General features: G+C 64.1%; 51 protein-coding genes, 1 tRNA gene and 1 pseudogene (1 of these 53 cut by a window edge). 22 read left to right on the top strand and 31 right to left on the bottom strand.

The genetic code is table 11. From position 1 onward, the window contains the following. Nucleotides 1-147 precede the first annotated feature (147 nt). The 3 genes from FJ428_RS27910 to FJ428_RS27920 form a co-directional block, all read right to left on the bottom strand. The gene (locus FJ428_RS27910; RefSeq protein WP_140497276.1) at nt 148-1,065 is read right to left on the bottom strand and encodes a hypothetical protein; all 918 of its coding nucleotides are present in this window, start codon (nt 1,063-1,065) and stop codon (nt 148-150) included. A 227-nt stretch (nt 1,066-1,292) separates the two neighbouring features. Further along, nucleotides 1,293-3,764, bottom strand: coding sequence for a DNA topoisomerase (ATP-hydrolyzing) subunit B (gyrB, locus tag FJ428_RS27915; protein ID WP_140880595.1), 2,472 nt, complete (start codon nt 3,762-3,764; stop codon nt 1,293-1,295). A gap of 414 nt (nt 3,765-4,178) precedes the next feature. After that, nucleotides 4,179-4,748 carry an NADPH-dependent FMN reductase gene (locus FJ428_RS27920; protein ID WP_140497272.1) on the bottom strand — a complete coding sequence of 190 codons (570 nt, stop codon included), beginning with the start codon at nt 4,746-4,748 and terminating at the stop codon, nt 4,179-4,181. Between the two features lie 231 nt (nt 4,749-4,979). On the opposite strand from FJ428_RS27920, the gene FJ428_RS27925 reads away from it, so the two are divergent. Then, complete coding sequence (locus tag FJ428_RS27925; RefSeq protein WP_140880596.1) at nt 4,980-6,350, top strand: cytochrome P450; 1,371 nt, start codon at nt 4,980-4,982, stop codon at nt 6,348-6,350. Nucleotides 6,351-6,371: 21 nt separating this feature from the next. Here the strand turns inward: FJ428_RS27925 and FJ428_RS27930 are convergent, their stop codons facing one another. The 7 genes from FJ428_RS27930 to FJ428_RS27960 form a co-directional block, all read right to left on the bottom strand. Next, nucleotides 6,372-7,346 (bottom strand): complex I NDUFA9 subunit family protein, encoded by a 975-nt coding sequence (locus tag FJ428_RS27930; protein ID WP_140880597.1) that lies wholly within the window; start codon nt 7,344-7,346, stop codon nt 6,372-6,374. Nucleotides 7,347-7,590: 244 nt separating this feature from the next. Continuing rightward, complete coding sequence (locus tag FJ428_RS27935; RefSeq protein ID WP_140512869.1) at nt 7,591-7,872, bottom strand: hypothetical protein; 282 nt, start codon at nt 7,870-7,872, stop codon at nt 7,591-7,593. A 236-nt stretch (nt 7,873-8,108) separates the two neighbouring features. Then, complete coding sequence (locus tag FJ428_RS27940; RefSeq protein WP_140880598.1) at nt 8,109-9,110, bottom strand: Ldh family oxidoreductase; 1,002 nt, start codon at nt 9,108-9,110, stop codon at nt 8,109-8,111. A 95-nt stretch (nt 9,111-9,205) separates the two neighbouring features. Then, a complete protein-coding gene (locus tag FJ428_RS27945; RefSeq protein ID WP_140512871.1) occupies nt 9,206-10,015 on the bottom strand; it encodes an ABC transporter permease in 810 nt (269 codons plus the stop codon). After that, nucleotides 10,015-10,680 (bottom strand): ABC transporter permease, encoded by a 666-nt coding sequence (locus FJ428_RS27950; protein WP_140556911.1) that lies wholly within the window; start codon nt 10,678-10,680, stop codon nt 10,015-10,017. Before FJ428_RS27950 ends, FJ428_RS27945 begins: the two co-directional genes overlap by 1 nt. A 260-nt stretch (nt 10,681-10,940) precedes the next feature. Beyond that, complete coding sequence (locus FJ428_RS27955) at nt 10,941-11,741, bottom strand: transporter substrate-binding domain-containing protein (RefSeq protein ID WP_140880599.1); 801 nt, start codon at nt 11,739-11,741, stop codon at nt 10,941-10,943. A gap of 53 nt (nt 11,742-11,794) precedes the next feature. Then, nucleotides 11,795-12,610: an ABC transporter ATP-binding protein gene (locus FJ428_RS27960; RefSeq protein WP_140497256.1), complete on the bottom strand. Its 816-nt coding sequence runs from the start codon at nt 12,608-12,610 to the stop codon at nt 11,795-11,797. 211 nt (nt 12,611-12,821) lie between these two features. On the opposite strand from FJ428_RS27960, the gene FJ428_RS27965 reads away from it, so the two are divergent. The 4 genes from FJ428_RS27965 to FJ428_RS27980 all read left to right on the top strand — a co-directional run bounded on the left by FJ428_RS27965 (nt 12,822) and on the right by FJ428_RS27980 (nt 16,834). Continuing rightward, a complete protein-coding gene (locus FJ428_RS27965; RefSeq protein ID WP_140759307.1) occupies nt 12,822-13,694 on the top strand; it encodes a dimethylarginine dimethylaminohydrolase family protein in 873 nt (290 codons plus the stop codon). Further along, nucleotides 13,664-14,335, top strand: coding sequence for a TetR family transcriptional regulator C-terminal domain-containing protein (locus tag FJ428_RS27970; protein WP_140497252.1), 672 nt, complete (start codon nt 13,664-13,666; stop codon nt 14,333-14,335). Before FJ428_RS27965 ends, FJ428_RS27970 begins: the two co-directional genes overlap by 31 nt. Beyond that, nucleotides 14,335-15,915, top strand: a complete 1,581-nt coding sequence (locus FJ428_RS27975) for a 5-guanidino-2-oxopentanoate decarboxylase (RefSeq protein ID WP_140556907.1) — start codon at nt 14,335-14,337, stop codon at nt 15,913-15,915. Before FJ428_RS27970 ends, FJ428_RS27975 begins: the two co-directional genes overlap by 1 nt. Before the next feature lie 211 nt (nt 15,916-16,126). Then, on the top strand, nt 16,127-16,834 hold the full coding sequence (locus FJ428_RS27980; protein WP_140497248.1) for an SDR family NAD(P)-dependent oxidoreductase: 708 nt from the start codon (nt 16,127-16,129) through the stop codon (nt 16,832-16,834). Between the two features lie 111 nt (nt 16,835-16,945). Here the strand turns inward: FJ428_RS27980 and rpsA are convergent, their stop codons facing one another. The 3 genes from rpsA to aroA all read right to left on the bottom strand — a co-directional run bounded on the left by rpsA (nt 16,946) and on the right by aroA (nt 21,120). Then, nucleotides 16,946-18,643 (bottom strand): 30S ribosomal protein S1, encoded by a 1,698-nt coding sequence (rpsA, locus tag FJ428_RS27985; RefSeq protein ID WP_140497246.1) that lies wholly within the window; start codon nt 18,641-18,643, stop codon nt 16,946-16,948. 204 nt (nt 18,644-18,847) lie between these two features. Beyond that, nucleotides 18,848-19,498 carry a (d)CMP kinase gene (gene cmk, locus FJ428_RS27990; protein WP_140512881.1) on the bottom strand — a complete coding sequence of 217 codons (651 nt, stop codon included), beginning with the start codon at nt 19,496-19,498 and terminating at the stop codon, nt 18,848-18,850. Nucleotides 19,499-19,761: 263 nt separating this feature from the next. Next, on the bottom strand, nt 19,762-21,120 hold the full coding sequence (gene aroA / locus FJ428_RS27995) for a 3-phosphoshikimate 1-carboxyvinyltransferase (protein WP_140580572.1): 1,359 nt from the start codon (nt 21,118-21,120) through the stop codon (nt 19,762-19,764). Nucleotides 21,121-21,327: 207 nt separating this feature from the next. Between aroA and FJ428_RS28000 the strand changes: the two genes are divergently transcribed. The 4 genes from FJ428_RS28000 to FJ428_RS28010 all read left to right on the top strand — a co-directional run bounded on the left by FJ428_RS28000 (nt 21,328) and on the right by FJ428_RS28010 (nt 22,701). After that, nucleotides 21,328-21,717, top strand: coding sequence for a TIGR02300 family protein (locus FJ428_RS28000; protein ID WP_140497238.1), 390 nt, complete (start codon nt 21,328-21,330; stop codon nt 21,715-21,717). Between the two features lie 173 nt (nt 21,718-21,890). Further along, nucleotides 21,891-21,966 (top strand) — tRNA-Ala (locus FJ428_RS28005). 56 nt (nt 21,967-22,022) lie between these two features. Then, on the top strand, nt 22,023-22,178 hold the full coding sequence (locus tag FJ428_RS30440) for a hypothetical protein (protein ID WP_181165293.1): 156 nt from the start codon (nt 22,023-22,025) through the stop codon (nt 22,176-22,178). A 37-nt stretch (nt 22,179-22,215) separates the two neighbouring features. Next, nucleotides 22,216-22,701 (top strand): hypothetical protein, encoded by a 486-nt coding sequence (locus tag FJ428_RS28010; protein WP_140523500.1) that lies wholly within the window; start codon nt 22,216-22,218, stop codon nt 22,699-22,701. Here the strand turns inward: FJ428_RS28010 and FJ428_RS28015 are convergent. From FJ428_RS28015 to FJ428_RS28035, 6 genes and pseudogenes are all read right to left on the bottom strand, one after another. Continuing rightward, complete coding sequence (locus FJ428_RS28015) at nt 22,691-23,209, bottom strand: hypothetical protein (RefSeq protein ID WP_140523503.1); 519 nt, start codon at nt 23,207-23,209, stop codon at nt 22,691-22,693. The two genes, FJ428_RS28010 and FJ428_RS28015, sit on opposite strands and share 11 nt — an antisense overlap. After that, the gene (locus FJ428_RS30820) at nt 23,202-25,265 is read right to left on the bottom strand and encodes a glycine cleavage T C-terminal barrel domain-containing protein (protein ID WP_348642863.1); all 2,064 of its coding nucleotides are present in this window, start codon (nt 25,263-25,265) and stop codon (nt 23,202-23,204) included. Before FJ428_RS30820 ends, FJ428_RS28015 begins: the two co-directional genes overlap by 8 nt. A 239-nt stretch (nt 25,266-25,504) precedes the next feature. Continuing rightward, nucleotides 25,505-26,179, bottom strand: a pseudogene (locus FJ428_RS30990) (2Fe-2S iron-sulfur cluster-binding protein); the annotation flags it as partial. Next, nucleotides 26,077-26,343 (bottom strand): sarcosine oxidase subunit delta, encoded by a 267-nt coding sequence (locus tag FJ428_RS28025; protein WP_140559767.1) that lies wholly within the window; start codon nt 26,341-26,343, stop codon nt 26,077-26,079. The pseudogene FJ428_RS30990 and the gene FJ428_RS28025, both read right to left, overlap by 103 nt. A 71-nt stretch (nt 26,344-26,414) precedes the next feature. Next, entirely contained in the window at nt 26,415-27,668 is a 1,254-nt protein-coding gene (locus tag FJ428_RS28030; RefSeq protein ID WP_140880600.1) for a sarcosine oxidase subunit beta family protein, read from the bottom strand. Between the two features lie 93 nt (nt 27,669-27,761). After that, entirely contained in the window at nt 27,762-28,421 is a 660-nt protein-coding gene (locus tag FJ428_RS28035; RefSeq protein WP_181167417.1) for a TetR/AcrR family transcriptional regulator, read from the bottom strand. Between the two features lie 266 nt (nt 28,422-28,687). Between FJ428_RS28035 and FJ428_RS28040 the strand changes: the two genes are divergently transcribed. Both FJ428_RS28040 and FJ428_RS28045 read left to right on the top strand, forming a co-directional pair. Continuing rightward, on the top strand, nt 28,688-30,127 hold the full coding sequence (locus tag FJ428_RS28040) for an aldehyde dehydrogenase family protein (protein ID WP_140512893.1): 1,440 nt from the start codon (nt 28,688-28,690) through the stop codon (nt 30,125-30,127). A 73-nt stretch (nt 30,128-30,200) separates the two neighbouring features. Next, nucleotides 30,201-30,782: a DUF1349 domain-containing protein gene (locus FJ428_RS28045; RefSeq protein ID WP_140880602.1), complete on the top strand. Its 582-nt coding sequence runs from the start codon at nt 30,201-30,203 to the stop codon at nt 30,780-30,782. 31 nt (nt 30,783-30,813) lie between these two features. On the opposite strand, the gene FJ428_RS28050 is transcribed toward FJ428_RS28045, so the two are convergent. The 4 genes from FJ428_RS28050 to FJ428_RS28065 form a co-directional block, all read right to left on the bottom strand. Continuing rightward, on the bottom strand, nt 30,814-32,343 hold the full coding sequence (locus tag FJ428_RS28050; RefSeq protein ID WP_140564971.1) for a mercuric reductase: 1,530 nt from the start codon (nt 32,341-32,343) through the stop codon (nt 30,814-30,816). Then, on the bottom strand, nt 32,333-33,676 hold the full coding sequence (locus FJ428_RS28055; protein WP_140880636.1) for a glucoamylase family protein: 1,344 nt from the start codon (nt 33,674-33,676) through the stop codon (nt 32,333-32,335). The genes FJ428_RS28050 and FJ428_RS28055 overlap by 11 nt, the downstream gene beginning before the upstream one ends. 213 nt (nt 33,677-33,889) lie before the next feature. Beyond that, a complete protein-coding gene (locus FJ428_RS28060; RefSeq protein ID WP_140497219.1) occupies nt 33,890-34,642 on the bottom strand; it encodes an SDR family NAD(P)-dependent oxidoreductase in 753 nt (250 codons plus the stop codon). Between the two features lie 194 nt (nt 34,643-34,836). After that, nucleotides 34,837-35,616: a helix-turn-helix transcriptional regulator gene (locus tag FJ428_RS28065; RefSeq protein WP_140880603.1), complete on the bottom strand. Its 780-nt coding sequence runs from the start codon at nt 35,614-35,616 to the stop codon at nt 34,837-34,839. 86 nt (nt 35,617-35,702) lie between these two features. On the opposite strand from FJ428_RS28065, the gene FJ428_RS28070 reads away from it, so the two are divergent. The 5 genes from FJ428_RS28070 (at nt 35,703) to FJ428_RS28090 (ending at nt 43,083) form a co-directional block, all read left to right on the top strand. Beyond that, nucleotides 35,703-37,868 carry a hydantoinase/oxoprolinase family protein gene (locus tag FJ428_RS28070; protein WP_140880604.1) on the top strand — a complete coding sequence of 722 codons (2,166 nt, stop codon included), beginning with the start codon at nt 35,703-35,705 and terminating at the stop codon, nt 37,866-37,868. A 13-nt stretch (nt 37,869-37,881) separates the two neighbouring features. Further along, nucleotides 37,882-40,077 (top strand): hydantoinase B/oxoprolinase family protein, encoded by a 2,196-nt coding sequence (locus tag FJ428_RS28075; protein WP_140497213.1) that lies wholly within the window; start codon nt 37,882-37,884, stop codon nt 40,075-40,077. A 5-nt stretch (nt 40,078-40,082) separates the two neighbouring features. Beyond that, nucleotides 40,083-40,589, top strand: coding sequence for an acetone carboxylase subunit gamma (locus tag FJ428_RS28080; RefSeq protein WP_140880605.1), 507 nt, complete (start codon nt 40,083-40,085; stop codon nt 40,587-40,589). Between the two features lie 109 nt (nt 40,590-40,698). Further along, on the top strand, nt 40,699-41,526 hold the full coding sequence (locus FJ428_RS28085) for an SDR family NAD(P)-dependent oxidoreductase (protein ID WP_140817582.1): 828 nt from the start codon (nt 40,699-40,701) through the stop codon (nt 41,524-41,526). A gap of 255 nt (nt 41,527-41,781) precedes the next feature. Beyond that, on the top strand, nt 41,782-43,083 hold the full coding sequence (locus FJ428_RS28090; protein WP_140512908.1) for an O-antigen ligase: 1,302 nt from the start codon (nt 41,782-41,784) through the stop codon (nt 43,081-43,083). Nucleotides 43,084-43,307: 224 nt separating this feature from the next. Here the strand turns inward: FJ428_RS28090 and FJ428_RS28095 are convergent, their stop codons facing one another. Together FJ428_RS28095 and FJ428_RS28100 are read right to left on the bottom strand one after the other, a co-directional pair. Then, nucleotides 43,308-44,573, bottom strand: coding sequence for a polysaccharide biosynthesis/export family protein (locus FJ428_RS28095; protein WP_181167418.1), 1,266 nt, complete (start codon nt 44,571-44,573; stop codon nt 43,308-43,310). Nucleotides 44,574-44,683: 110 nt separating this feature from the next. After that, nucleotides 44,684-45,361, bottom strand: a complete 678-nt coding sequence (locus FJ428_RS28100; protein WP_140497203.1) for a sugar transferase — start codon at nt 45,359-45,361, stop codon at nt 44,684-44,686. Nucleotides 45,362-45,961: 600 nt separating this feature from the next. Here FJ428_RS28100 and FJ428_RS28105 point away from each other — a divergent pair. Then, entirely contained in the window at nt 45,962-46,237 is a 276-nt protein-coding gene (locus FJ428_RS28105; protein WP_140512914.1) for an exopolysaccharide production repressor exox, read from the top strand. Between the two features lie 17 nt (nt 46,238-46,254). On the opposite strand, the gene FJ428_RS28110 is transcribed toward FJ428_RS28105, so the two are convergent. The 6 genes from FJ428_RS28110 to FJ428_RS28135 all read right to left on the bottom strand — a co-directional run bounded on the left by FJ428_RS28110 (nt 46,255) and on the right by FJ428_RS28135 (nt 52,096). Beyond that, nucleotides 46,255-48,099: an ABC transporter ATP-binding protein gene (locus FJ428_RS28110; protein WP_140880606.1), complete on the bottom strand. Its 1,845-nt coding sequence runs from the start codon at nt 48,097-48,099 to the stop codon at nt 46,255-46,257. Nucleotides 48,100-48,105: 6 nt separating this feature from the next. Further along, the gene (locus tag FJ428_RS28115; protein ID WP_140880607.1) at nt 48,106-49,077 is read right to left on the bottom strand and encodes a serine kinase; all 972 of its coding nucleotides are present in this window, start codon (nt 49,075-49,077) and stop codon (nt 48,106-48,108) included. Continuing rightward, nucleotides 49,074-50,981 (bottom strand): lasso peptide isopeptide bond-forming cyclase, encoded by a 1,908-nt coding sequence (locus tag FJ428_RS28120; RefSeq protein ID WP_140556881.1) that lies wholly within the window; start codon nt 50,979-50,981, stop codon nt 49,074-49,076. Before FJ428_RS28120 ends, FJ428_RS28115 begins: the two co-directional genes overlap by 4 nt. A 3-nt stretch (nt 50,982-50,984) precedes the next feature. Further along, entirely contained in the window at nt 50,985-51,359 is a 375-nt protein-coding gene (locus tag FJ428_RS28125) for a lasso peptide biosynthesis B2 protein (RefSeq protein WP_224519147.1), read from the bottom strand. Between the two features lie 118 nt (nt 51,360-51,477). Then, a complete protein-coding gene (locus FJ428_RS28130) occupies nt 51,478-51,777 on the bottom strand; it encodes a PqqD family protein (protein WP_140564960.1) in 300 nt (99 codons plus the stop codon). A gap of 166 nt (nt 51,778-51,943) precedes the next feature. After that, nucleotides 51,944-52,096 (bottom strand): lasso peptide, encoded by a 153-nt coding sequence (locus tag FJ428_RS28135; RefSeq protein WP_140497189.1) that lies wholly within the window; start codon nt 52,094-52,096, stop codon nt 51,944-51,946. Between the two features lie 522 nt (nt 52,097-52,618). Between FJ428_RS28135 and FJ428_RS28140 the strand changes: the two genes are divergently transcribed. The 5 genes from FJ428_RS28140 to FJ428_RS28160 form a co-directional block, all read left to right on the top strand. Continuing rightward, nucleotides 52,619-53,746, top strand: coding sequence for a nucleotidyltransferase family protein (locus FJ428_RS28140; RefSeq protein ID WP_140556880.1), 1,128 nt, complete (start codon nt 52,619-52,621; stop codon nt 53,744-53,746). Nucleotides 53,747-53,816: 70 nt separating this feature from the next. Then, nucleotides 53,817-54,839, top strand: coding sequence for a glycosyltransferase (locus FJ428_RS28145; protein WP_140512925.1), 1,023 nt, complete (start codon nt 53,817-53,819; stop codon nt 54,837-54,839). Between the two features lie 223 nt (nt 54,840-55,062). Then, nucleotides 55,063-55,464, top strand: a complete 402-nt coding sequence (locus FJ428_RS28150; RefSeq protein ID WP_140512927.1) for a hypothetical protein — start codon at nt 55,063-55,065, stop codon at nt 55,462-55,464. Between the two features lie 136 nt (nt 55,465-55,600). Then, entirely contained in the window at nt 55,601-56,476 is an 876-nt protein-coding gene (locus FJ428_RS28155) for a family 16 glycosylhydrolase (RefSeq protein ID WP_140880609.1), read from the top strand. A 73-nt stretch (nt 56,477-56,549) separates the two neighbouring features. Continuing rightward, on the top strand, nt 56,550-56,800 hold the 5' portion of the coding sequence (locus FJ428_RS28160; RefSeq protein ID WP_140880610.1) for a UDP-glucose/GDP-mannose dehydrogenase family protein. Its footprint extends 1,081 nt past the window's final position; the window shows 251 of its 1,332 coding nt (coding positions 1-251); its start codon is at nt 56,550-56,552; its stop codon lies beyond the right edge, outside the window.

Raw genomic sequence — 56,800 nt, forward strand, 5'->3', positions numbered from 1 at the left:
ACAAGGACGGCACCATGATGCTGCTCGGCGACGCCAAGAAGATGACCGAGGAAATCGTCAAGGCCATGGATCACTGACCCGGTCAGATCGTCCGCATGAAGAAGCCCGGCTCGCCGGGCTTCTTCAGTTTTGGACTTGGGACGATGTTCAACGGCTGGTCAGGAACACGGCCTCCTCGTCGTCGCGCTGCCTGCCGCCGAGGGCGGCCGCGGCGCTGGCGATGAAGGCGCCGATGACCAGCGACAGGGCGCCGAGAAGCGCAAATGTGGCGCTCGCCTTCCTGGCGGTATCGGCCGCCTGCTGGGCCTTGGCCTTGGCGTCCTGCGCCTTTGCCAGCAGCGTATCGACACGCGTCTTGGCGTCTGCTTCCGACAGGCCGGTGCGTGCCGCGACCAGCTGCGACAGGTATGTCTTGTCCTCGGGCGAAACCTCGCCAGCCGCAGCGCTGGCGACCAGGATGCGCGATGCCTGCGCCGCCGCCGCCGCGTCGTTTTGCGGATTGGCTGCCGCCAGTCTCGCCGCGTCCGCCGGCCTGAACAACGAGTCCACCAGATAGGATGTGGCATTGTCCGTCGATGCCCCGCCTGCATTGGCCGATGCACCGGCCGAAGCGCCCTGGGCGGCGCCGGCGGCCACGCTGGATACAGCCTGGACGCCGGAACCCACAGCCGCCGACAGCGCCGAGCCGAGTACGCCGACGACCAGCAGCGTCGCCAGCGCCCATGCCAGGAAGCCATGAGCCGTATCCCGGAAATAAACCTCGTCGGTATGCACGCCCACCCATTTGGTGCGCAGCCGGCCGGCAAGATAGCCACCGAGGCCGGATGACAGCCATTGCACGACGATCAGCCAGACCGCGGTCGAAACCGCGAAGCTGGTGATAGAGGCGCTTGAGCCCGACCATGGCGAGACCATGCTCAACCCCAGGCCGGAGCCGAGCAGCATCAGGATGAAGGTCAATGTCGAGGCGGCGAAGGCACCGGCGATGATCGGACCCCAGCTGATAGCGGTGGCGGACGATTCCACCGCGCCGGGATCATCCGTGATCGACAGGGTGGACTGCATGACAGCCCCCTATCGCGCGAAAAGCATGATGAGAAGGATGATCGGGATTGGAACCCCGAGTAACCAGAGCAAGATGCCGCGTCCCATGGGAGCCTCCTTCGCCAGGAATTGTGATCGATACTGTCACAATGCTGGAAAGAAGCTTCCGTTCCGGCGGTTCGAATGAATCTCGCAAGGGAAACACTGGCGCGACCGACGCGCGCCAATGGTCCCGGGATGACTCCGGATTAAATGTCCAGATTGGCCACCGACAGCGCGTTGTCCTGGATGAACTCGCGCCGCGGCTCGACCTCGTCGCCCATCAGCCGCGAGAACAGGCTGTCGGCGTCGGTGGCGTCGTTCACCTTGACCTGCAGCAGCGAACGCACGTTCGGATCGAGCGTGGTTTCCCAAAGCTGCTCGGCGTTCATCTCGCCCAGGCCCTTGTAGCGCTGCATGGTCAGGCCCTTGCGGCCGGTCGCGAACACCGCGTTGAGCAGTGCCAACGGTCCCGAGATGGGTTCCGAGACATCCTTGCGGCGCAGCACGGGCGGCGCTCCATAGACGTCGCTGAGCCGCTGCGCGTAGCGGTCGAGCTGTCGCGCATCGGCTGAATTGATCAACGCCATATCGAGATGGGCGTATTCCTTGACGCTGCGCACCGTGCGTTCGAACACATAGCCGCCGATACCCTCATTCGAAGTCGACATCCGGCCGGTCCAGCCGCGCTCGGTGTCCTCGGCAATGATGTCGAGACGTTGCGCGATCCGCTTCGCCATCGCATTGGCGCGGCCAAGATCGGCGACGACGTCGGCATTGAGCCCGCCGGCGATCGCCGCCTGCTCCACGACGCCTCTGTTGTAGCGCGTGTGCAGGCCGTTGATGAGCTGGCGCACGGCGAGCGCATCGTCGATCGCCGCCCGCAGGTCCTGTCCGGCGCGAACCTCGCCGGAGCCGAGCGTGAGCGAGGCTTCTTCCAGTCCCGAGCCGATCAGGAATTCCTCGAACGCGCTTTCGTTCTTGATGTATTGCGAGCTCTTGCCTCGCGTCACCTTATAAAGCGGCGGCTGGGCGATATAGAGATGGCCGCGTTCGATCAATTCCGGCATCTGCCGGAAGAAGAAGGTGAGCAGCAACGTCCTGATATGCGCGCCGTCGACATCGGCGTCGGTCATCAGGATGATCTTGTGGTAGCGCAGCTTGTCGGCGTTGAATTCGTCCTTGCCGATCGACGTGCCGAGCGCGGTGATCAGCGTGCCGATCATGTCGGAACTGAGCATGCGGTCGAAGCGGGCGCGCTCGACATTGAGAATCTTGCCGCGCAGCGGCAGGATGGCCTGGTTCTGGCGCGAGCGGCCGCCCTTGGCGGAGCCGCCGGCCGAATCGCCCTCGACAATGAAGATCTCAGACTTCGCCGGATCGCGTTCCTGGCAGTCGGCAAGCTTGCCGGGCAGCGAGGTGACGCCCAGCGAGGTCTTGCGGGTGATGTCGCGCGCCTTGCGCGCGGCCTCGCGCGCCGCCGCGGCTTGGATCACCTTCTCGACCACGACCTTGCCTTCGCTCGGATGTTCTTCGAGCCAGGTGCCGAGCGCCTCGTTGACCAGCCCTTCGACCACGGGCCGGACTTCCGAGGAGACCAGCTTGTCCTTGGTCTGCGAGGAGAATTTTGGGTCGGGAACCTTGACCGACAGTACTGCCGTCAGCCCCTCGCGGCAATCGTCGCCGATAAGCGAGACCTTTTCCTTCTTGGTCAGGCCCGAGGAATCGCCATAGCCGGTGATCTGACGCGTCAGGGCGCCGCGAAAACCGGCGAGATGGGTGCCGCCGTCGCGCTGCGGGATGTTGTTGGTGAAGGCCAGCACATTCTCGTGGTAGCTGTCGTTCCACCACATGGCCACTTCGACGGTGATGCCGTCGCGCTCGGCCCTGATGGCGATTGGTTTGTCGATCAGCGGTTTCTTGACCCGGTCGAGATATTTGACGAATTCCTCCAGGCCGCCATCATAGTGCAGCTCATGCCGCACGACGTCGGCGTGGCGGGCGTCGGTCAGCACGATGCGCACGCCCGAATTCAGGAACGCAAGCTCGCGCAGCCGATGCTCCAGCGTGCCGAAATCGAATTCGACCATCGTGAAGGTCTCGGACGACGGAAAGAAGGTGATCTCGCTGCCGCTGCGGCCTTCATAGGTGCCGGGCTGCTTGTCCTGTTCATAGCTGCCGGTAACGCTCAGCGGCGCGTCGGCATTGCCGTGTGTGAAGCTCATCTCGAAGATCTTGCCATTGCGGCGGATCTTGAGCTTCAGCCAGGCCGACAGGGCGTTGACCACAGAGACGCCGACGCCGTGCAGGCCGCCGGACACTTTGTAGGAGTTCTGGTCGAACTTGCCGCCGGCATGCAGCTGCGTCATGATCACTTCGGCTGCCGAAATGCCTTCGCTGGGATGGATATCGGTGGGAATGCCGCGCCCATTGTCGATGACGGTGACCGAACCGTCGGGATTGAGCGTCACCGTGACGAGATCGGCATGACCGGCCAGTGCCTCGTCGATGGCGTTGTCGACGACCTCATAGACCATGTGATGCAGGCCCGAACCGTCATCGGTGTCGCCGATATACATGCCGGGCCGTTTGCGGACGGCATCCAAGCCCTTCAAAACCTTGATGGAATCTGCGCCGTATTCGGCTTCGGCGCCGTTGGCGTTCTCAGTCTGGTCGCTCATGAAAACCTGTTGTCTAGAGGCGGCTGGTGCAGCGCGAAAAATCGCCCCCGAATCGCGCTTTCAATATGGCCTAGATATAGGCGTTAAAGGTGGTTTTTCCAAGGTTTGCAGGCATTTCCGGGCGGAAAAGCGCACCGTTGGCCAGCTATTGGCGAGAGGCTTTGTCCTTAGCCAGCCGATCGCGCAGGAATTTCGATCGTGAACTTCTATCTTGGCGCCGGCTGCCCCTTCTGCCCGCTCGGCATTGGCAGGGTCGCCAGCCGCCAGAGCTTGCGCAAGTGCCTTCCGCCGCCGCGATGAGCGCGATCAAAAAGCACCGGCAGCAAAGCGCATGGCAAACGCAGGCCGAACCGCCCACGGTTCGGTCGTTTGCCGACATTCCGCCTGTCTACGGCGCGGGCGAGCCGGCTTGCATCAGCCGGCGCGCATCGGCTTCAGCGCCTCGCTCCAGCGCAGCAACTCCTCCAGCATGGTTCTTGCCCCGCCCTGCACCTGCTCGCTCGCTTCGAAGGAGCCGTCGGTCCCCAGCAGCTTCTGGTACAGCGGCAGCGCGATGCCTTCCGGAACCGGCATGACGCCGACGGAGGTCAGCAGCGGCTTGAGCGCCTGTGCCGCGCGCAGGCCACCGGAAACGCCGCCATAGCTGAAGATGGCGGCGGGCTTGTATTTCCATTCGCGCGAGAGATAGTCGATCGCGTTCACGATGGCCGGTGCGACGAAGTAATTATATTCCGGTGCCACGAAGACGAAAGCGTCGGCGGCATCGACGGCCTTCGACCAGGCCTTGGTATGATCGTTCAGGTAGTTGCCGAGCCTGGGATGGTGCGGCTCGTCCAGCACCGGCAGATCGAAGGCGGCGATGTCGGTCAGCACCGGTTCGAACTTGCCGTGCTCGCGCGCGAACCGCTCCAGCCAGTGAGCGAAAACCGGCCCGGCCCGGCCCGGCCGGGTGCTGCCGATGATGATGTTCAACTGGTGCTTCAAGGCGGGCTCCTTCGATTGACGGTATCTGTTGGTGACCGTGACCTACGGCAGAGCGCCGTCATGGACAAGACCGCGCCGTTTGGCGAGCGGTCACAATCAGATGATGGGAGCATCGCTCCGTCCCGTCGGGGCACGGGCTTTTACCGTCAGGCCACATGGACGCGCCGTGCGTCAGTCACTACATTGAACGGAGGCAAGGACTAGCGCGACGCGCTTGCCAGCGGAGCAGCCATGGACACTCAGCCCGCCCCCTTCGTTCCGCCGGCGCCGAGGCCGCGCACATCGCCGCCCTCGACGCTGGAGATGATGCGCATCGTCTACCGCAACCCGCTCGAGCTGTGGGGAGAGCCGACCTACAACGAGCCCTGGATCTCGGTGAACGGCGTCGGCGGACCGCTGGTCATCGCCAACGACCCGGGCCTCATTCGCCATGTCCTGGTCGACAATGCCAGGAACTACAAGATGGCGACGGTGCGCCAGCTCATCCTGCGGCCGATCCTGCGCGACGGCTTGCTGACGGCCGAAGGCGAGGTCTGGAAGCGTTCGCGCAAGGCGATGGCGCCGGTGTTCACGCCGCGTCACATCTTTGGTTTCGCGGGGCCGATGCTCAAGCGCACGCTTGAATTCGCCTCCCGTTACGAGGATGGCGGCACCTCCGACATTGCCCACGACATGACGCTGCTGACCTACGACATCCTGGCCGAGACGCTGTTCTCCGGGGAAATCGCGGGGGAGCCGGGCAGTTTCGCCAAGGAGATCGACCGGCTGTTCGAGACCATGGGCCGCGTCGATCCGCTAGACCTGCTGCGCGCGCCCGAATGGCTGCCGCGGCTTACCCGCATCCGCGGCCGCAAGACCATGGCCTATTTCCGCAAGATCGTCAGCAATACGGTCAAGATACGCGAACAGAGACTCAGGCGCGATGCCGATGCCGTGCCGCAGGATTTCCTGACCCTCCTGCTCAAGGCCGAGGGGCCGGACGGGCTGACACGCTCGGAAGTCGAGGACAACATCATCACCTTCATCGGTGCCGGCCATGAGACCACGGCGCGAGCCTTGGGCTGGACGCTCTATTGCCTGGCCGAGGCGCCATGGGAGCGGGAAAAGATCGAGCGCGAGATCGATGCCGTGCTGGCGCGCGAGCCCGATCCGACCAGATGGCTGGACGCCATGCCGCTCACCCGCGCCGCCTTCGACGAGGCGCTCAGGCTCTATCCGCCGGCGCCGTCGATCAACCGCGAGCCGATCGAGCCGGAGAACTGGAGGGATCTCCACATCCCGAGGCGCGCGGCCGTGCTGGTCATGCCTTGGGTCGTCCACCGTCACAGGAAGCTGTGGGACAGGCCGGATGCGTTCATGCCGCAGCGGTTCCATCCGGGAAACCGCGAAAAGATCGACCGCTTTCAGTATCTGCCGTTCGGCGCCGGGCCGCGCGTCTGCATCGGCGCCAGCTTCGCCATGCAGGAAGCGATCATCGCGCTCGCCGTCCTGCTGTCGCGTTTCCGCTTCGATTCCATCGCGCAAACCAGGCCGTGGCCGGTCCAGAAGCTGACCACCCAGCCGCAAGGCGGGCTGCCCATGCGGATCACTTCGCGCCTGTAATCGCCCGCCGTCGGCCTATGTTCAGACCGCCGGTTTGCGCTGGAACTGGCCGGCCGCGCGAAAACGCCAGAGATAGCTTGGCAGGATCGTGCCGAGCGCCTGCGGCTGGATGCCGAGGCCGGCAAGCGTGCGGTTGGCCCTGGCGGCCTCCTCCGACACGACATTGTGCTCGCGCAATTGCAGCACCTGGTCCTTGGTCAGCAGCGGGTTGGGCAAGAGGCCCAGGATCGACGCCTGCAGGTTCGCCACCCACCACGGCACCGGAACCAGTAGGCGCTTGCGCTCGATCACCGCGAGCATTTCCTGCATGCTTTCCTTGAAAGTAAGCACCTGCGGGCCGCCAAGCTCGTAGATCTGACCGCCCTTGACCTTGCCATCGACCGAGCGCGCCACCGCTTCGGCGACGTCGCCGACATAGACCAGCTGGAACTTGGTATGGCCGCCGCCGATCAGCGGCAATGCCGGCGAATAACGCGCCATGTTGGCGAAGCGGTTGAAGAAACTATCTTCCGGTCCGAAATTGGTCGACGGCCGCAGGATCACGGCGTCCTTGATCGTCTCCAGAACGGCCTTTTCACCAAGCGCCTTGGTGCGTGCATAGTTGGATGCGGCTTCCAGGTCGGCGCCCAGGGCCGAAATATGGGTCAGGCCGGCGCCCGCTGCGCGTGCCGCTTCGGCCACGGCGCGAGCGCCGAATTCGTGCACGGCCGTGAATTTCTGCCGCCCGCTCTCATGCAGAACGGCAACCAGGTTGACGACATGATCGGCGCCCTGCACGGCGCGATCGACCGACCAGCGCACGCGCACATTGGCCTGCACGGGCTGGATCTGGCCGACATTGCCGAGCGGCTGCAAATGGCCGGCGAGATCGGGCCGGCGGCAGGCGACCCTGATGCGATAGCCGCGCTTGGCCAAGGCCCGCACCACGTGGCGGCCGACAAAGCCCGACCCGCCGAAAATGACGACGAGCTTGGGGGTCTGCAGGATTTCGGTCATGGCTGGCTCCGGCGCTCGAAAGCTTGGCTGAAGCCGTTTCATAATCCGTTTCGCGTCAAACGCAAAGGGTGACGCGTCGTCGCTGTGAAGCGGCTTTCCCAGGAGAAACAGCTTGGGAATTGCGTCAGGACAAAAGCGCTTCAGAACGCCTTGCCTGACGCAGAAAACCCCGCCGAGGCGGGGTTTTCCGGATGAGATCCATGCGAAGCCAGGGGCCAACGGAGCGGCCTGACCTGAGACGGTATCAGGAGGGCGTGAAGCAAGTACGCCCACCCCAGCCCTGGACATCCGACATGGTGCCACCGACCTTCTTGCAGGCCGCGATGAAATCGGCGCTGCAACTGGCGAATTTCGCGTGACCGTTCTTGCAATAGTGGTCCTCGGTGGCGCCGCCGCCCGGCGCGGCAATGACGCCTGGACTGGACGGCTTGACCGGCGCGGCCTTCAGGTTGGCCGCCTGGGTCGCGCCCATGAACGAGCCGAGGAGAAGGACGGCGGTCAGAATGGTGGTCTTGGTGCTGGTCATGATGGTTCCTTTTCACTGAGGTTGGTTTCTCCGGGACGCGAAGGCCATGCCTTGGCGTGGAGCAGATTTCGATGTGACGTGCTGTTCCCCGGTCTGGATCGGCAAGCTCATCCTGCCCTGGACAAGCATTGGTCGCCCCGACGCTCGAAAAGGTTCAGACCGCGCGCGAAAAAAACACGCATGGCCATGCCGCGGGCAGGCGCCGGCAGCTGATGAGCTGAAAAGAAGAATTTATTTCAGGCCGAATAGCGCTCGGCGAATTCGGAAATGCGCTGCACCACGGCCTTGGAGACCTTGATGCCCCGTGCCGCGGCCTTCTCCGCCGCCTCGGCCCGGGAGCGGCCCGGTATGTGCACGCCGTAGCGCCGGCGCAGCCGGTCGAGCTGATCCTTCATCCGCTGCTCGAAATCCGGATCGAGCAGCTTGGGCTCGACGGCCAGCACGAACAGGCCGGTGCCGGGATTGTCCGGGCCGCCGGTGAACCAGGGCGCATCGAGCGACCAGTTTGCCCCCGATAGACCCGCCGCCAGCACCTCGACCATCAGCGCGATGTTGGCGCCGCGCTGGCCACCGAAGGCGAGCATGGCCCCCTTCATGGCTTCGGCCGGATCTGTAGTGGGATTGCCGCTGGCATCGAGCGCCCAGCCTTCGGGGATCTTCTTGCCGTCCTCGGCCGCCTTGCGGATATTGACGAAGGCGGTGGCGCTCGACGACTGGTCGATGACCAGCGGCGGACCGTCGGCGGCGGGTGCGGCGAAGGACATCGGGTTGGTGCAATAGACCGGCTTGACCGAGCCCGAACCGGCAAGCACGGCGGGACCGTTGGTGGCGGCGAAGGAGACTAGCCCCTGCGCTGCCAGCCTTCCGGTAAAGTAGCCGAGGGCGCCGCATGTATAGGCATTCTTCTGCGAAAAGATGGCGACGCCGAACAGTCTTGCCGCCTTGGCGAGCTCGTCGAGCGTGCGGTCGAAGCCGGTATGCGCCAGCCCGCCTTGCGCATCGGAAAGATAGACTGCTAGCGCCGGCCGGGTGATCACCGGCTCGGCATTGCCGTCGATGCGGCCGGCCTCCAGCGCTTCGAGATAGTCGATGAAATGCGACAGCCCGACGGTCGAGAGTCCTTCCGCCTCGGCCGATATGATCGAGGCGGTGAGCGATTGCGCCGCTTCCTCGTTGGCGCCCGCACCCAGCGCCGCCATGCGGCACAGCCCGGTTGCCTGTTCGAGACTGAGTTGCATGGCGACTGCCTTTAGTGAGTGGTGAGTAGTGAGTAGTCAGCAATGGGTGGTGGCGACTAGCCACTCCTACTCACTAACCCCTACTCACTAGGTCCCTAGCCGATCTTGTTCGGAATCCGCGCCTCGATCCTGCCGAAGGCGAAGACCAGAATGCCGGTGATCGCCATATAGATCAAGGCAAGCAGCAGCAAGGGCTCATAGGTGAGGTAAGTGTCCTGTCTGACCTTCGACGAAACGGCGAAGATGTCGATGACGCTGATGGTAGCCACCAGCGGCGTCGATTTCAACTGCAGCACGGTTTCCCCCGTCAGCGTCGGCAGCGCCCGGTAGAAGGCCTGCGGCAGCCAGATACGCCGGAAGATCTTCCAGCGGCTCATGCCGAACGCACGTGCGGCTTCGAGCTGCCCCTTCGGCACGCCGGCAAAGGCGCCGCGCATCACTTCGCCCTCGTAACCCGCGAACGAGAGCGTCAGCGCCAGGACGGCGTAAGGCCATGCCTGCCTGAGATAGGGCCACATCCAGGATTCCCGGATCCACGGATATTGCGGAAACAACGAACCCAGCCCGTAGTAAAGCAGCCACAGCTGTAACAGCAGCGGCGTTCCCCTGATGATGGTGCAGAAGATCTTCGCCGGCGCCGCGAACCAGATCGGGCCGCCAGCCTGTGCCAATCCGACCGGCACGGCGATCAGGAAGCCCAACAGACAGGTGACGGCCAGGATCCACAGCGCGCGCCAGATGCCGAGCAGGGCCAGGCCGTAATATTGCGGCAGCCAGTCCCAGCGCATGAAGAACGCAGCGGACAGCACCAGCCCCAGCGCAATCAGGATCAGCACGATGCGATGCGGTTGCAGCCAGAGCGAGGCGCGAGCCGCGCTGTTGATGATGGCCGCTTCGCTCGCCATCAGTGTGCTTCCTTGATCGAAGGCATGCCGCGCCGCGCCCATTTCTCGACGCGACCAAGAATGAGGTTCGAAAACAGCGTCACGGCCAGATAGAGCATGCCGGCCGCGAGATAGAATATCAGATAGGCCTTGGTGACGCCCGCCGCCTGCCGCGTCGCCAACGTCAGTTCGAAGAAGCCGACCACGGCCAGCAGCGCCGTATCCTTGGTGGCGATCAGCCACAGATTGGCGAGACCTGGAATGGCGAAGGGCAGCATTGCCGGCAACGTGATGCGCCGCAAGAGAAGGCCGGGAGACATGCCGTAAGCGCGGGCGGCCTCGATCTGGCCTTGTGGGACGGCAAGGATTGCGCCGCGTATGACCTCGGTCGAGTAGGCACCCTGGACGAAACCGAGCACCGCGATGCCGGCCACCAGCCCGCTGATGTCGACGCGCTGATAGCCCATGGCGGTCAGCATCTGGTTTATCAGGTCGGTACCGGCGTAGTAGAGGAGCAGGATCAGCACCAGTTCCGGTACCGCGCGCACGATGGTCGTGTAGACCGCCAGCAGGTCGCGCACCACGGGGCCGCCATAAAGCTTGCCATAGGCGCCGCCGGTTCCGATCAACAGTCCGACGATCGTGGCGCCGACGGCGATCTCAAGCGAATGCAGCAGCCCAAGCATGAGCGTCCCGCCCCAGCCGACGGGCGCGGGCGACAGGAGTTCGATGATGCCGGCCGCAGAGGCCGGAAGAAATGAATCGATCAGCTTCGCCCCCGGATTGCTGGCTCAATCCGCCGGCGCAAGCCGCCGGCGGCAAGGGTGCGTGGGAAAGGTCGGGTTGGAGGACTTGGCGTCAGCGCCTTGTCTTCCAGCCCATGCGATGGTCGTCAGTCCGACTGCGTGGCACCGCCACGTCAGTCCGGCTGCGTGGCATCGCCACGTCAGTTCGACTGGGGGCCGCTGCCGCCATATATGTCGAAATCGAAGTATTTCTTCGAGATCTCGTCATACTTGCCATTGGCGCGGATCGCCTTGATGCCGGCGTTGATCTTTTCCTTCAGCTCGGTGTCTTCCTTGCGCACGCCGGCGCCGACGCCCGGTCCGAGCACTTCGTCATCCGGAGCCACCATGCCCTTCAGGTCGCAGCAGGCCTTGCCCTGGTCGGTCTTGAGGAACTCGCCAAGCGCGATGGAATCGGCCTGCACCGCATCGAGGCGGCCGGCGGCAAGGTCGTTGTTGGCCTCGTCCTGCGTCTGGTACTCCTTGATCTCGGATGCCGTGGCGCCGAAATGCTTCTTGGCGTAGACGGCATGCACGGTCGATACCTGGACGCCCAGGATCTTGCCCTTGAGGTCGTCCGGCGCGGAGCCGAATTTCTGGTCCTTCGGTCCGATGATCGCCGTCGGCGTGTTGTAGTACTTATCCGAGAAGTCGATCGTCTTCTTGCGTTCGTCGGTGATCGACATCGAAGAGACGATGAGGTCGATCTTCTTGGTGGTCAGCGCCGGGATGATGCCGTCCCAGGCGACGGGCGTGATGACGCAGTCGAGCTTCTCCTCGGCGCAGACGGCGTCGATGAACTCGATCTCCCAGCCGACCCATTTGCCCGAAGCATCCGGCGAGGTGAACGGCGGATACGGCTCGGCGGCGATGCCGATCTTGACCGGATCGGCCTTGGCTACGCCCATGGCGGCGACGCCGAGCAGCAGCGCTGCGGCGAACGTCTTCAGAACAGTCTTCATTTCACGACTCCCAGTTTGTTGTTGGTTCCCGGTTTTCTTCCGCCCTCGGTTTGCTAGCCGATGTTGCGAATGAATTGCTTGAGCCTTTCGGATCTGGGCGCGCCGAAGATCTGCTCCGGCGGGCCTTCCTCCTCGACCAGTCCATTGTAGAGATAGACGACATGCGTCGCGACCTCGCGCGCGAACTTCATCTCGTGGGTGACCAGCACCATGGTGCGGCCTTCGCGCGCCAGATCGCCGATCACTCTAAGCACCTCGCCGACCAGTTCGGGGTCGAGCGCCGAGGTCGGTTCGTCGAACAGCATGACGCGCGGATTGATCGCCAATGCGCGAGCGATCGCGGCGCGCTGCTGCTGGCCGCCCGACAGGTAGGCCGGATAGACATCCCGCTTTTCGGCGAGGCCGACGCGGACGAGCAGTTTTTCGGCCTGGGCGATCGCCGCGTCGCGCTTGACGCCCAGCACATGCACGGGAACCTCGATGACGTTCTCGATCAGCGTCATGTGGCTCCACAGATTGAAATTCTGGAACACCATGCCGAGCTTGGAGCGGATGCGTTCGATCTGCCTGCGGTCGGCCGGCACGGTATGGCCGTGGCTGTCCGCCTTCAGCTTGATCTCCTCGCCATTGACGCGAATGATGCCGCTGGTCGGATTCTCCAGGCAGTTGATGCAGCGCAACAGCGTCGATTTGCCTGAGCCCGAACCGCCGATGATGGCGATGACCTCGCCGTCGCGCGCCGACAGCGAGACGCCCTTCAGCACGTGCAGCTCACCGAATTTCTTGTGCAGGTTCTCGACGTGGATGGCTTCGGCGGCGCCATTTTGCGCCTCACCGGATGGGGCTGCGGCAACTCCCGCCGTGCTCAACAGGTGACCTCCGTGTAGTCATTGGCAGCTCGTCGAACGTCTACCCGGCTAATCAACATACGCTGTACTGCCCCGCTCCAGACTTCAGCATGGACCCAACTGCGCGAGCCCGTCAATCCCGCTCATTACGGCACTTGCGGCCTTGTTGTGCAAGTGTATAAATAGCCTTTCATGAAATTTTCTCGATTTTTTTCAGCTAAAAAGGGCACCGATGAGCGCTTTCGGATCACAGTCCATGGCGGCGACGCTGCGGCGCGTGCTGATGCGGTCGGCGGCCAACGCCATGCGCGACGCCGACAGATCTGCCTGGCACTATGGCCCGGGGTTCAATCCGGCGAAAGCTGCATCGCAGCACGCGGCCCTTGCTGAGTTGGTAGCGGCTTCCGGCGCTGAAATCGAATGGGTCGAAGACAAGGCCGACGGACTTTCGGATTCGGTGTTCACGCACGACCCATCGCTGATGACCGGTCGCGGCGCGCTGATCCTGTCCATGGGTAAGCCATTACGCGCCAGGGAGCCCTCGCTGCATGAGGAAACCTACACAAGGCTGGGCATTCCGATCCTCGGCCGCGTCGAGGCTCCTGGTCAGGTCGAAGGCGGTGATTGTGTCTGGGTGGACGCCCGCACGCTGGCGATCGGGCGCGGTGTCCGCTCCAACCAGGAAGGTATCCAGCAGGTTTCCAACCTGCTGACGCCGCTGGGCGTTTCCGTCTACGGCTTTGATCTGCCGCTGTGGCAGGGCGAAGAGGCGTGCCTGCATCTGATGTCGGTGATCAGCCCGTTGGCGGACGACCTCGCGCTGGTTTATTCGCCGCTTTTGCCGGCCCCGTTCTATCAAATGCTGAAGGCACGCGGCATCCGGCTGGTCGAAGGCGATGCCGAGGAGTTCGCTGCTTCCAACGGCCTCAGCCTTAACGTACTGCCGACCAGCCCGCTCAACGTCATTGCCGTTGCAGGCTTTCCCAAGACCAAGGCCGCGATGGAGGCCGCGGGCTGCATGGTTGAAGTCTTCGAGGCGGATGCGCTCTGCATCGCCTGCGAAGGTGGGCCGACATGCCTGACGCGGCCGATCCTGCGCCAATGAATGCGCCATCCCGCCGCAAGTTTCGTCGCGAGGGCGAGGAGCGGCGGCGGCAGGATCTGATCGAGGCGACTCTGGACAGCGTGGCCGAACATGGGCTGCAGGGCGCCACCTTGCGCACCATCGCATTGCGTGCCGGCGTCACCGCGGGGCTGATCCGGCACTATTTCCCCGGCAAGGAAGAACTGCTGCAGGAGGCCTATACGGCACTGGTCGGCCGCATGACCGAGCAGGCGAAAGCAGCATTGGTCATGGAAGATGCCTCGCCGCGGCAACGCCTTGCGGCTTTCGTCACCGCCAACCTCAACGCGCCGATCATCGACGCGCGGGTTTTTTCGCTCTGGGCAACCTTCATCGGCCGCGCCGGTGCGGATCCGACCCTGGCCCGTGCCCACCGCGAAGGCTATCTCGGCTTTCGCAACGAGGTGGAGGCGGTTGTGGCCGAAGTGCTCGCCGCCGAACAGTGCAAGCCGGACGCAAGCCAGTTGCGCCACCATGCCATCGCGATCAACGCGATCATCGACGGACTCTGGATCGAAGGCTGCCTGGCCGGCGAGATGTTCTCGCCCGGCGAATTGGCGGCGATTGGGATCAAGGCTGTCGAAGCCGAGCTCGGCCTCGAGCCGGAAAGGGGAGAACACTAATGACCACCATTGGCGAAGCGTTGATTTCACTGCTCGAGGCGCATGGCGTCGACACCGTGTTCGGTATTCCCGGCGTCCACACGGTCGAGCTTTATCGCGGGTTGGCGCGTTCGAGGATCCGCCATGTCACGCCGCGCCACGAGCAGGGCGCGGGCTTCATGGCCGACGGCTATGCGCGCGCCGGCGGCCGGCCGGGCGTCGCCTTCGTCATCACCGGCCCGGGGCTGACCAACACCATCACCGCCATGGCACAGGCGCGCGCCGATTCGGTGCCGATGCTGGTAATCTCGGGCGTCAACGCCACGCCGACGCTTGGCAAGGGCCTGGGCTTCCTGCACGAGCTGCCGGACCAGCGCGGCATGATGGAAAAGGTGGCGCTGTTTTCGCAACGCATCACCGAGGCCGGCGAACTGCCCGGCGCGCTCGCCCGTGCCTTCGCGCTGTTTTCCTCGTCGCGGCCGGGCCCGGTGCATATCGAGATTCCGACCGACGTCATGGTCAAGCCTGCCGATGGGATCGCGGCGGTGCTGAGCAATGCCGCGCCACCGGCTGCCGGGGCGACGGCCATCGCCGCGGCGGCCAGCCTTTGTGCGGCGGCTCGGCACCCGCTCATCCTGGCCGGCGGCGGCGCCAAGCGCGCCGAGGATGCGCTGCGGCGCCTGGCCGAAAGGCTGGGCGCGCCGGTCGTCGAGACGACCAATGCGCGCGGCCTGCTCCACCGCCATCCGCTCTGCGTACCGGCCAGTCCCAGCCTGAAAGCCATCCGCGCGCTGATGGGCGAGGCCGATCTGGTCATTGCCGCCGGCACCGAGTTCGGCCCAACCGATTATGACGGCTATGGCGATGGCGGATTTGTCCTGCCGGCCAATCTGATCCGCATCGACATCGGCGCCGATCAGCTGGCGCGCCGTCCGGCGACGGTGGCCATCCAGGCCGACTGCGCCGAGGCGATCGAAGCCTTGCTTGCCGCGCTCGGCTCGGTCGACGCGGGCAGGCAGGACGGGAAGAACCGCGCCGCGGCGGCGCGAAAGGCGGCTCGCGCCGAACTGACCCCCGTCCATGCGGCGCAGGTCCATGCGGTGGAAGCCATCCGCGACGCCCTGCCGGGCGCGATCATCGTCGGCGACTCCACCCAGCCCGTCTACGCGGCCAACCTCTATTACGATCACGACCGGCCGGGCGGCTGGTTCAACGCCGCCACCGGCTTCGGCGCGCTGGGCTACGGCCCGCCGGCGGCGGTGGGCGCGGCGCTCGCCATGCCCGACGCGCCGATCGTCTGCCTCACCGGCGACGGTGGCTTCCAGTTCACCTTACCCGAGCTCGGCGCGGCGCTCGATGCCGCGGCACCCGTTATCTTCGTCGTCTGGAATAACAGGGGCTATCGCGAGATCGAGACTTCGATGCTCGACGTCGGCGTGGAACCCGTCGGCGTGTCCCCGGCACCGCCGGATTTCTGCAAACTGGCCGAGGCCTATGGCATCGGCGCCGAACGGATCGCCGATACCGGCGCCTTACCACTCGCGCTGAAGCGCGCCCGGGCAACGGGGTTGCCGCGCGTCATCGAAATCACGGTCGAGTGAAGCTTCACGCGGCGTCGATTTTCCTACCTGCATCGTGGTCATTCGCCGGCTTGGCTTTTGCGCGGCAACAATCGCCGCTGCCCGACACATGCAAAGACGCGACGGCTGCCATGTCGAGATATCAATTGAGTGATCGCACGAAAGGCGCGACGCTTCGCGTCGGCGCGGCGAAACAAGCGACATAATCAAAAAAAGACAGGAGCGGTCCAGGATGACGGAAACACTTCAGGGCAGGCATATCGTTGTGACCGGTGGAACCGGTGCGCTCGGCGGCGCGGTCGTCGGCAAGCTGCTGGGCGAGGGCGCGGTCTGCCATGTGCCGAACGCCCATGCCGCGGCACCTTCGCATTTCCCTTTCACCACGCACGAGAACGTCAGGCTGGCGCACAATGTCGACCTCTCCGACTCCGCCAAGGTCGAAGCCTTCTATGCCCAGGTTCCCGCCCTGTGGGGATCGATCCATCTGGCGGGCGGCTTTGCCAAGGCGCCTGTGGAGAAGATCGAATCCGCCTCCTTTGCCGAGATGATGGACACCAATGCCCGCACCGCGTTCCTGTGCAGCCGTGCGGCGGTGCGCTCCATGCTGGCGGCGGGCACCGCCGGCCGCGTCGTCAATGTCACGGCACGCGCCGGGCTTGATCCGCGCCGCGGCTCGGGCATGGTCGCCTATGCCGCCTCCAAAGCAGCGGTCGCGGCGATGACGGTGGCCATGGCGGAAGAGCTGAAGCACCAGGGCATCCTGGTCAATGCGGTGGCCCCCTCGACGCTCGACACGCCGGCCAACCGTGCCGACATGCCGGATGCCGATTTCAGCAAATGGGTCAGCCTCGAAGCGGCGGCCGAGGCCATCGCCTACCTTGCCTCGCCCGCCAACCAGGCGATGAGCGGCACGCTGGTGCCGCTCTACGGTCGCGCATAACGCGCATAGTTGACTTCGACGATCCTCGGGCTGCGTCCGAGTTTCCGACAAAGAAGAACCCCGCCGGATCGCTCCGGCGGGGTTTTGTTTCGGGCCTGTGCGAAAGGGCGATTAGCTGCCCTGCTTCTTCAGCGCGGCGCCCAGGATGTCGCCCAGCGAGGCGCCGGAGTCGGTCGAGCCGTACTGGGCGACCGCTTCCTTCTCCTCGGCGATTTCCAGCGCCTTGATCGAGACCTGCAGCTTGCGGGTCTTCTTGTCGAAGGCGATGACGCGGGCGTCGACCTTCTGGCCGACGGTGAAGCGCTCGGGGCGCTGCTCGTCGCGGTCACGGGAAAGGTCGGAGCGCTTGATGAAGGTCTCGATGCCGCTTTCCACCAGCCGCACTTCCAGACCGCCATCCTTGACGCCGATGACCTCACAGGTGACGACGGCGTTCTTGCGCAGCTCGCCTGAAGTCGCCGCTTCGCCAACCGTGTCGCGGGCCAGCTGCTTGATGCCGAGCGAGATGCGCTCCTTCTCGATGTCGACGTCGAGCACCTGCGCCTTGACCATGTCGCCGCGATTGTACTCCTCGATCACCTGCTCGCCCGGACGGGTCCAGTCGAGGTCGGAAAGGTGCACCATGCCGTCCACGTCGCCTTCCAGGCCGATGAACAGGCCGAACTCGGTCTTGTTCTTGACCTCGCCCTCGACCTGGCTGCCGACCGGATGGCTGCGAGCGAAAGCCTCCCACGGGTTCTCCAGCGTCTGCTTGAGACCGAGCGAGATGCGGCGCTTGGCCGGATCGACTTCGAGCACCACGACATCGACTTCCTGCGTCGTCGACAGGATCTTGCCGGGATGCACGTTCTTCTTGGTCCACGACATTTCCGAAACGTGGATAAGGCCTTCGATGCCCGGCTCCAGCTCGACGAACGCGCCGTAGTCGGTGATGTTGGTGACGGTGCCTTTGATCTTCTTGCCGATCGGGAACTTGGTGCCGATCTCCGACCACGGATCGCTCTCGAGCTGCTTCATGCCGAGCGAGATACGGTGCGTTTCCTGGTTGATGCGGATGATCTGCACCTTGACCGTCTGGCCGATGTTGAGGATCTCGGTCGGATGGTTGACGCGGCGCCATGCCATGTCGGTGACATGCAGCAGGCCGTCGATGCCGCCGAGGTCGACGAACGCACCGTAGTCGGTGATGTTCTTGACCACGCCTTCGACAACCTGTCCCTCTTCGAGGTTCTGCACGATTTCCGAACGCTGTTCGGCGCGGCTCTCCTCGAGCACGGTGCGGCGCGACACCACGATATTGCCGCGGCGGCGATCCATCTTGAGGATCTCGAAAGGCTGCGGGTTGTGCATCAGCGGCGAGACGTCGCGGATCGGGCGGATGTCGACCTGGCTGCGCGGCAGGAACGCCACGGCGCCGTCGAGGTCGACGGTGAAGCCGCCCTTGACCTGGTTGAAGATGACGCCTTCGACGCGCTCACCCTTGGTGAACTTCTCTTCGAGACGCACCCAGCTCTCTTCGCGGCGAGCCTTCTCGCGCGACAGCATGGCTTCGCCAAGCGCGTTCTCGATGCGCTCGACATAGACTTCGACCGTGTCGCCGACCTTGAGGGTGGATTCCTTGCCCTTGGCGCCGAATTCCTTCAGCGGCACGCGGCCTTCGACCTTGAGGCCGACGTCGATGATGGCCATGTCCTTTTCGATCGCGGTGATCGTGCCCCGGACAACCTGGCCCTCGCCGGAATGGCCGGCGGTGAATGATTCTTCGAGCATGCTCGCGAAATCATCGCGAGAGGGATTTGCTACAGACATTGTTTCTCCTGGAATGCCCCGCATCTTTTTAGCGGAGCGTGCGCCGTGGGTTAGCGTTGCGTTGGCCTGCCGGCGTTCCGGGCAAAGAGCCCTTGGCCGCTTAAGGCGGCAAGTCCGGCGCATGAAGAATGCTGGCAGGCTGGTTCGTGCCCGATATGGGTATTTCCTTCGCCTCCAGCAACGGAAGCACAAGGGAAACCCGGATCAGGCCTTGTTTCCCTTGGACAGCACGTCGTCGATGACAGTTCTGGCCGCGAGAAACGCGGCTTCTATAGCCATTTCGCTGGTATCAAGCAAGTGCGCGTCGGGGGCAGGCTTCAAGGGCGAGTCGGCGCGGCCCATGTCACGCTCGTCGCGGCGCCGGATATCGGCGAGGATTTCGGTGAAATCAGCCGTGCCGCCGATGCTCTCGATCTCCGCCAGCCGGCGCCTTGCCCGCACCTCGGCGCTCGCGGTCACATAGAGTTTGATGTCGGCATCGGGGCACACCACGGTGCCGATGTCGCGACCGTCGAGCACGGCACCCGGAGGGGATTTGGCAAACTCGCGCTGTTTCTCCACCAGGATGCGCCGCACCGTTGGAAACACCGCGACCTTCGAGGCCGCTTCGCCAACCGCATGCGCCGACAAGACGGCCCGGTCGAGCTTCGCCAGGTCGACTTGGCGCGCGGCCGTCTCGGCCGCCGAGACATTGTCGAGCGGCAAGCCAAGCCGCAGCAAGGCATGGGCGACGGCACGGTAGGTGAGGCCGGTGTCGAGCAGGTTCAGTCGGTAGTGATCGGCCAGACGCCGGGCGAGGGTGCCCTTGCCGGCTCCGGCCGGACCGTCGATGGCGATGGTGAAGACGTGTGTCATTGGCAGGCCAGCATACCTGAAACCGAACAGCGTAGCGGTCCGGAGAGAGCTTGCGATCCGTCGCGCCCCCCTCTGTCCTGCCGGACATCTCCCCCCCAAGGGGGGAGATTGGCAGTTCCGACGCCTCGCTCACTTCTGCAACGCGGGCGATTTGCGAAGGCCGCTGTGACGGCTGATCTCCCCCCTCGTGGGGGAGATGTCCGGCAGGACAGAGGGGGGCGCTGTTCTGCCGGCATTTCAGTTTGGCCCCAACCCATCAACTCTCACCCGATCTCCGCCCCAAGCCCCGTCATCAGGCTCATGAACTCCGGGAAACTTGTCGCGATCATGTTGGCGTCGTCGATGGTCACCGGCTTCTCGGTCGCCAGCCCCATGATCAGGAAGCTCATGGCGATGCGGTGGTCGAGATGCGTCTGCACGGTCGTGTCCGGGCCATTGGGATGGCCGCCGAGCCCCTTGCCGCCGGGCTTTCCGCGCACCGCGAGCGATGCCTCACCCTCTGTGCAGTCGACGCCGTTAAGCTTCAGTCCATTGGCGACCGCCGACAGCCGGTCGGATTCCTTTACCCTGAGTTCCTCCAGCCCCTGCATCAGGGTCTCGCCCTCGGCGAAGCTGGCGGCAACCGCCAGCACCGGATATTCGTCGATCATCGACGGCGCCCGTTCGGCCGGCACGGTGACGCCCTTGAGTTCGGAGTAACGCACGCGCAGGTCCGCGACATCCTCACCGCCGGCGTTACGCGGGTTCAAGATCTCGATCTGCCCGCCCATCTCCTGCAAAGTCAAAAGCAGCCCGGTGCGGGTCGGGTTCATCAGCACGTTTTCGATCACGATGTCGGAACCCGGCACGATCAGCGCGGCCACCAGCGGGAAGCCGGCCGAGGATGGGTCGCCCGGCACGGCGATCGTCTGGCCGGTGAGCTTGCCCTGGCCCTCGATGAAGATATGGCGCACGCCGCGCTCGTCGGTCTCGACCGACAAATTGGCGCCAAAGCCTTTCAGCATCTTTTCGGTGTGGTCGCGCGTCATGACAGGCTCGATGACGGTGGTGATGCCGGGCGTGTTGAGGCCGGCGAGAAGCACCGCCGATTTCACCTGCGCGGAGGCCATCGGCACGCGATAGGTGATCGGGGCGGCATGCTTTGGCCCATGCAGCGTGATCGGCATGCGGTCGCCGGGCGTTGCCTTCAGCACCTGCACGCCCATCTGGCGCAGCGGCTCCAGCACGCGGCCCATCGGCCGGCCTGACAAGGAAGCATCGCCGATGAAGGTCGTTTCCATGTCATAGGTGCCGACCAGCCCCATGGTCAGCCGCGAGCCGGTACCGGCGTTGCCGAAGTCGAGCGGCCCTTCCGGCTGCAGCAGCGCGCCGTTGCCGGTGCCGCGGATCACCCATTCGTCGCCGCGCTTCTCGATATGCGCGCCCATCGCCTTCATGGCGGCACCGGTGCGCATGACGTCCTCGCCTTCGAGCAGGCCGGTGATGCGGGTCTCGCCGGAGGCGAGCCCGCCGAACATGAAGGAGCGGTGCGAGATCGACTTGTCGCCCGGCACGCGCGCCGTACCGGAAAGCGCTTGACATTTACGGGCGGTGGCCGGCTTGGAAGCGGCGGCGTGAGACATGGAATTTCCCTGGACGGAATGCCGGCGGGCCGGCGCTTTTCATTTGTTGCGGCGGTCTCGTATCACGGTGGGCCGAAATGGTCATCCCCCATGGTCGACGCTTGACGCTAGGCCTTTCAACGCATGGTTTTGTGACGCCGGCTTTTGGCTTTGACAGCGCTGCAAACAGTGGTTAAGGGGACCACTCTTTTATCGACGAGGCTTGCCGTGGCAAAAACCGAACTTGGCACAAAGCGTATCGACCCTGAAACGGGTCGAAAATTCTACGACCTGAACAAGGACCCGATCGTCTCGCCCTACACCGGCAAGACCTATCCGCGTTCCTATTTCGAGGAAGGCAAGATCGCCGCCCTCGAGGAGGAAGAGGAAGTGGCCGAGAAGGAAGTGGACGCCGAGGACGAGGAGGGCGTAGAAGTCGTCTCGCTCGAAGAGGCTGACGAAGACGTCAAGGGCGACGATCTGCCCGATCTCGGCGACGACGAGGATGATGTCGACCTGGGCGACGACGAGGACGATACGTTCCTCGCCGACGAAGAGGAAGAGGACGACGATGTCGCCGACATGATCGGCGTCGGCGACGACGACGACGAGGTCTGACAAGGCCGGGAACGCAAGCGTTTGCCGGCTTTCGCAGCTTGTGAAGAAAAAGCCGCTGATGAAGGCTTGATATTGACGAAGGGCGGGGTTAGAAGCCGCCTGCACTAACGGCGCGGTCTCCAACCCGCGCCGGATCTCTTCGCCGGAAACGGCGCCGGTTGACTGCCGGAAGTGGGGCCATAGCTCAGTTGGGAGAGCGCTTGAATGGCATTCAAGAGGTCGTCGGTTCGATTCCGATTGGCTCCACCAAACAGTCACTTTTCCAAATTTCGGGGTTGTAGAAACCGGATTCAGCTTCGGAATTGTTGGACATCGCTGCCCGCCGCAGCCTGAAGCGCGCCGGTCAGGCGGTCGACGCGGCGGTTTCGTTCTGGCCGCCCGCTCCACTGATGCTGGGCTGCCTGCCGATTTCGCTGCCGTCGGGCGCGCCGGTGCTTACGCAATATGCGGCCATTGACTAAAACGGTTCCTGTTTGATTCGCTTTGAACGGGACCGTCATGAGCAAAGCCCTCACGTCCTTCGCCCTGGTCGCGGTGCTGACAGCGCTGCTCATGGCCTTGAGCCTGGTGGTGGCCAGGCACGGCTACCCCTACGGTGCGATCGGCGTCAGGCGCCTCGACGGCATTGCCGATGCCGGGATGTTCATACCACTCGCCGCCGTCTATTTCTTCAGCGCGCTGCTGATGATGATCCTGCCGATCAGAGCCGCCAGCATCGTGCTCACCCATGCAGCCGATGCCATCTTCTGGACCGTGATCGTGCTCCTTGCCTCCATCGTAGGCTGTCTCGTCGCCAGATGGGCATTCAGCCAGCGCGACGCCCTATGGGCGCTGCTGAACTGGCGGTTCCTGTTTGCGGCGGCTATCGTCGGTTGCCACTTCGTCATGAACGAGCTTCGCCGCAACGTGCTCTTGCGCAGTCTGTTTTTCGTCGTCTTCGCGGCGGCCACGCTGGCCTGCCTGTTCTGGTCGTTCACGCTCTGAGAGCCGTTTCCATCCACGTCCACAGGTAGGATGCCAGGCCGCGATCGACATGGATGCGCAGCCTGTCCCGGTGGCGGTAGACGATGGCACTGACGCCGGCGAAGGAAAGTGCGGCACTGGCGCTTTCCTTGTTTGGGTCGAGCGTTGATCCGCGCGCGATGAAAGCGTCGATGGCCGAGCCTTTGACCTCGAACACATGAAGTCCAGCGCTGATCGCCGTCACCGCGAAACCTTCCGCGTGCCAACCCGCGGCGATGGCGAGCGGTGTGCTCGACACGACGAGCAGGCGGTCGCGCGCCAGACGCGCCGCATAGCGGTCACCTTGCGCGCTGCCAAAGGCGCCCACGCCGTTGCCGTCCATGCCGGATATCCGCGCCCAGGCGTCGAGATCGCCGCTGACCAGCAATTGGTGAAGGCCGGGGATCGTGCGCGCCTCGAGACCCGGTGCACCGATGGTTGCCGACTGCCAGTCCGGCGCTACCGGCCATTTTTGGGCGAGATCACGCATTGAACCGGTCTCCTGCCGGGTCGAAGGCGCAAGGAGCGGCGATCGTCGCCGTCATCGCCTTGCCGAGATGTTGGATTTCGATCGTTTCGCCGTGGCGGGCCGCACCACTCTCGATCAGGCCGAGCGCAACCGGCCGGCCAAGCGTAGGGCTCCGGTAGCTCGATGTGACAAAGCCCTGGCTGCGCAGCTTGCCGCCGCTACGCTTGATGCCATGCGCGCCAGTTGGCAGCGGCGCTTCGCCGGACGGGACCGCCAGCCCGACCAGCTGCATGCGGTCGCCGCGCGAAGCCTCTTCGGTGAACAGCGAGCGGCGGCCGACGAATTCGGTCTGGCGCTTTGCCCGCGGGCCCTCGACGCCGAGGTCGTGCGGCAGCGTGGTGCCGTCGGTGTCCTTGCCGATCACGATGAAGCCTTTCTCGGCGCGCAGGATCATCAGCGCCTCGAGGCCGATGACGACCGCATCGAACGCCTGCCCGGCGTCGCGCAGGCGCGCCCACAAAGGCTCGGCGCGATCGGCCCGGATGGAGATCTCGTAGCTTCTGTCGCCGGTGAAGCTGACGCGGGTGATGCGCACCTCGTCGCCGTCATAGCTGCCCTGGCCGACCGCCATGTGCGGCAACTCGCCATCGTCGAGCGAAAGGCCGAGATCAACCGTTTCGAGCAGTTTCCGGGCGTTCGGTCCCGAAACGGTCAGGGTCGCCATTTCCGCGGTGGCGTTGTGGATGTAGACCGCGCCGCGCCCGAACCGGTCCTGGCGCCACTCCTCCAGCCGCGCATGCACGGCGGCCACGTGCGAGGACGAGCACGACACGACGAAGCGATGCTCGTCTAGCCGCACCAGCACGCCGTCGTCGAAGACCACGCCGTTCTCGGACAGCATGAAGCCGTAGCGGCAGCGGCCCGGCTTCAGTGTCGACATCGTGTTGTAATAGACGAAATCGACGAACGCGGCCGCCTTGGGTCCGATCACCTCGATCTTGCCCAGCGTCGAGCCATCGAACAATGCGACGGACTGGCGGGCGCGGCGGGCCTCCTCCTGGATCGAGCGATCCGCATCGCCGCCCCCATAATAGGCCGGGCGCAGCCAGCCGCCATACTCCTGGAACACGGCGCCGCTGGCACGATGCACGCTCTCCAGCGGCAGCCGCCGCACCGGCGCCATCAGTTCGCCGCTGCGCGCGCCGGCGAAGCTCGCCAGCGGAACCGGCGTGAACGGCGGACGATAGGTCGTGGTGCCGACTTCCGGCACCGTGCGGCCGGTGATCCCGGCCATCAGCGCCAGGCCCGGCAGGTTGGAGGTCTTGCCCTGGTCGGTCGCCATGCCGAGCGTCGTGTAGCGCTTCAGATGTTCGACCGAGACGAAATTTTCGCGCGCCGCCAGCTCTATGTCCTTCACCGTCACGTCGTTCTGGTAATCGATCCAGATGCGTCCCTTCGAACCCGGCGTTGGCCATGCCGCTACTATCCCGCTGGTCGCCTCCGTTCCGCTGCTGCGCGGCACTGCTGCCTTCGTCGGGCCGAGCGACGCGACGGCTTTCTGCGAACCGGCGAATACCTCCGACAACGAAACCGCGCCGGCGGCAGCTCCGGCCACCGCTATGGCCTCGACCGGGTCGCCCGGCAGGAAGGCCGCGCGCGCCTCGCTCCAGGCGAGCTTGCCCTTGGCCTGGCCGAAGAGATGGATGGTCGGTGTCCAGCCGCCCGACACCAGCACGCAATCGGCATCGAGCCTGGTGCCGTCGTCCAGCATCACACCCTCGACGCGCAGCTTGCCGGCCGCGGCGGTGAGCGCGCGGCCCTTGAGCATCCGCACCTTGGCGGGCGCGGCGGGCATACCGTCGCGCCTGATGTCGACAAGCGTGACGTCGGCGCCAGCCTCGGCGGCCGCCTCCGCCACTTCATAGGCGCTGTCATTGTTTGCGGCGACGACGATATGGCGGCCGGCCAGCACCGCATGGCGCCTGAGATAGCTGAGCGCTGCGTCCGCCGAGAGAATGCCCGGCAGGTCATTGTTGGCGAATGGCAGGGGCCGCTCGATGGCGCCCGTCGCCAGCACGATCCGGCGCGGCCTGACCCGCCACAGCGTGTCCGGCCGGCCGTCGAAATGCCGCTGGTTAAGCCCGACCAGATTATGGTCGTAGATACCGAAAGCGGTGGTCGAAGGCAGGACCAGGTGACCGCCGGCGGAAAGCCCGCAACCGTCTCCTCGACCCAGATGGCGGCCGGTTTGCCGTCGATCTCGCCAACTCGGTGACCGAGCGATCCGCCGGGCTTTTGCTGGTCGTCGACCAGCATGACGGACCGGCCTGCGCCGGCCGCCAGCCTTGCCGCTGCCAGCCCGGCCGGTCCGGCGCCGATCACCAGCACGTCGCAATGGTGGTTGATCTGGTCGGCCCGGCCGGGCGACGTCCAGTCCTTGTCTACCTGACCCAGTCCCGCCATGGCGCGAATGCGTGGCTCGAACATGTGCCAGTCCGGCCACATGAAGGTCTTGTAGTAGAAGGCGGCCGGAATGAAGCGGGAAAAGCGGTCGAGGAAGGCGTTGCGGTCGGCCAGCGCATTGGGTGTCGCGTTGACGCTTTTGGCGACCAGCCCGTCGCGCGCCGGCTCGGTCGTCGCACGCGTGTTCGGCGTCGTCTGCGGGCCGCTGATATCCACCAGCGCGTTCGGCTCTTCGACGCCCGCGCCCCAGATGCCGCGCGGCCGGTGGTATTTGAAGCTGCGGCCGACGACCGCGACATCGGCGGCCAGCAGCGCGGAGGCGATGGTGTCGCCGGCGAATCCCTGCACGGTGGCGCCGTCGAAGCTGAAGCGGATCGGGCGCGAGCGGTCGATGGCGCTGCCACCCGTGCTAAGGCGCGAGGCGGTCACGCCGCGTGCTCCCCGCCCAGGGCAACCGAAGACAGCACCTTGTGCGTAACCGTGTCCCGCTCCATGACGAAGAATTCGCCGCAGTTCATATGCACCCATATCTCGCGCGCCGCGCCTTTTGGGTTGGAGCGCAGATAGAGATAGTTGGCCCAATGCTCGATCGGCACCTCGGCGCCATCAGGCCTGACATTGCCGGCATCGCCGCCATAGTGGAATTCGGTCTCGTCGCGCGGGCCGCAGAACGGGCAAGGGAAAAGCTGCATGGCAAACCTCAGTCTTCGTCTTTATGCATGTCGTCGCCCTAAGGCCGCTCGGCGCTTTTGCGCGACATGCATCAATGCGCGATGCCGGAACCAGCCGCTTCGTCGATCAGCCGCCCGCTGGCGAAGCGGTCGAGATCGAAGGGGCGGCTGATGTCGTTGTGCCCGCCCGTTGCCAAAAGGTTCGCCAGAAGCGTGCCGCCGGCGGGGATCGCCTTGAAGCCGCCCGTGCCCCAGCCGCAATTGAGGAACAGATTGGGCAGTGGCGATTGACCGATGATCGGCGAGGAGTCCGGCACGACGTCGACGATCCCGGCCCATTGCCGCATCAGCTTCAGCTGGCCGAAGATCGGGAACATTTCCAACAGCCCCGCGATCACCCCCTCCAGCGTCGGCAGGTTACCGCGCTGGGCATAGGAGGGAGTGCGGTCGAGCCCGCCGCCGATGACGATCTCGCCCTTGTCGGACTGGCTGACATAGACGCCCGTGCCGGGCGACAGTACCACCGTGTCGAGGATCGGCTTGACCGGTTCGGTTACGCAGGCCTGCAGCGCATAGGAATTGATCGGCAGGCGGAAGCCGGCCTTGGCCGCCAGCACCGAGGAATGTCCTGCCACGGCCATGCCGATGCGGTCCGCGCGGATGGCGCCACGCGTCGTCTGGACGCCGCGGCAGCGCCCGCCCTCGACGATGAAGTCGGTGATTTCGCAGTTCTGGATGATGTCGACGCCGAGTCGGCTCGCGGCCCGCGCATAACCCCAGGCGACCGCGTCGTGGCGCGCGGTGCCGGCCCGGCTTTGCCAGATGCCGCCGAACACGGGAAAGCGCGCATTGGCCGTGAAATTGTAGATCGGCGCCACCCGGCGCACATCCTGGGGCGAAAACAGCTCCGCATCGATGCCGTTGATCTGCATGGCATTGACTGTGCGTGCCCCGATCTCCATTTCGGCGGTCGAGTGGCACAGGCTGACCATGCCGCGCTGCGACAGCATGACGTTGTAGTTGAGGTCCTTCGACAGTCCCTCATAGAGCCGGTGCGCCAGCCCATAGAGCTCGACGCTCTGCGGATAGTAATAGTTGGAGCGCACCACGGTCGTGTTGCGGCCGGTATTGCCGCCGCCGATCCAGCCCTTTTCCAAAACCGCTACTCTGGCGATGCCGTGATTCTTCGCCAGGTAATAGGCCGTCGCCAGCCCGTGACCGCCGCCGCCGATGACGACCGCGTCGTAGGACCGCTTCGGCTCGGGCGAGCGCCAGGCCGGCTCCCAGCCGGTCTGGCCGGCGAGGCCTTCCCTGAAGAGCGACAAAGCGGAATAGCGTCTGGTCATGGCGTCTGAAGAGGTTGGGTTCAATGACTGAGGCGTAATGCCATTGTACATATATGTCTAGTTCTTGCCGCGGTGTGAAAGCGGCGGCTGTTGCTAACGGCTGCGCGAAAGCGTTTCCTCGACATAGCGCGAAAAATCCTCGACGTCCTGCGCCGTGGGCTCCTGGCCGGTGAAGCTGCGCAGATAGGACGCGACGTGCGGCAGACGGCTGCTCATCGGTTCGTCGAGCTCGAGCGAGTAGTAGCCGATCTGCATGAAATAGAGCACGCGGGCGCGCACGAAGGCGTCTTCCTCGTCATAGCCGTGGCGCCTGAACATGTCGCGAATGGCGTCGACGCGCTCCTCGTCGGCCTCGTCGAGAGCCCGCCTGATGGCGGGCGATCGCCGGGCCCACGCCCTGATCGCGAAATCCAGCTGCGGATCGAACAGCTTCTCGTCCACCCAGCACTCGAAGATGCTCATCACCCCGCGGATGACGGTCGCGGAAGGCCGCGCGGCGCGTTCGACGATGAACCTTGTATTGGTCTGCCGCCAATAATCCAGCAATTGGTCGAGCAGGTCCTGGCGGCTCTTGAAGTACCAATAGAAACTGGAACGCGACACATTGAGCTTCTGGCCGAGCGTCTGCACACGGACGCTTTCGACGCCGTCCGAAATCAACGTTTCAAGCGCGAGCTTGAGCCAGTCTTCCCGGGTGACCTTGATGTTGCCGGTGGCGCCGGCGCGCTGGGTTGTCGTGTCGGTGGCTTCCATTGGCACGACGCATGACACGCCGCCCCGGGCAAATCAAGACTATGGACATAAATGTACAGACCCGTTTCGCGGTGATTGGAACGATGTGTCGCCGAACCTGTTGGGCCAAGGGCGATGCGCTGCGGGCAGCAGGTCGCGCGGGGCCGCGAACCGAGAGACTTTGTCGCGGCCGTCCGCGCAAAGCGTGCTTTCCCGCAGCGCAATTGTCTGGCAAATACAAATCACACAGATGCCGCCGCGCGGCGAACCAGCAGGAAAGACACGACATGGCACCGCTTCGACAGAACCTCATCGACGGCGAGTGGGTCGGCGATGCCGGCTCCCGCAACATCAACCCGTCCGATACCGGCGACATCGTCGGCGAATACGCTTCCGCAGGTGTCGAACAGGCGGCACAGGCGATCGCCGCGGCCAAGGCGGCCTTTCCCGCCTGGTCGCGCTCGGGTCTGCTGGTCCGTCACGCGGTGCTGAAGAAGACGTCGGACGAGATCCTGGCGCGCAAGGACGAGATCGGCCGCAACCTTGCGCGCGAGGAAGGCAAGACGCTGGCCGAAGGCATTGGCGAGACCATTCGAGCCGCCCAGATCTTCGATTTCTTCGCCGGTGAGACACTGCGCCTCTCGGGCGAAGTCGTGCCTAGCGTGCGGCCGGGCGTCGGTGTCGAGATCACGCGCGAAGCGGTCGGTGTGGTTGGCATCATCACCCCGTGGAACTTCCCGATCGCCATTCCCGCCTGGAAGATCGCTCCGGCGCTTGCCCACGGCAACACCATCGTCTTCAAGCCGGCGGATCTCGTTCCCGAGAGCGCCTGGACCATCGTCGACATACTGCACCGTGCCGGCCTGCCCAAGGGCGTGCTCAACCTCGTCATGGGCAAGGGCTCGGTGGTCGGCCAGGCGATGCTTGACAGCCCGGACATCAACGCCATCACCTTCACCGGCTCGGTTGGCACCGGCAAGCGCGTCGCCGCGGCGAGCGTCGAGCACATGCGCAAGTTCCAGCTCGAAATGGGCGGCAAGAACCCGCTGGTGGTGCTCGATGATGCCGACCTCGCTACGGCTGTCGATTGCGCGATCAACGGCGCTTTCTTCTCGACGGGCCAGCGCTGCACGGCTTCGTCCCGGCTGATCGTGACGAACGGCATTCATGACCGTTTCGTCGAAGCGCTCAAGGAACGGATGGACAAACTGGTCGTCGGAGATGCGCTCGACGCGCAGACCCAGATCGGTCCCGTTGTCGATGCGACGCAGCTCAAGCAGGACGAAGACTATATCGCCATCGGCGTCAGGGAAGGCGCCACGCTCGCCTTCGGCGGCGAGCGGCTTGACCGCAAGACGCCGGGCTTCTTCCTGCGGCCGGCGCTGCTGACCGATGCCACCAACGCCATGCGCAGCTCGCGAGAGGAGATTTTCGGACCTGTCGCCAGCGTCATCCGCGTCAAGGACTACGACGAGGCGCTCGCCGTCGCCAACGATACGCCATTCGGGCTGACGTCCGGCATCTGCACGTCCAGCCTCAAGCACGCCACGCATTTCAAGCGCAATTCGGAGGCCGGCATGGTGATGGTCAACCTGCCGACGGCGGGTGTCGATTTCCATGTTCCCTTCGGTGGCCGCAAGGGCTCGAGCTACGGTCCGCGCGAACAGGGCCGTTATGCCATGGAATTCTACACCACCGTGAAGACCGCCTACACATTCGCAGGCTGATCGGGGCGCAGGCTGATCGGGGCACCGGCTGACCGGGCCGGCGAAGCCTTCGCATGCACCAAGAGACGAGGCGATGACAGTTCAAGACAAGGATCTGACCTGGCTCAATCCGCCGCCGCATCATTCCATCGACGGCGATGCGGTTCATGTGCGCACCGGCAAGGAGACGGACTTCTGGCGCGAGACCTTTTACGGTTTCTGGCGCGACAACGGCCATTTCCTCTACAAGCGCGTAGAGGGCGATTTCACCGCGGAAGTCACCGTCAACGGACGCTATGAGGTGCTCTACGACCAGGCGGGGCTGATGCTCCGCCTCAGCGAAACGCATTGGATCAAGGCCGGCATCGAATACACCGACGGCGTGATGTACTTCTCGGTTGTCGTCACCAACGATGCCTCGGACTGGTCGTTGGCCACCATTCCGGCCGGTCCGGACGGCGTTACGATCCGGTTGACCCGCCATGCCGAGACCATCCGCGTCCAGTACCTGGATGTCTCCGACGGTCATTGGAAGCCGGTGCGGCTCGCCTACTTCCCGGTCTCGAAGGCGGTCGATGTCGGCATGATGTGCTGTTCGCCGCAGCGCGAAGGCTTCGAGGTCACGTTCACCGGCTTTTCGGTCGGCCCGCCGATTTCGCGGGACCTGCACGGCTGAAGCCCGCGCCAACGCCGACGGGACACAAGCGTCATCGCCTGGACCACGCCAGCCAGCGTGCCGCCAGATGCCTCCACAAAGGGGTGAACCGCGTTCGCCGGTAAGCGTCGCCGGCCATTTTGATGCCTTGCGCCTGTGTCGGGAAGGGATGGATGACGTCGGCCAGCGCGTGCAATCCCATGCCCGACCTGATGGCGAGCGACACCCCGTTGATCATCTCGCCGGCATGGGCGGCGACCACGGTCGCACCGAGGATGCGGTCTGATCCTTCCCTGACATGGATTTTGACGAAACCCTCTTCCTCGCCGTCCATCACCGCGCGGGCGACATCGTGCATCAGCACCGTATAGGTCTTGACCGGAATGCCGTCGCGGCGCGCCTCCACCGGATAGAGGCCGACATGGGCGATTTCCGGATCGGTGTAGGTGCACCACGGAACCACCAATTCGCTCAGCCTCTTGCGCCCGAGAAACAGGGCGTTCTGCACGACCATGCGGGCTGTTGCTTCAGCGGTATGCGTGAATTTGTAGTCGAGGCAGACATCGCCCGCCGCATAGATGCGCGGGTTTGAGGTCCTGAGATAGTCGTCCACCTTGATGCCTTTGGCATCGTGGGCAACCCCCGCCTCGTCGAGGCCAAGACCGTCGACATTGGGCGAGCGGCCTATGCCGGTGATGATCTCGTCGACGGAAATGGTCGTCGTGTCGCCGTCCCGCACCAGGTCGGCGAGCTTCTTGTCGCCTTCCCTGCGCACCGCCACCACTTCGGTGTTCAGTCGGACCTCGACCCCCTCGCGCGCCAGCGCTTCCGAAAGGATCTGCGCGGCGTCGCGTTCCTCGCCGGGCAGGAACATCGGATCGCTCTGCGCCAGGATGACCTTCGCACCGAGCAGGCAGAAGGCCTGCGCTGTCTCGCAGCCAAGCGGCCCGCCGCCGATGACCAGCAGCCGCTTCGGGCAGTCGACAAGGTCGAACATCGTCTCGTTGCTGAGATAGCCAGCCTCGACCAGGCCGGGAATGGATGGAAACTCCGGCCTCGCGCCTGTCGCGATCAGCGCCTTGCGGAAGCGCAGCGTCGTTCCCGCGACGGTCACGCAATCGCTTCCGTCGAACCGGGCTTCGCCGAAATGAACGTCGATGCCCAGCGCAGCAAGCGCCTCTGCGCTGTCGGCATGGCTGATCCGTTGCCGGATGCGCCGCATCCTGGTCATCGCGCGCTGGAAATCGACGCGAAGATGGTCCGGCGCATCGGCTCCGAAATTCTCGGCATCGCGCATGTCGGCATAGAGCCTGGATGTGCGGATGATCGACTTGGACGGGATGCAGCCGGTGTTGATGCACGTGCCGCCGATCAACCCGCGTTCGATCAGCGCCACTTTCGCGCCGAGGCTTGCCGCTTCGCTCGCCGCCGTCAGGCCGGCCGGCCCGGCGCCGACGACGACGAGATTGTATGCTCCGGTGGGCGGCGGGTTTCGCCAATGCGGCGGATGGGCGCCCCTGACCAACTCGACATCATTGTGGTCGGCCGGAAAACCGGCAGCTTTCGTCCTTTCAAGCGACATCGCGGCCATCCGGGCTTGCCGACTGCGACAGCCATCCGCCTGTGAACCCCGCCTTGTTCAGGCCGCGGCGGATGTACTGGTTGGAACGCATCAGCTCCCACACCAGGCGCGAGCGGTGGTTCTCGATCATCATCACCACGATGCCTTGGTCGAGGCCGAAATGGCCTTCCGACACCCAGCCGTCGCGGCCAAATTTTCGCCGGTTGGCCAGCGTCGGGTTGAAGCCGCTCGGCAGCCGGAAATTGTCGATCACCTGGGGGTAGCGATCCGCGAGATGGCGCAGCGCCGCCATGCAGATATCAGGCGCAAAAGGCAGCGACGCCGGATAGGACCACGGCGCGATCGTGCCGTCGTCCGGCCCGAAGGGCGCACCGCGCGCGACGTAGCCGGAAAACCGGCGCCGCCGCCGTTGTATGCTGCTGCGAAAGCCGCCCGGTCCGTCCCCGGCCGAAAGCCCCCAGAGGTTCTCTCCGTAGCCGTCATAGCCATACGGATTGTGCCGAGCATAGTCGCGGTGCAGGTAGGTCGAGCGGCGGCTGTTTTCGAAATAGTCCGAATTCTTCTCGCGCATGAAAGCGTCGCGGATGCCGGCGAAATCGATCCAGGCATGAGAGAACTGGTGCATGAACAACGGACCGCCATAAAGCACGTCGTAGCCGTAGATGTTTTCCCACTGATAGGTCGCCGTCCAGCCCGCGTAGCTGTCGTCGGACGTCGGGCTGTCGGGCGAGGCCATCGACAGGACATAGAGGATCGTCGCCTCATTGTAGCCTTCCCAGCCATAGTGGAGAAAGCCGCTCTTCGGTTTCCAGCCCTGTCGCAACGTCGGACTGCTGCCTTGCGCCCATCGCCAGTCGACGCGCCGGTAGAGCGCCTCGGCCAGCCGGCGGATTTCGGCTTCCTCGTCATCGTCGCCCCGGAAATAGGCGCCTGCCACGAGAATGCCGGCCATCAGCAATGCCGTATCCACCATCGACAGTTCGCAGCGCCACACCCGAAGTCCGGTGCGAATGTCGAGGAAATGATAGTAAAAACCCTTGTGGCCGGTGACGTCAGCGCCACTGCCTTGCGTGCTGGTCCAGAAGAAACGCAGCGCGGCGAGCGTCAGCTCCACCGCTGCTTCCCGCGCCATCCAGCCGCGCTCGACCCCGATCGGATAGCAGGAGAGCGCAAAGCCTACGACCGCGATGCTGGCCGGTGAATTCGGCCGCGACGTGTCGGCGACCAGCCCGTTTTCGGGGTTCACGTTTTCCAGAAAATAGCCGAAGGCCGCGCGCTGGAAACGATCCAGAAGGTCGTCGTCCGACAGGATGGCAGGCTCGACCTTAAGCAAATGCGGCAAGCTCCGGTCCGGTCGTCGCGATTGTCGCAGAAAGGTGCAGGAATTGCGCGCGGGCCGAACTGTCACGCCTGGTCATGTCTTCGCCCTCATTGTTGCCGTTGCCGGGTTCCGGCTTCGGCCACTGTACGCTTGTCCAGCTCCGTTGGTTGCTTCCTCACGCGCAATTGTAGTGGCTTGCCGCCAGCCGGAAAGCGCCGCACCACATCAGTAGGTGGCGCGGCCGCCGGAGACGTCGAAGACGGCAGCCGTCGTGAACGAACATTCCTCCGAGGCGATCCAGCAAATCAGCGCCGCCACCTCGTCGAGCTCGCCAAAGCGCGCCATCGGTATCTTGGAGAGCATGAAATCGATATGCTCCTGGCTCATCTGCTTGAAGATCGCCGTGCGCACCGCCGCCGGCGTGACGCAGTTCACGGTTATGCCGGTCTTGGCCAGTTCCTTGCCGAGCGATTTGGTCAGGCCGATCACCGCGGCCTTGGATGTGCTGTAGGCGGAAGCGTTGGGATTGCCTTCCTTGCCGGCGATCGAGGCGATGTTGACGATGCGGCCGTAATTGCGCTCCAGCATGTGCGGGACGAGCGCCTTGTTGCAGTAGAAGACACCGTTGATGTTGATGTCGATGACCAGACGCCAGTCCTCCACCGGATAGTCCCAGGCGGTCATGTTGGGACCGGTGATGGCGGCGCTGGTGATCAGGATGTCGACCCCGCCATGCGCCTCGATCGTCGACCGCGCCGCCCGATCCACCGCCGCCGGGTCGGCGACATCGACGGTCTGGCCATGCAGCGCTGGGATCGAAGCCCTGGCCGCTTCGATCTGGGCGGGATCGCGGTCCCAAACCGAAACGCGCCCGCCTTCTTGGACCAGCCTCTGTGCGACGGCGAGGCCGATGCCGGATGCGCCGCCCGTAATCACCGCCGAGCGTCCGGCAAACCGTTCCGCGAAAATCGTCGGCATCTCATTTTCCCCTGTCCTGGCGCAAATCGGCTCCGCTCGGCGAAACCATGTTCGGGGGTGACTGTGAGGTCGCCGCCGGCCAAGTTCAAGCCGGCATGCACCTCGATCGTCTGGGCCAATCCCTGAGGCGCGTTATGCCGGGCTCCCCTCAATCTGCCTGCCCAGCGCTTGCACCATCGCCACCAGCGCCGGGCCTATTTGTCCGAGCGGAACAGGAAGAACTGCAGGAACAATTCCCGCTCGGTGGTGATGTCGAGCTTCTCATAGATGCGCCGGCGATGGTTCTTGACCGTGCCGACGGTGATGCCGAGCCGCTCGGCAATGTTGGCGGTCGGATGGCCGGCCAGGATCAATTGCACGAGCTCTCTTTCCCTGAGCGACAGTTCCGGCCACAGGCTCGCCGGGATTGTGGGCTGCTGGCGCGGTGAGGCGCCGGGGCTGGACGGCGCCGAGCTGCGCGAGAAATCGCTTCCGCGCGTCTTGATGTCGAGCGCGTGCAGCGCCTCGAACACCGGCAGCCGCTCAGCCAGCAGGGCGATCTCGTTGTCCTTGAACGCCGTGGTCGAACGATCGAGGAAAATGCCGAGGCACCAGTCGCCGCCATCGGCCAGCATGATGCCGACTTCATCGCAGATCTCCGATTGCGCGAGGAAGCCGGCTATGTACTGGCCGCGTTTGGCCTCGTCGTCGGCCAGCCGCTTGAGCGGCATGATGCCCAGCCGGCGCTCGCGCCGCCAGGAAGCGTAGAAGGGGTCGAACACGTAGTAATTATCAAGATAGCGCCGCACCATCTCGTCGGAGAAGCGCCGGTGCTTGACGAATTGCGGCGTCTGCGTCGCCGAATAGCGCGTCACCGTCACCAGGTCATGCGCGATGTCGGCGCCGATCAGGTCGATCAGGCAGTCGACATGCCTGTCGGTGCCGGTGGCGGCGATCGCCATGGCGAGCGGCGCCCAGATGTTGCCCATGCGCATGCCTCTTTTTCGGCGACGAGCTCCCGCCCGTCATTGTGCCTTTAGGCATATGGCGCGACCCGGTCCCGCGAATCTAGCCTGTGGTCATGCTCGGCAAGGGAAGGCGACCCGTGGACCATATCTCTACCAATCCCATCGTCATCGGCATCGACGCCGGCGGCACCATGACCGACACCATCCTTGTCGATCAGGACGGCCGCTTCAAGATCGGCAAGTCGGCAACGACGCCGAGGAACGAGGCCGAGGGGTTCCTCGCCTCGGCCGAGGACGCGGCGGACGCCTGGGGCATCTCGCTCGAGGCCCTGTTTTCGGGCGTCAATGTGGTGCTCTATTCCGGCACCGGCATGCTCAACACGCTGCTGTCGCGCACCGGCAGGAAACTCGGCCTGATCACCACCAAGGGCCTTGAGGACATGATCCTGATGGGTCGCGGCCTGCAGGCCTGGGCTGACTATTCCTATGCCGACCGGCTGCACGCTGTGACACATCATCATCCCGATCCGCTGGTGCCGCGCCGCCGTACTCACGGCGTCACCGAGCGCATCGATCAGTTCGGCGACATCATCCTGCCGCTCTACGAACATGAGGTCCGTGCCGCGGCGAAAAAGCTGATCGCCGACAAGGTCGAGGCGGTCTGCATCATGACGATCTTCTCGCATGTCAATCCGGTGCATGAGAAGCGCATCGCCGAGATCTGCCGCGAGGAGATCGCCGCCGCCGAAGCCGACATCCTGGTCTACAGCAGCCATGAGGTGCGCCCGGTCATCCGCGAGCAGTCGCGGCTGAACTCGGTGCTGATCGAGGCCTACGCCACCTCGCGCGGCCGCAAGCAGCTCAAGGGGATCGAGGACGTCTCGAAGAAATACGGCTTCAGATATGGCGTCCAGACGCTGCTCTCCTTCGGCGGCCTCACCTCGATCAATCATCCGCGCCTGCACGAAACCATGATCTCGGGTCCGATCGGCGGCATTCTGGGCGCGGCTTATGTCGGCAAGCTGATCGGCAATGACTCGCTGATCTGCTCCGACATGGGCGGCACCTCCTTCGACATGGGCGTCATCACGCGCGGCCAGACCCGGATCGAGAACGAGCCGCTGATGGACCGGTTCAAGCTGAATGTGCCGACGCTGCATCTCGACACGATCGGCGCCGGCGCCGGCATGATCCTCAAGGTCGATCCGCTGACGAAGAAAGTCTCGCTCGGGCCGGAAAGCGCCGGTGCCGATCCCGGCCCGATCTGCTTCGCCAGGGGCGGCACCGAGCCGACCATCGCCGATTGCGACGCCATCCTCGGCCGGCTGAACCCGCATTATTTCCTCGGCGGCAAGGTCGTGCTGCAGGTCGAGAAGGCGCGCAAGGCCTTCGAGGAGAAGTGCTCCCGTCTGCTCGGCGTCGGCGTGGAGGAAGCCGCCGAAGGCATGATCGACATGCTGGAGGCCGACGCCAACAACGCGCTGCGCCGCGTCATCTCCGGCCAGGGGATCCACCCTTCGGAGTTCACATTGCTTTCCTATGGCGGCTCGGGGCCGTTGCATCTGGCCGGCTGCTCCAGGGGCATCGGCTTCAAGGATATCATCACCTTCCAGTTCGCGGCCGCTTTCTCCGCCTTCGGCTGCACCACGGCGGATTTCATGCGCCGGCATTCGGTATCCACGCAGATCGACATCGGCGCGCGCGCAAGCGAGGCCGAACTGCTGGCCTTCGGTGCCAGAGTGACCGCGGTCTGGGACGATCTCACCAGGGCCGCGGTCGACGAGATGGTGGCCGACGGTCATGCGCTGGACAAGATCAGGACGGTGCCGTTCCTGATGATGCGCTATACCGGCCAGCTCGAGGACGTCGAGGTGATGGCGCCCCTATCGGCCATCAATTCGGCCGACGACATGCGCAAGGTCATCGACGAGTTCGAAGCGGTCTACGCCAAGGTCAACCATCGCGTCTCGCGTTATGGTGAAGCCGGCTTCTCGATCACCGAACTCGGTCTCATCGCCACCGCCGACAAGGTCAAGCCCGTGCTGCTCAAGCGGCCGCTCGGCGCCTCAAGCCCCGCATCCGCGCACAAGGGCGTGCGCGAGGCCTATATTGGCGGCCGCTGGCACAAGGCCGATCTCTACGAGATGGATCTTCTGCTGCCGGGGCATGAGGTGACCGGCCCGGCCATCATCGAACACCCCGCCACCACCCTCGTCGTCCATCCGCGGGACCGTGTCTTCGTCGACGAATGGACGCTGCTCCACTACTCCCACGCTTGAGAGGGCGAACGCCATGCTGGACAAACCCGCCTCCGCCCTGCGCCTCCGCGAGCGGCTGATCGAATCCGAACGGCTCATGGACGAGACCGGCTGCTATGACGGCATCACCGATCTCGAACTGCGCAACCAAGATCCGCTGAAGTTCGAGACGCTGCACACCAAGCTGCGCGCCTACTGCGTCTCGGCGCGCGAGATGGCGCGTCGCATCTCGGCTTCGCCCGGCGTGCGCGAGGTCGGCGAGATGGTCGTCGCCATCTACACGCCCGAGGGCGACGCGATCGCGCTCTCCAACGGCATCATGGTGCATGTGCACACGATGAGCCGCTTCATCAAATGGATGATCAGACAAGGCTACGAGGAAAATCCCCGCATCGTCGACGGCGACATCTTCGCCAACAACGACGCCTTCATCGGCACCGTGCAGGTGCCCGACGTGATGGACGTGGTGCCGATCTTCCACTCGGGCAAGCTCGTCGGCTGGGCCGGCGCCGTCTGCCATGAGCTGGAGGCCGGCGGCATCACGCCGGGCGGCGACGTGGCGCTGGCCCAGGAGCGCTTCACCGAAGGCCTGTTCGTCTGTGCCGAAAAAGTCGGCCAGAACGACGAACTGCGGCGCGACTACGTGATCCGCTGCGAGCGCAATCTGCGCATGCCCATCTACTGGGTGCTGGACGAGAAGGCCAAGGTCGCCTCCTGCATCGACATGCGCGAAAGCGTCAAGGCGCTGATCGACGAGATCGGCCTCGACTACTGGATGAAGGTGTCCAAGGAATTCATCGAGGAGGGCCGCCGCGCGCAACTCGCCCGCACGCGGCAACTGACCGTTCCCGGCATCTATCGGGGGCATACTTTTTACGGTCACGTCACCAAGGGCAAGCCGGGCTACCAGCCGCTCGGCGACCCCGACTGGCTCTACAACATTCCGATCGAAATGGAGATCACCACGGGCGGCAAGATCATCATGGATTTCGAGGGCACGCAGCCCTGGGGCTACCATTCCATGAACTGCACGCCGGCCGGCATGGATGGCGGCATGTTCGTGACGCTGACCCAGCACATGAATTTCGAAGGCCTGGTCAATGACGGCGCCTGGATGGCAACGGAGCTCAAGCTGCCGCATGGCACCTGGACCAATCCCGACAATGAGATGGTGGCGACGGCCACGTCCTGGGCGCTGCTCCTGCCGGCCTATGGCGTTTTCCAGCGGCTCCTGTCGAGATCATTCATCGCCCGCGGCTTCGTCGAGGAGGCCTTCGTCGGCCAGGTCAACAGCCCGATGATCGAGATGGGGGGAACCAGCCAGTACGGCACGCTGTTCGGCATGGCGCATTTCGAATGCGCGGCCGCCGGTTCCGGCGCGCTTGCCATCAAGGACGGGCTGGACACCGCCTATGTCGGCTGGAACCCTGAATCCGACATGGGCAACATCGAGATCTGGGAACAGAACATGCCGATGGTCTATATCGGCCGCTCGATCGTTGCCAATTCCGGCGGCGCCGGCAAATATCGCGGCGGCTGCGCCTTCCTGTCGACCTGGCTGGTCAGCAAGACCGACCATCTCCGGCTGGTCACCTCGGAACACTCCTCGCGCGTCTTCGACAATGGCGGGCTCTGCGGCGGCTATCCGGCGCCGACCTGCCAAAAACACCGTGCGGTGCGCGACAGCAACATCTTCGAGCTCGCACAAAAGGGCGCGCCGCTGGCGCACCATACCGGCACCAATCCTTATCGTTCCGAACTCGAGGTCCGGCTCGAAGGCCAGCACGTGACGATGGAAGGGCCCTATATCACCGCGCCCCACAAAACCGGCGACGTGTTCACCCATTCCTACAATGGCGGTGGCGGCTATGGCGACGTGCTGGAGCGCGACCCGCTCAAGACGGCATCGGACGTCGAGAACGGCTATCTCACCAGGGAAGCTGCCGAAAATGTCTTCGGGATCGTGCTTGACGAGGATGAGGACGGCTATCCCGTCGCCAATCTCGAAGCCACCAAGCGCCACCGCGCCGAGATGCGGTCGCGCCGGCTCGCTCGGGCCAGGCCGGTCTCGGAGTGGATGGCCAAGGAGCGCGAGCGGGTGAAGGCGGTCGATTTCGCGCCCGAGGTGAAGAAGATGTATGCCAGCGCCATCAAGCTTTCGCCGCGCTTCACCAGGGATTTTTCAACCTTCTGGGATGTCGATGCCAAATCGACCTTCGGCGTGGAGTAGGGACCATGACCTCATACAGCAAGGAAGTCATCGCCGATCTGGTCGCGGGCACCCTGCCTTGGCCGCAGACGCGCCGCGTCATGAGCGCCTACAAGGACGACGACCGGTTCTTCAAATATGTCGCGGTGCTGCAGGACCGCGTCGGCTGGAGCGATCCGATACTGCTCCCCGTGGGCGACCACCTCTTCATCTGCCAGAGCGGCGATGGGCGGGTAACCCGTTGCGAATGCGGCCATTCCTTCGGCGACTACCGCAAGAACTGGAAGCTGAAGGCTTCGATCCTCGTGCGCGACAGCGAGGAGGCGCTGCGCGAGATCTATCCCAACAGCGACCTGCCGGATCCCGAATGGATGGAAATCCGCGAGTTCATCTGCCCGCAATGCGGCACGCTGCACGAGGTCGAGGCCGCGGCGCCGGGTTATCCCATCGTGCATGATTTCGAACCCGACCTGGAAGGTTTCTACCGCGACTGGCTGGGCAAGCCGCTCGAGCCGATGGACAAGGAAAGCTGATGGCAAGGACACAAGTTTCGTCACCGGCTCCGAAGGTTATGTTGGCCTATGAAGTTCAGATACTCTCGGGACTGATGGACCGTCCCGTGCCGCGCGGAGGCCATGCCCGATGACAAACCTTTCCGGCCGCGGCGCAATCGTCACCGGTGGCTTCTCCGGAATGGGCCTGGCGATTGCCACGGCATTGGCGCAGGCCGGCGCCAATGTCGCCGTCGGCTCCTATGTCGCACCTGGCGGCGTGGAGAGATCCGACGCCGCCTACTATCCCGGCGACGACGAGATAGAGCGCGTGCGTTCGGCTCTCGGCGCGCATGGAACGAGGATTTACGCCGCCCATCTTGACGTGCGCGACAGCGACGTCACGAACCGTTTCGCGGCCGACGCCCAGGCGGCGGTCGGTCCTGTCGACATCCTGGTCAACGCCGCCGGCACCACGGCCGAGCAGCCGGTCTGCGGCCATTCCGACGCGCTGTGGGACAAGATCGTCGACACCAATCTCACCGGCGCCTTCCGCGCCACCCGCGCTGTGCTGCCCGGCATGATCGAGCGCGGCTGGGGCCGCATCGTCAACATCGGCTCGACCGCCGCCTCGGTCGGCTGGAAGGACAATCCCGCTTACTGCGCCTCCAAGGCCGGTCTCCTCGGCCTCACCCGTTGCGTGGCGCTCGAAGGGGCGGCGCATGGCGTCACCTGCGTCATGATCAGCCCGACATGGGTCGAGACCGAACTGATGCGCCGCAACGTGGCGCAGGTCGTCGAGCGCGAGGGCAAGGGCCGCACGGCCGAGGACGCGATGGCCGAGATCGCCAGGGGCAACCCCCAGCAGCGCATTCTCCAGCCGCAGGAGATCGCGGCGCTGGCCGTGTTCCTCTGCTCGGATATGGCCAAGGGCATCACCATGGAAAACATACAGGTCACCGGCGGAGCACTTTGGTAGCGCGCACGGCTGTTTGCGGGCCTCGATGGAGAGGCCGGCAATGGAAAGAGAAGTCCGATCCCGTCCGGGCGTGTCCCGGACCTGATCTCTCGGCGCTCGCCTGGCTGTAAGACAAGGTGACCGCATTTGCCATTGAGCGCGCGGCGCGATAGGTTATATTGCACTGCACAATGGAGATGCCGTCGATTGCACCCTTCTTACGGAGATGCCTGCCGGCTACGCGGCGGTCCGGGGTAGGCTCGGCGAGAACCTGAGATGAAGATTCCAAAGTCCTTGCTGGTCGATCCCGAGAGGAACTCGGTCTACGGCAGTTTTGCCGTTGCCGTTTCGGTCTGGGCATTCTCCTACTCCGTCATATTCGGCCAGGTGCTGATCCTGGCCTATTATGCGGTGTGGCTGCCCCTCATCATGGTCGACTACAGGCGGTTCCTGCGGCATCTGTCCAGCGCCTGGCTGCCATTGTCGTTCGCGGCCTATGTATGCTTCTCCGTCTTCTGGTCGGACGCTCCCGGCATCACCGCGAGAACGGCCGTCCAGTACTTCTCCCACATCGCCTGCGCCTATGTCGCGGCGCGAGCCGTCAGTGTGCGGACCCTGACGATAGGCGCCCTGGTCGGCATATTCGTCGTCCTGCTCTACTCTCTCAAGGTCGGGGCCTATTCCGAGGACGTCCTCGACGGCACCTATAATTTCGTCGGCGCCTTCGCCTCAAAGAACCAGATCGGCTTCGTCGCCTCGCTCGGCATCTATTTCAGCGTCGTCTTCATCGCCTTCCTCAGGCACGGCCGGCTGAGCCTGTTCCTGACCGTGCCGGTGGTGCTTTTGTCGGCCTATCTGCTGGTCATCTCGCATTCGGCCACCTCGATGGCCTCGACACCGGCGGTGCTGGCGCTGGTGATGCTGCTTGCCATGAGCAAGGTGCTGTCGCGACGCTACCGCCGGGTGATCTTCCTGGTCGGCACAGGCATGCTGGTCGTCGCTATCCTTGTGGCGCTGAATCTCGGCCTCATGGACTTCGTCCTCGGCCTGTTCGGCAAGGATTCGACGCTCACCGGGCGCACCTATCTGTGGGAGCAGGGCTGGAACGCCGCGCAGAGGGCGCCCATGCTCGGCGTCGGCTATGCCGCATACTGGGTCCAGGGTTTTGCCGAGGCCGAGCGCCTGTGGAACGAGTTCTACATCACCACCCGCACCGGCTTCCACTTCCACAACACCTACATCGAAGCCCTTGTCGAACTCGGCTTCGTCGGGGCGACGCTGGTTTCGCTGGTCATCCTGCGCACGCTTTACGGCCATGTCTCGGCGGTCGCGTTCGGAACATGGCGGGCGGATTCGGTCGTTCTGGCCGGCGTCATGGTGCTGCTCCTGATCCGCTCCTTCGTCGAGGTCGAGATCCTCAACCCCTACATCATGGGTTCCTTCCTGATGTATTTCAGCTTCTTCAAGCTGGCGCGACTGCCCGTTGCCCGTCCTCGCCTGTCTGCGGCAAGGATCGAAGAGGCAAATGCCGCCAGAGGCTGGAGCGGCCCCGAGCCTGGCACGGACGCCGCTCGATGAATACCGATCGGTTTCCCGTTTGGGATTGCGTCAAAGCAAGGCGATAGAGCGGCTGGCGATTCCCTCAAACGCCGCCCCGCTCCAGCAATTTCAGGAAAGTGTGTACGGCTTCCCCGGGAAACGCGCGCAGCGCTTTCCGTCCGGAATTGCGCAAAAACAAAGGGATAGAGCAGCTCACCGTTTTCGTGAACGGTGAGCTGCTCTTATCTCGGCCGTTCGACCACTTACTGGCTGGGCATTGGCGCCAGCTTGACCTTGATCACATCGCCCGGCAGCACCGGCGTGTCTTCCTTGACCGCAATCTCGCTCGTCTTGCCGTCGGCAGCGCGCAGCAGTGAATAGATCAGGGTGGGCTCTTCGTTGGTTGCGCTGGCGGCCACGGTGGCGGGATCGGTGGCCTGGGCCATCAATCCTTTCTGCATGTTGACCCTCAGCGCGGCCTCGTTCAGGTCGGCTTCGGTCTGCTGCCGGTCGGCGGCGAGGCTCGAGCTCAGCGTGTTCTGGGCATCGATGGCATCCTGCGTTGCCTTGCTGATCGCTTGCTTGGCGGTGAGGATGGCCGTTTCGTAGTCCAGGATCTTGCCCTGAAGGTCGGTGACGGACTGCTGCGAATCCAACAGTCTTGCGTTGGCGACCAGACCTTTCTGGGCCAGCGGACCGATGCTGGTGAGTTGCTGCTGCGCCAGGTCGACCTGCTTCTGCTGGTTGACGATCTTCTTCTGCAGCGATTCGATCTCGGCCTGCAGAACTCCTTTCAGATCGCTGAGCGCCTCGAGCTTCAGCTTCAGCGCCTTCTGGTCAGCCGTGAGGATCGTCATCTCGTCCGCGACGATGGCCTGCAGTCTCGGATCGCCCTCGACCTCCTTCGGCACGTCGAAGCTCGACTTGCCCGCAAGGTCGGCATCGATGCGCGCGCGCTTGACGATCAGTCGAACGCGCTGATCGTCATATATGTCGAAATTGCCTTTGGCGGTGACCAGGTCCTTGCCGAGCTGCGGGCCGTAGTCGGCGCTTCGCCGGATGCCGCCGGCGATGCTGACCGCCTTCAGCACCGTAAGATCGGGCACATAGGGGAATTGGCCGGGGTTCTGCACCTCACCCGAAATATAGAACGGCCGGAACTGCGCCATTTCGACCGATGCCTCGGGCCGGTCCGACAAAGCGAGCTTGTGCTGCAGCGCCTCGCCGATCGCCGCCGCGACTTCGGCCGTTGTCTTGCCGGATGCCGGCAGCTCGCCGACGAAAGGCACCGACAGCATTCCGGCCGGCCCGACCGTGTATACGCCATTCACCGCCGACCAGTCGCGGAACGTGCCTTCGACGGTCTGCCACTCCGCGATACGGATGGTGAGCTTGTCTTGCGATCCGAGATGGTACTCGTCGGCAATGGCGATCCGAGGCAGGGCGAGCGACAGGGCCAGGCAGCTGGCCACGAGCCGCAAACGCCGCGAGCGGCCCGAATGCGGGCCGCTGCAAAAAACTTCGAACATGTCTATCTTCAACTGAATGTTCCGATCCGCTTTGGCCCCACCAGCCCGATGAGCCTGCGCCCGATGCCTGCCGGGAGAAATCTCCCGCGTGCGATCCGGTTCGCGACCGCTCAGTAGCAGCCGCGCGACATCCAGACAGCCGGAACTGTCTTGATGATGATGCGAATATCCTCAAAAAGTGACCAATTCTCGACATAGTGGCGATCGAACGCGACGCGGCTGTCATAGGAGACGTCGTTGCGGCCGCTGACCTGCCACAGGCCGGTCAGGCCGGGGCGGGACTTCAGGTAATACACGGCGGCGCTGCCATAGATCTCCAGTTCGTCACGCACGACCGGGCGAGGTCCGACAAGGCTCATGTCGCCCTGAAGGATGTTGATGACCTGCGGCAACTCATCGAGACTGAGTTTCCTCAGGACCGCGCCGACCCGGGTGACGCGCGGATCGTTCTTCAGCTTGCGGGTGGCTATCCATTCCGCCTTGGCTTCCGGATTGGCCGCCAGATAGGCAGCCAGCACCCTTTCGCCGTCCGGCACCATGGTGCGGAACTTGAGACAAGGGAAAACCCGTCCGCCACGCCCGATTCGCCGGTGACCGTAAAAAATCGATCCGCCATCGGAGAATTTGACGAGCAGCGCTATCATCACGAACAGCGGGCTGAGAGCGATCAGGGCGGCCAGTGAACCGGCAATATCGAAACTGCGCTTGATAAGGCCGCCGATCGGCGGTGGAAAATCGACGCCAGCCTGCGAAAACTCCGCTGTGGCCGACTTGGCAACATCCCTCATGCCAAAACTCCATGCGTTGACCGGATGGTTTACGGCACGATATCAAAAAAATGTTGCAGCGCAACACACAATTTCCCACACCTTTGAAATAGTCACGTCATGAATTGACTAAATAATAAGCGCGCCCTGCACAAATTTCGGAATATTTAGCACATTTAAGACAATAAATGGGCATAGCGGGAAAAATAGAGGCGCTTTTGGGGCAACTTCTAGGCGGGGCGTTCTTTATGCCCCTGAGTGGAGCTCGTTGGTGCTTTAGCGTGGCATGATATTCGATCGTATTCACATAAAATACTATTCAATATTGTAGATTCTACTGAAAAACACCAAAGAGCCGAAGTTGCGCGTAATCCCGTCGTGTGCGTTGCAGCATGAGCGAGTCGAGCGCAAAAGCTCACCTAAAAATAAATGCAGTTGCCCTTGCGGCCTTTTGCTCGCCTTAATAGAATTGCAAATTATACCTGTCAAAGTGGCGACAGGTTGAAAGGCCGGAAGCAACCGGCCGGGAGCGGGCGACTTAACAAGCCCGCATAACAAGGGACGACGCTCGGGTGGGGCAACGATTGGAATATACCCGGGCCGGTTTGTGGGCTGTTGGGTATGTCGCTTCCAAAATTCATCGTTGGGATGATTTTCGCTCTTGCGATCGTCGTTGGCTGGTCATGGCTGGGCGGCGCTTCAATAGGCACGACGCTGCTGCGCGTCATCATTTGTGCCGTGGTCATCCAGGCGGGCTACTTCGTGCTCGTCTATGCCATGATCGTCAAAAGCGCGCCGACGCCGGCCGACAGGACACGCGAGGCCGAAAGAAAGTTGAGTTCGGCCGAGGTGGCCGAGGGTGAAAAGCTGGGCGGCGCCGGGCGAAGCCTTCACTGACCCAGACCAGGCTGGCCTCAGGCCACGTCGGCGGGTTCGGACTCAGATTGTTCGCCCGAAAGCATCCGGGACAACCGGCTTCCTGCTTTCGCCTTCAGCCGCCGATATTGCCCGACCTCGACGACACGGCCGTTTTCCATCGCGACCACCCAGTCGGCGAACGCGATCATCGATGGCCGGTGCGCGATGGTCAGGATCGTCATCGAGCCGCGCAGCCCGTCGATCGATTGCGCGATCAGTGCCTGGTTTTGCCAGTCGAGCGCGCTGGTCGCCTCATCGAGGATGAGCAGTGACGGCTTGCGCAGCAAGGCGCGCGCCAGCGCGATCCGCTGGCGTTCGCCGCCCGACAACCGCACGCCGCGGTCGCCGACCACCGTTTCGAGCTTGAGGTCGAGCCGTTCGACGAATTCGGTCGCATGGGCCGACCGCAATGCGGCCCATAATTCATCGTCGCTTGCTTGCTGTGCGGCCAGGCGTAGGTTCGCCGCGATCGTGTCGTGCAGGAGAAACACGTCCTGCGGCACGTAGGCGACCTGGTCGCGCCAGCCCCGGCGATTGGCGGCGTCGATCTCGACGCCATCGACGAGGATCGTGCCGGCTGTCGGCTCGAGCAGGCCGAGCAGCATGTCGGCGATCGTGCTCTTGCCTGATCCCGAAGGGCCGATAAGGGCGGTGACCTTGCCGGCCGGAAGGCCGAAAGTGATGTCGCTCACCACCGTCTTGGCGGCGCCGTCCTCGTAGGCGAAGGAGACGCCGCGAACATTCAGTCCGAAATCGAGCGACAGCTTTCGAGCGTCCTCGATCCCGGCATGGCCAGGTTCCCGCTCGGCGTCGAAACGCATCTGCAGGCTGCGCATCGCGGCATAGGCGGGCAGGTTGATCAAGACCTGCTGCGCCTGCGTCTGCATGTCCATGAAGCGCGGCGCGATGCGCATGAAGACCAGCAGCAGCACCACGATCTCGGCCAGTGAGAGGTCGAAGCGAACCAGCGCCACATAGATGAACAGGCTCAAGCCGATCACGCTCGCCACCTGGAACAGGGCGGTGCCGGTCGAGCTGTTGCGCACATAGGCGATGTTGTCGGCCTTCATCCTTTCGAGTGTCGCCTGCAACTGCGCGAAATAGGTCGCCTCGATGTTCAGGCTCTTGGCCACCTTGATGCCGCCGAGGAATTCCGAGACCGTCCGGTATTGATCCTGCCGGTTGGTGGTCAGGACCTGGCCAAAGGCGGTCGCCCGCGACCGGAATGGCCGCAGCGCGAGGAACATCAGGATGCCAATGACCACGGCGAACAGCGTCATGACCGGCGAAATGAACATGGAGATCACGAGATAGCCGGCCAGAAGCACGGCGATCTGCACCAGCATCAGCAGCGAGAAGGCCGCGCCCTGGACGCGGTCTATGTCCCCGGTCAGCGCATGGTCGAGGTCGGAGCCGCGCATGCGCGTGAAGACGCCCCACCGTGCCTTGCCGATGCTTTCGAACAGGTTCATGCGCAGGCGGTTGATGAAATCGAAGAGAAGCCTGGCCATGTAGACCGACTTGAAGCGGTTGAAGGCGGCCTGCAGCGCGACCAGCGCCACCAGCATGCACAACATCGTGGTCAGCTTCAGCGTGCCGTCCGGCACCAGCCAGCGCATGAAATCATTGTCGGGCAGCTTGATCGCGAAATCCTGGCCGGAGCGTCCGACCAGTTGCAACAGCGGGACCAGCAACAGGATGGATATGCCTTCGGTCAGGCTGCCCATGATCAGGAAGAGCAGCGCCGTCCAGGCCCGCCGCCCGCCTATCTGGGCGATAACGGCGCCGAACCCGGCGATTTCCCGAAACAATGACGGGCGAAGGAGCGATGATTTCGACATCTCCTGCTATCCCTGTCCGGCCATCAGGTCATGCTCGACGAGGCTCACGACCTCGCCGATTCTGTCGAAGCCCGTCGGCACTTCGAGCCTGCACACGCCGACGCGATCGGCGAGCCGCGCGCAATGCCCGAGATGCGCCGCCGCGAAATCGCCGACCAGGGCGGCGCGGCCGAAGCGCGTGACATATGAAAATCTGATCACGGCCGGCAAAGCGGCGATGCCAGGCATGGGCGAGATCTCAGCCTTTCGGCCGCGCTCGAGAATGTAGATGCGGGTCGCCGGAACCCTGTCGCGCGAAAAGGCACTCTGCAAGCGGTGCTGGGCCTTGTTGATGGCCGGATGCACCTGCGGCCGCACTTGTGCCCCTTCAAGCGAAATCGCGGCAGCGGCGTCGGCCGCCAGCTTGATCTGGGGAAAACCCGGCACGATCATCGGCTCGTCCGGATGGCTGAGATCGAGCGCCACGACGTCATCGGTAAGCAGTTCGTGTCCGGCACGGATCATGGCGCTTGCCGTCGTCGATTTTCCGGCGCCCTTGTCGCCCATGAAGATGGCGCTTTTGCCGGCAATCGCGACGGCGCTGGCATGCAGCACGAGCAGGCCCCGCTGGTGCAGGATGAGCGCCATCACCGGTCCCAGCAGCGGGAACGCGATCAGTGCGTCGTCGATGCCGGGCGCCGGCTCGACCTCGATGCGGCAGGCGTCGCTGATCAGGAACGCGGCGACGGCGTGCCATGCCAGATATTGCCGATCCGGTTCGAAGCGGAAAATGGTCGCGGCCTCGGGCGAAGGCTTCGGCATATCGATCGCGCCGACACTGATCACGATATCCGCCGCTGCGGGTTCGGCCGGCTCCAGTTCTGGCAATGTCACCTCGGAAGCGATGGTCAGGCCGTAGGCCCGATAAAAACGGCGCTGTCTGCGCGGCCAGCCTTGCGCGCGCGGGCGGAGGGCCAGCGGCTCGTTCAACGGCGTCATGCGGCACTCCCGGCGCGCTGCACCTGCCGCAGCCACAGCGACAGCGACGCCGAGCGCCAGACATACTGGACATCGAGCGGCGCCGGCCGGTCGGGCCGACTGAGCAGCCGGGCATAGGCAGCCTTCACGGCCGGCAGGTTTATGTAGGGTTCGATGCGGCCGGCGTCCGGGCCGAGCACCTGTTCCAGGAGGTCGCGGTGGTTGCGCAGCATGCCGTTGACGAGATTGCCGGTGAAATCGATCTTGTCGCGCCGCCACTGGACCGCCGCCGGCAGCACGTCTTGCATGGCGCGGCGCAGCACGTAGCGGCCAAAACCGCGGCTGAGCTTCTCCTCGCCCGGCAATGCCAGGCAGAACTCGACCAGCGGCTTGTCCCAGAAGGGATAACGAGGTTCGACGCCGAAATTGGCGGCCGCCTTGTCGAGGACTTCGAAAGCATGCGGCACATAGCCGTTGGAAAGAATCCAGCGGTGGGTCAGCGCCTCGCTGGCGCTGACGTCGGGCGGCTTGTAGCCGGCTCGGTGAACCCGCTCGATGAGCTCGGTGCGGCCGGCAAGATCGGCATTGATCAGGTCGCGCCAGCTTCCGCCCTGGGCCGGCTTTCGCAGCCTGTGCAGGAGCCGGTTCGCGGCGTGCCTGAGCCTGGCCACGCGCCAGGCAGGCCCGTAGATGGTCAGGAACTGGAAATACATGCCGAGCATGCCGTCGCCATAGGTGTTGGAAGCGCTGCGGATCTCGCGCCACAGCTCCAGCCACTTGCCTGCGTTGGCAAGCTCGTGCAGATGGCCGTGCCCCTGCGATACGACTTCGTCCCCGCCATGGCCGTCGAGAAGCACCTTGACGCCTTTGGCGCCCGCCGTCCTGTATACCTCCCGGGTGAGCGTAAGGCCCGGCGCCAGGAACGTTCCTTCCTGCTCTTCCAGCACCCGTTCGAATTCCGCGAACGGCGCGTAGTTGCCGACCGGGATCAGCGTGCCGTCGACGCGCCCTTGTTCCAGCACCGCGTCTATGAAGGGGGTTTCGTCCATCGCCGAACCGCGTTCGAAAACCAGCGAAAAGGTGGGCAGCCTCGGCTTTCCCTCGGACAGGTTTTGCCGGCCCGCCACGCAGGCGATCGAAGAGGAGTCCAGGCCGCCGCTCAGCATGGCCCCGACCGCCGCGCTTCCGCGCATGCGGTTGCGCACGGACTGCGAGAAGAGGTGGGCGAATTCCTCGGCGGCGTCCGGGCGCATAGGCCGCGACGACGGCTCGATCTGCCAGTATCGCTGCAGCGTCACGCGCTGCCCCGTCACAGTGAGGCTGTGGCGCGCCGGCAGGCGGAAAATATCGGTATAAGGCGTCGCTTGCGGATCGTCTGGCAGCCCTGCCAGGAAACCCGAGATCTGATGTTCGCTGAGGCGGGCGCCGGCCCCGGTGACGCCAAGGATCGGGCCGATCTCGGAGGCAAAGACAAAGCGCTGCCCGTCCGCGTGATAGTAGAACGGTTTGACGCCGAAATGATCGCGCGCGCAAAACAGCACCTGCCGCTCGGCATCCCAGATGGCGAAGGCGAAGTCGCCTTGCAGGTGCACGGGACAGGCTTCGCCCCAGCGCAGATAGGCCCACATCAGGAGCACGGCGTCGGCAACCGATGCGTCGCGGACGCCGAGCCGTGCCGTCAGCTCGTCGCGATTGTCCAGGCGGCAATCCGCGGTGACGGCCAGTTTGCCGCCCGCCATCGTCAGCGGGCCGGGGCCGGCTTCATCGGTCGTGTTGAGCCAGGCGTGGCCGAGCGCGACAGCCTTGTCGGTCCACCACGAACTGCCGTCGCGGGCGCGATGACGCATGCGGGCCAGCATGCGCTGGATATCGGCTGCGGACTCCGGCGCCTCGTGCCCGTGCAGGATACCGGCCACGCCGCTCATCGGTCATTGACCATAGTCGACGAGAGGGACAAACCTGTCTATCGAGCCGCCAAGGACGACATGGTTGCCGCTGATCAGCCAGGCATGCGCCTTCAGCTGCCGGCCGGTGTCGCGCTCGATGCCGATGCGGATCTTCGAGGCGTTGCCCTGGCAGGCGAGAATGTACTGGCCGGCGAGCGCCTGGGTGAGGCAGCTTGCGCGCGGCACCAGGCGGGCCGCGGCGGCAACGCCCCAGGCGACACGGCGCAGTTCTCCCGTGCTGGCGCATTCACGCGCCTCCAGCCGGGTGACGATGCCGCGAAGGCGGTTGTAGGAGAACAGGGTCAGCCCCAGGCGAACGGCCGCGACCACCAGCAGGCAGCGGCAGAGGAACAGCATTTCCGGGCCGCTCAGGGAGAGAGCTCGAAGCAGGCGCCGCCGGTGCTTCGTCTGGCCGGGACTTTTCTCCGTCGCAGGTTCTTGCCGCAAAACCGTGACCCGCTTTTGCGGAACCTGCTTACACAGGTTCCTCATGATGCAGCCTCGCAAGTCCGCTATCGGCCAGACCTTTCAACAGTGCGTCGACATCGGCCCTGCAGCGCTCGGCGTCGACATCATAGCGCGCGAGCACGGCCCGGTGGATTTCGGCAATTGGTTTCGGCTCCTGGATCAACTCCCAGATGAACGTGCCCACCCCGTTGAGGCTGTAGTAGATGTTGGATTTCAGGTTAAGAAGCGCCAGGCCATTGCCGAATTCGCAGGCAACCGCTTCCTTGGTCGCACTTACGCGATCGTGGTCAGATGGGTTCCAGTTCATCCGAAAACCTCGTTTGCTACACACTGTCCGCAATGCGTGCCGACCATTCTGGCGATGAAGAAAAGCCGGGTCAGGCAATGAAGAGAAGCCGGGATTTTCACCCCGACTCCCTGTATGGTTCTTGGATTCCAGAGGCCCAACGTGTCCCTCCAGAATCAGGACAGGTTCAGGAGAACGTCAGGTCGCCAATCGGCGTGTGCGCAGGAAATGCTGCGTCGAGCGCCGTGTTGCCGCCACCGCCCTGAGTGATGGTTTCAATCGAACCATGAACCGTCAGGCTGGGCGTTTCGTACTCCTGTTTTTCAACATTCTGTTCCATTTTACACTCCATCAAGGACTGGAAACGGCCTGTCGATTGCCGGCGGCACTTTCATGCTGCGATGCAATAGCTGCATGGCAGCATTTATGAGTCAAGCCTGATTTACCGCGCATTAATCAATTATGGACTGCGCGCGCAGACACAGTCGTGAGTAACGATCTCAAGCTTTGGCCTTGATCGCCTCGAGATCCCTGCATATGGGCCTAATGCACTAGGTCAGCATAAGAAATTGATTTGCATATATAAACTTTTTAAGCCCTGTCACTTCAAGGCATGGCGACAATAATGCCGTAGCACCGGGTCTCCCGGTAGGTTTGCTACGGAACGCCGAAAAGGCCACTCGTCCCTTGTGGTCCAGCAGTTCTCCTCATCGTTCGCCCGAGCCGGTTTCGATAAACGTCGGGGCCGGATTTTTGCGCTGCAAAAGGAAAAACTGGACGGCGCAAAAGTTTTTGGCGATGCTTTGCTTCGCACCTGCAGCATAGGCGTCGCGCCGATCGCTTCTGGAGAACCGTGCGCCCGATGGCCCTGACCGAACGTTCATATGAGCGACTGCGCGCCGCCGATTGCGCCAGCGAGATCGCCTATGTGCAGGCCTGTCTGCGGCTGTTCTTCGCGGCGCGATCCGGCGCCGCGCCCGGCGATGCCTCCGGCCTCTCCGTAACCAATGTCACCGACATAGCCAGGTTGAACAAGGTCGCGACCTTTATCCTCAAGGTGCTGTCGAGCGCACCCGCGAACGGGCCGCCGGCCCAGCTCTCCCAATGGCTCGACGCCTACCGCCGGAAGACCGTTTCGATGAACGCGTCCTGCATCATGGATTCGATGGCGATCCAGGCGGCGCTGCGCGACAGGCAGATCGATTTCGTTTTCCTGAAAGGTCCCTTCCAGCAGCATCTGCTTTACGACGATCATTTCATGAAGCCTTCGGGCGATGTCGACATATTGGTGGCGCCGGCCGGGTTTTTCAGGGCGCGCGAGGCGCTCCGCTCGATCGGATACGAGATCGCCGGCAAGTCGCGCTCCGTCTGGTGGGTCCGTTTCCTCGGCGAACAGCACATGATCCGCGGCGACGGGCCGACGCAATCCACTGTCGATCTGCATTATCGGCTCCAGCAACCCGGCTCGCCCAGCCCGCGCGACGCGGATGGCTTCCTGCGGCGCAAACGGCAGGTCGAGATCACCGGCGTCGAGGTGCCGTTCACATCGGTGGCCGACACTCTGCTGTTGTCCTGCATCAGCGTCGCCAAGGCGCTTTTTAACCGGGAACCCTGCGCCGGTTACGTCTGCGACGTGCGCGCCAGCGCCGACCGCTTGGACGAAGCCGAGCAGCAGCGCCTGCTCGACGCCGCCGCGGCGCAGGGGCTGGACGACACGCTGCTGCTTGGCCTGCGCGCCGCCGACGTGCTCCTCGGCGGCGCCGACACGCTCTTGTCGCAGCGCGCCGCGCGGATGCTGTCGCGCATCGGCAATGAGGATCTGCTCAACATGGTCATCGCGCCATGGCTGTCATCCCTGCGATGGCCGCAGCGGCGCACCGTGCTGTGGGAGTTGTGCGGTCGTGCGCCGGTCCGCTATCTGGCGGAAGCCGGCTGGGCGGCATCGGCCGACATCAGCCGCCGCATCTTCGAACGGCAGGGCAGCCCGTGACGGGAAGCCTGTCGGGCATCGAACACGTACAGGGCGAGGGCAGAATGGAACCTGTGCAAGAGGCAAATTCATGTCGATGACGGAATCAAAGGTCTGCGTGATCATCGCGGCCCGAAACGCGGCGCGAACAATCGCGGTCGCCATCGCGTCCGCGCTGCGCGAACCGGAAGTGGCCGAAGTCGTCGTCGTCGATGACGCCTCCACCGATGACACGGCCCAAGTCGCCCGCGCCGCCGATGACGGCAGCGACCGGCTCGCGGTGATCCGTCTCGACGTCAATCGCGGCCCCTCCTTCGCCCGCAACGCCGCCATCGCCGCCTCGCAATCGCCATTCATCGCCATTCTGGACGCCGACGACTTCTTTCTCGCGGGCAGATTTCACAATCTGTTTGCCGGCGCGGACTGGGATTTCGCGGCCGACAACATCATGCTCATCAGGGACGACGCCTTGAGCGATGTCACCCAGATCGTCGCACCGCAGTTCGCGGCCGAGCCGGAATTCCTCGACCTGGAGCGCTTCGTCGAAGGCAACATCTCCAGGCGCAACGTGCGCAGAGGCGAACTCGGTTTCCTCAAGCCGGTGATCAGCCGCGCTTTTCTCGACAGGCACGGCTTGCGCTATGACGAGAGCTTGCGTCTGGGCGAGGATTACGAACTCTACGCGCGCGCGGTCGCCAGCGGCGCGCGCTTCAAGGTCATCCGCTCCTGCGGTTACGGCGCCATCGTGCGGGCCGATTCGCTGAGCGGCCGCCACAAGACCCAGGACCTGAAGCGTCTTGCCGACGCCGACCTGGCGCTGCTGGCGATCGACAGCCTGCCTGAGGGTTCCAAAGCGGTGCTGCGCCGCCACGAGCGCCACGTGCGCGACAAATACCGGCTGCGCAATTTCCTCGACGTCAAGGCCGAGCGGGGCCTGGCGTCGGCCGCGGCCTATGCCTTCGCAAGCCAATCCAACCTGGTTCCCATCGTCCAGGGCGTGGCGTCCGACAAGCTCGAGGCGCTGTTTCGCCGCGTCGGGTTCGCCTCCCGTCGTCAACATGTGCCGCCAATGCGTTTTCTCATGGCCGGCACCAGCACGGGCAAGCAGCCTTGAATGCGGGCGTCCGGCCGCGCTCTTGCCAGCCCGTCGCGCAAAGCATTTCCGGCGGATTTATGAGTTTACGAATTGGGTGGTTGCCTAGCCGGCCGGAGGATGGCAGTCTATGTTGCGGTGCAGCAATTAGGATGGCCAATGAACCGGCCTCCGATCGGACTGCCCGATATTGAACCGGTAAGGGGCCCGGCCGACGGCCGGACTACCACAGGACTTTGAACGCATGGCCTCGATATTCGGCTTCAGATCAAGGAATCCGGCCCGCGACCGCCAGACCGACATCTCGCGCCTCGACCGCCTGGCGAAGCTGTTCGAGCAGATCGCGGCCGAGATCGAGGCCGAGCGAAACGGGCTGGAGAATCGCTACAAGGCGACGGCCACCAACGCCGCCTTTCTGGTCGAGGCCATGGAGAACGGCTCGGCGTCTGCGCGCCGTTCCGCCGAGGTCGATGAATTGACGACGTCGATCCTGAATTGCGAGCGCCGCATCGCGGCGCTGTCGCGCCAGAACGGCATGGTCCGGGAGCTTCGTCATTCGCTGGATATGGTTTTCGATGAGGACGGGTCGTCCGATATGACGGCCAGCGAGGGGCTCGCCAAACCGGCAGGCGCCGGCAGAGGGTGAAGGCTGAAGGGTGGATTTGGCGCGAGGCGAGAAGGCAGCTTGGGGAGGGGCTGACGAGAGAAAGAAAGCGCCGTTTGGCAACGGCTCGAATGGCTACTTTGGGTTGGGGATGCACAGCGCAAAGGTTGAGTTTCGTATGAATGCGGATCCGAGAACCACGTTCACCGTCGCAGTTCGCGGCATATCGTCAACGCGCCAGGCCAGGCAAGCCCGCCCGGGCGGTTCCACCGGACGCAGGGCTGCCCTGGTCGCGCTGGCCGCTCTCGCTGGCCTGTTCGCCGGGCCGGCGCCATCCTGGTCGCAGGATCTGAAGTCGGCGCCCTCATTCGTCGATGATTTCACCAGCTTCAACCGCCAGCGCTGGTATGTCTCCGATGGCTGGACGAATGGCGGCCATCAGAATTGCACCTGGGCGAAGGGGCAGGTCAGCCTGGCGGACGGCGTGCTGTCATTGGGTTTCGAGAAGCAGAAGACGAAGGATCGCGACTACGCTTGCGGCGAAATCCAGACCAAGCAGCGATTCGGCTACGGCACCTACGAGGCGCGCATGAAAACCGACACCGGTCCCGGCCTCAACGCGGCTTTCTTCTCCTATATCGGCCCGTCGGACAAGCAGCCCTGGGACGAGATCGACTTCGAGATCCTGACCAAGGACACGTCCAAGGTGCAGGTCAATGCCTACATCGCCGGCAAGGGCAAGAACGAGAAGCTGGTCGACGTGCCGGGCGGCACGGAAAAAGCCTTCAACGACTACGCCTTCGTCTGGCAGAAGGACAGTTTGCGCTGGTACGTCAACGGCCAGCTGGTGAACACCATCACCGATCCGGCAAAGCTGCCCAGTCATGCGCAGAAGATCTTCTTCAGCCTCTGGGGCAGCGATACGATGACCGGATGGTTGGGCGCATTCGCCGATCCCGGCCGCAAGCTCTCGCTGCAGATCGAGCGCGTCGCCTTCACCGCGCAGGGCGACCCCTGCCAGTTTCCGGAATCGCTGGCATGCAGCGTAAAGTAGAACCTATTGGAAAAGTCGATTTGAAACGGTTGGGCCGACCACGGTCCGCCGCCCTGGACAGGAACGAAACAGAATGAATCTGACGGTGTTTGGTATCGGCTATGTCGGTCTCGTGCAGGCCGCGGTGCTTGCCGAAGTCGGCCACCAGGTTGTCTGCGTCGACGTCGACGCAGGCAAGGTCGAGCGGCTCAACCAGGGTCTCGTCCCGATTTTCGAGCCGGGCCTCGAAAGCATCGTCAGGGAGAACCACGCCGCCGGCCGCATCAAGTTCACCACCGACGCGGCGGCCGCCGTCAAGCATGGCGAGATCCAGATGATCGCGGT

The sequence above is a fragment of the Mesorhizobium sp. B2-8-1 genome, assembly GCF_006440955.1.
Classification (GTDB): domain Bacteria; phylum Pseudomonadota; class Alphaproteobacteria; order Rhizobiales; family Rhizobiaceae; genus Mesorhizobium.

Coding starts and splice junctions, on each gene's coding strand:
- FJ428_RS28035 (WP_181167417.1), bottom strand. CDS start 28,421: ATGGAAGCCACCGACACGACAACCCAGCGCGCCGGCGCCACCGGCAAC.
- FJ428_RS28045 (WP_140880602.1), top strand. CDS start 30,201: ATGACAGTTCAAGACAAGGATCTGACCTGGCTCAATCCGCCGCCGCAT.
- FJ428_RS28110 (WP_140880606.1), bottom strand. CDS start 48,099: ATGTCGAAATCATCGCTCCTTCGCCCGTCATTGTTTCGGGAAATCGCC.
- FJ428_RS28080 (WP_140880605.1), top strand. CDS start 40,083: ATGACCTCATACAGCAAGGAAGTCATCGCCGATCTGGTCGCGGGCACC.
- FJ428_RS28040 (WP_140512893.1), top strand. CDS start 28,688: ATGGCACCGCTTCGACAGAACCTCATCGACGGCGAGTGGGTCGGCGAT.
- FJ428_RS28140 (WP_140556880.1), top strand. CDS start 52,619: ATGGCCCTGACCGAACGTTCATATGAGCGACTGCGCGCCGCCGATTGC.
- aroA (WP_140580572.1), bottom strand. CDS start 21,120: ATGTCTCACGCCGCCGCTTCCAAGCCGGCCACCGCCCGTAAATGTCAA.
- FJ428_RS28010 (WP_140523500.1), top strand. CDS start 22,216: ATGAGCAAAGCCCTCACGTCCTTCGCCCTGGTCGCGGTGCTGACAGCG.
- FJ428_RS28015 (WP_140523503.1), bottom strand. CDS start 23,209: ATGCGTGATCTCGCCCAAAAATGGCCGGTAGCGCCGGACTGGCAGTCG.
- FJ428_RS28155 (WP_140880609.1), top strand. CDS start 55,601: ATGAATGCGGATCCGAGAACCACGTTCACCGTCGCAGTTCGCGGCATA.
- cmk (WP_140512881.1), bottom strand. CDS start 19,498: ATGACACACGTCTTCACCATCGCCATCGACGGTCCGGCCGGAGCCGGC.
- FJ428_RS28135 (WP_140497189.1), bottom strand. CDS start 52,096: ATGGAACAGAATGTTGAAAAACAGGAGTACGAAACGCCCAGCCTGACG.
- rpsA (WP_140497246.1), bottom strand. CDS start 18,643: ATGTCTGTAGCAAATCCCTCTCGCGATGATTTCGCGAGCATGCTCGAA.
- FJ428_RS27930 (WP_140880597.1), bottom strand. CDS start 7,346: ATGACCGAAATCCTGCAGACCCCCAAGCTCGTCGTCATTTTCGGCGGG.
- FJ428_RS28025 (WP_140559767.1), bottom strand. CDS start 26,343: ATGCAGCTTTTCCCTTGCCCGTTCTGCGGCCCGCGCGACGAGACCGAA.
- FJ428_RS27955 (WP_140880599.1), bottom strand. CDS start 11,741: ATGAAGACTGTTCTGAAGACGTTCGCCGCAGCGCTGCTGCTCGGCGTC.
- FJ428_RS28060 (WP_140497219.1), bottom strand. CDS start 34,642: ATGCCGACGATTTTCGCGGAACGGTTTGCCGGACGCTCGGCGGTGATT.
- FJ428_RS28075 (WP_140497213.1), top strand. CDS start 37,882: ATGCTGGACAAACCCGCCTCCGCCCTGCGCCTCCGCGAGCGGCTGATC.
- FJ428_RS27940 (WP_140880598.1), bottom strand. CDS start 9,110: ATGCAACTCAGTCTCGAACAGGCAACCGGGCTGTGCCGCATGGCGGCG.
- FJ428_RS27935 (WP_140512869.1), bottom strand. CDS start 7,872: ATGACCAGCACCAAGACCACCATTCTGACCGCCGTCCTTCTCCTCGGC.
- FJ428_RS28115 (WP_140880607.1), bottom strand. CDS start 49,077: ATGACGCCGTTGAACGAGCCGCTGGCCCTCCGCCCGCGCGCGCAAGGC.
- FJ428_RS28150 (WP_140512927.1), top strand. CDS start 55,063: ATGGCCTCGATATTCGGCTTCAGATCAAGGAATCCGGCCCGCGACCGC.
- FJ428_RS27980 (WP_140497248.1), top strand. CDS start 16,127: ATGACGGAAACACTTCAGGGCAGGCATATCGTTGTGACCGGTGGAACC.
- FJ428_RS28070 (WP_140880604.1), top strand. CDS start 35,703: ATGCTCGGCAAGGGAAGGCGACCCGTGGACCATATCTCTACCAATCCC.
- FJ428_RS28120 (WP_140556881.1), bottom strand. CDS start 50,981: ATGAGCGGCGTGGCCGGTATCCTGCACGGGCACGAGGCGCCGGAGTCC.
- FJ428_RS28125 (WP_224519147.1), bottom strand. CDS start 51,359: ATGCTGTTCCTCTGCCGCTGCCTGCTGGTGGTCGCGGCCGTTCGCCTG.
- FJ428_RS27910 (WP_140497276.1), bottom strand. CDS start 1,065: ATGCAGTCCACCCTGTCGATCACGGATGATCCCGGCGCGGTGGAATCG.
- FJ428_RS28145 (WP_140512925.1), top strand. CDS start 53,817: ATGTCGATGACGGAATCAAAGGTCTGCGTGATCATCGCGGCCCGAAAC.
- gyrB (WP_140880595.1), bottom strand. CDS start 3,764: ATGAGCGACCAGACTGAGAACGCCAACGGCGCCGAAGCCGAATACGGC.
- FJ428_RS28065 (WP_140880603.1), bottom strand. CDS start 35,616: ATGCGCATGGGCAACATCTGGGCGCCGCTCGCCATGGCGATCGCCGCC.
- FJ428_RS27950 (WP_140556911.1), bottom strand. CDS start 10,680: ATGCTTGGGCTGCTGCATTCGCTTGAGATCGCCGTCGGCGCCACGATC.
- FJ428_RS28090 (WP_140512908.1), top strand. CDS start 41,782: ATGAAGATTCCAAAGTCCTTGCTGGTCGATCCCGAGAGGAACTCGGTC.
- FJ428_RS28130 (WP_140564960.1), bottom strand. CDS start 51,777: ATGAACTGGAACCCATCTGACCACGATCGCGTAAGTGCGACCAAGGAA.
- FJ428_RS28095 (WP_181167418.1), bottom strand. CDS start 44,573: ATGTTCGAAGTTTTTTGCAGCGGCCCGCATTCGGGCCGCTCGCGGCGT.
- FJ428_RS28050 (WP_140564971.1), bottom strand. CDS start 32,343: ATGTCGCTTGAAAGGACGAAAGCTGCCGGTTTTCCGGCCGACCACAAT.
- FJ428_RS28085 (WP_140817582.1), top strand. CDS start 40,699: ATGACAAACCTTTCCGGCCGCGGCGCAATCGTCACCGGTGGCTTCTCC.
- FJ428_RS28100 (WP_140497203.1), bottom strand. CDS start 45,361: ATGAGGGATGTTGCCAAGTCGGCCACAGCGGAGTTTTCGCAGGCTGGC.
- FJ428_RS27970 (WP_140497252.1), top strand. CDS start 13,664: ATGCCTGACGCGGCCGATCCTGCGCCAATGAATGCGCCATCCCGCCGC.
- FJ428_RS28030 (WP_140880600.1), bottom strand. CDS start 27,668: ATGACCAGACGCTATTCCGCTTTGTCGCTCTTCAGGGAAGGCCTCGCC.
- FJ428_RS28105 (WP_140512914.1), top strand. CDS start 45,962: ATGTCGCTTCCAAAATTCATCGTTGGGATGATTTTCGCTCTTGCGATC.
- FJ428_RS27965 (WP_140759307.1), top strand. CDS start 12,822: ATGAGCGCTTTCGGATCACAGTCCATGGCGGCGACGCTGCGGCGCGTG.
- FJ428_RS27975 (WP_140556907.1), top strand. CDS start 14,335: ATGACCACCATTGGCGAAGCGTTGATTTCACTGCTCGAGGCGCATGGC.
- FJ428_RS27925 (WP_140880596.1), top strand. CDS start 4,980: ATGGACACTCAGCCCGCCCCCTTCGTTCCGCCGGCGCCGAGGCCGCGC.
- FJ428_RS27945 (WP_140512871.1), bottom strand. CDS start 10,015: ATGGCGAGCGAAGCGGCCATCATCAACAGCGCGGCTCGCGCCTCGCTC.